Source organism: Stenotrophomonas sp. GW821-FHT09E08 (assembly GCF_059416125.1).
On the sequence record NZ_JBWKOO010000003.1, the window covers coordinates 254,325 to 309,750 of the forward strand.

At 65.9% G+C, this 55,426-nt stretch carries 54 protein-coding genes (2 of these 54 only partly in view); 25 read left to right on the forward strand and 29 right to left on the reverse strand.

The window, feature by feature from the left end; all coding sequences use genetic code 11:
* From AC07M7_RS05835 to AC07M7_RS05845, 3 genes are all read right to left on the reverse strand, one after another.
* Positions 1-487: the 5' portion of a glutathione S-transferase family protein gene (locus AC07M7_RS05835; protein WP_253078165.1), read on the reverse strand. It extends 149 nt beyond the left edge of the window; the window shows 487 of its 636 coding nt (coding positions 1-487); it begins with the start codon at positions 485-487; the stop codon falls past the left edge of the window.
* A 57-nt stretch (positions 488-544) separates the two neighbouring features.
* Positions 545-880 (reverse strand): hypothetical protein, encoded by a 336-nt coding sequence (locus AC07M7_RS05840; protein WP_495206939.1) that lies wholly within the window; start codon positions 878-880, stop codon positions 545-547.
* Between the two features lie 122 nt (positions 881-1,002).
* Positions 1,003-2,520 carry a fumarate hydratase gene (locus tag AC07M7_RS05845; protein WP_495206940.1) on the reverse strand — a complete coding sequence of 506 codons (1,518 nt, stop codon included), beginning with the start codon at positions 2,518-2,520 and terminating at the stop codon, positions 1,003-1,005.
* A 147-nt stretch (positions 2,521-2,667) separates the two neighbouring features.
* Here AC07M7_RS05845 and AC07M7_RS05850 point away from each other — a divergent pair, with 147 nt between their 5' ends.
* From AC07M7_RS05850 to AC07M7_RS05870, 5 genes are all read left to right on the forward strand, one after another.
* Complete coding sequence (locus tag AC07M7_RS05850) at positions 2,668-3,564, forward strand: RNA polymerase sigma-70 factor (protein WP_495206941.1); 897 nt, start codon at positions 2,668-2,670, stop codon at positions 3,562-3,564.
* 36 nt (positions 3,565-3,600) lie between these two features.
* Entirely contained in the window at positions 3,601-4,050 is a 450-nt protein-coding gene (locus AC07M7_RS05855) for a carboxymuconolactone decarboxylase family protein (RefSeq protein ID WP_046984350.1), read from the forward strand.
* A 241-nt stretch (positions 4,051-4,291) separates the two neighbouring features.
* Positions 4,292-6,163, forward strand: a complete 1,872-nt coding sequence (locus AC07M7_RS05860) for an ABC transporter ATP-binding protein (protein ID WP_253078169.1) — start codon at positions 4,292-4,294, stop codon at positions 6,161-6,163.
* An 80-nt stretch (positions 6,164-6,243) separates the two neighbouring features.
* Positions 6,244-7,023: a ferredoxin--NADP reductase gene (locus tag AC07M7_RS05865; RefSeq protein WP_046984352.1), complete on the forward strand. Its 780-nt coding sequence runs from the start codon at positions 6,244-6,246 to the stop codon at positions 7,021-7,023.
* Positions 7,024-7,132: 109 nt separating this feature from the next.
* Positions 7,133-7,690 (forward strand): TlpA disulfide reductase family protein, encoded by a 558-nt coding sequence (locus tag AC07M7_RS05870; RefSeq protein ID WP_248298499.1) that lies wholly within the window; start codon positions 7,133-7,135, stop codon positions 7,688-7,690.
* Positions 7,691-7,718: 28 nt separating this feature from the next.
* Here AC07M7_RS05870 and AC07M7_RS05875 read toward each other — a convergent pair whose 3' ends face one another.
* Positions 7,719-8,198: a glutathione peroxidase gene (locus tag AC07M7_RS05875; protein WP_495206942.1), complete on the reverse strand. Its 480-nt coding sequence runs from the start codon at positions 8,196-8,198 to the stop codon at positions 7,719-7,721.
* Positions 8,199-8,328: 130 nt separating this feature from the next.
* Here AC07M7_RS05875 and AC07M7_RS05880 point away from each other — a divergent pair, with 130 nt between their 5' ends.
* The gene (locus tag AC07M7_RS05880) at positions 8,329-10,497 is read left to right on the forward strand and encodes a M3 family metallopeptidase (RefSeq protein WP_046984354.1); all 2,169 of its coding nucleotides are present in this window, start codon (positions 8,329-8,331) and stop codon (positions 10,495-10,497) included.
* A 137-nt stretch (positions 10,498-10,634) separates the two neighbouring features.
* On the opposite strand, the gene AC07M7_RS05885 is transcribed toward AC07M7_RS05880, so the two are convergent.
* The 4 genes from AC07M7_RS05885 to AC07M7_RS05900 form a co-directional block, all read right to left on the reverse strand.
* The gene (locus AC07M7_RS05885; RefSeq protein WP_363732653.1) at positions 10,635-11,393 is read right to left on the reverse strand and encodes a hypothetical protein; all 759 of its coding nucleotides are present in this window, start codon (positions 11,391-11,393) and stop codon (positions 10,635-10,637) included.
* 148 nt (positions 11,394-11,541) lie between these two features.
* Positions 11,542-12,657 carry a cyclopropane fatty acyl phospholipid synthase gene (cfa, locus tag AC07M7_RS05890; RefSeq protein ID WP_495206943.1) on the reverse strand — a complete coding sequence of 372 codons (1,116 nt, stop codon included), beginning with the start codon at positions 12,655-12,657 and terminating at the stop codon, positions 11,542-11,544.
* Between the two features lie 19 nt (positions 12,658-12,676).
* The gene (locus tag AC07M7_RS05895; RefSeq protein WP_136639510.1) at positions 12,677-13,558 is read right to left on the reverse strand and encodes a DUF3298 and DUF4163 domain-containing protein; all 882 of its coding nucleotides are present in this window, start codon (positions 13,556-13,558) and stop codon (positions 12,677-12,679) included.
* Positions 13,559-13,595: 37 nt separating this feature from the next.
* Positions 13,596-13,898: a GNAT family N-acetyltransferase gene (locus AC07M7_RS05900; protein WP_006377679.1), complete on the reverse strand. Its 303-nt coding sequence runs from the start codon at positions 13,896-13,898 to the stop codon at positions 13,596-13,598.
* Between the two features lie 209 nt (positions 13,899-14,107).
* Here AC07M7_RS05900 and AC07M7_RS05905 point away from each other — a divergent pair, with 209 nt between their 5' ends.
* Complete coding sequence (locus tag AC07M7_RS05905) at positions 14,108-14,269, forward strand: hypothetical protein (RefSeq protein WP_199153668.1); 162 nt, start codon at positions 14,108-14,110, stop codon at positions 14,267-14,269.
* 56 nt (positions 14,270-14,325) lie between these two features.
* Here the strand turns inward: AC07M7_RS05905 and AC07M7_RS05910 are convergent, their stop codons facing one another.
* Together AC07M7_RS05910 and AC07M7_RS05915 are read right to left on the reverse strand one after the other, a co-directional pair.
* Entirely contained in the window at positions 14,326-14,952 is a 627-nt protein-coding gene (locus tag AC07M7_RS05910) for a rhomboid family intramembrane serine protease (RefSeq protein ID WP_006377680.1), read from the reverse strand.
* Between the two features lie 7 nt (positions 14,953-14,959).
* Positions 14,960-16,525: a POT-type proton-dependent oligopeptide transporter gene (locus AC07M7_RS05915; RefSeq protein WP_012511603.1), complete on the reverse strand. Its 1,566-nt coding sequence runs from the start codon at positions 16,523-16,525 to the stop codon at positions 14,960-14,962.
* A 162-nt stretch (positions 16,526-16,687) separates the two neighbouring features.
* On the opposite strand from AC07M7_RS05915, the gene AC07M7_RS05920 reads away from it, so the two are divergent.
* Positions 16,688-17,524 carry an endonuclease/exonuclease/phosphatase family protein gene (locus tag AC07M7_RS05920; RefSeq protein ID WP_478473707.1) on the forward strand — a complete coding sequence of 279 codons (837 nt, stop codon included), beginning with the start codon at positions 16,688-16,690 and terminating at the stop codon, positions 17,522-17,524.
* Positions 17,525-17,715: 191 nt separating this feature from the next.
* Here AC07M7_RS05920 and AC07M7_RS05925 read toward each other — a convergent pair whose 3' ends face one another.
* Complete coding sequence (locus AC07M7_RS05925) at positions 17,716-18,327, reverse strand: superoxide dismutase (RefSeq protein WP_005410310.1); 612 nt, start codon at positions 18,325-18,327, stop codon at positions 17,716-17,718.
* Between the two features lie 220 nt (positions 18,328-18,547).
* On the opposite strand from AC07M7_RS05925, the gene AC07M7_RS05930 reads away from it, so the two are divergent.
* Together AC07M7_RS05930 and AC07M7_RS05935 are read left to right on the forward strand one after the other, a co-directional pair.
* The gene (locus AC07M7_RS05930) at positions 18,548-19,000 is read left to right on the forward strand and encodes a guanyl-specific ribonuclease (protein ID WP_495206944.1); all 453 of its coding nucleotides are present in this window, start codon (positions 18,548-18,550) and stop codon (positions 18,998-19,000) included.
* On the forward strand, positions 18,997-19,410 hold the full coding sequence (locus tag AC07M7_RS05935; RefSeq protein WP_006377729.1) for a barstar family protein: 414 nt from the start codon (positions 18,997-18,999) through the stop codon (positions 19,408-19,410). The genes AC07M7_RS05930 and AC07M7_RS05935 overlap by 4 nt, the downstream gene beginning before the upstream one ends.
* Before the next feature lie 106 nt (positions 19,411-19,516).
* Here the strand turns inward: AC07M7_RS05935 and AC07M7_RS05940 are convergent, their stop codons facing one another.
* Positions 19,517-21,283, reverse strand: a complete 1,767-nt coding sequence (locus AC07M7_RS05940) for a hypothetical protein (protein ID WP_495206945.1) — start codon at positions 21,281-21,283, stop codon at positions 19,517-19,519.
* 10 nt (positions 21,284-21,293) lie between these two features.
* Entirely contained in the window at positions 21,294-21,893 is a 600-nt protein-coding gene (locus tag AC07M7_RS05945; protein WP_006377738.1) for an NfuA family Fe-S biogenesis protein, read from the reverse strand.
* 90 nt (positions 21,894-21,983) lie between these two features.
* Here AC07M7_RS05945 and AC07M7_RS05950 point away from each other — a divergent pair, with 90 nt between their 5' ends.
* The 3 genes from AC07M7_RS05950 to zupT all read left to right on the forward strand — a co-directional run bounded on the left by AC07M7_RS05950 (position 21,984) and on the right by zupT (position 23,654).
* Positions 21,984-22,334 carry a 4a-hydroxytetrahydrobiopterin dehydratase gene (locus tag AC07M7_RS05950; RefSeq protein WP_006377739.1) on the forward strand — a complete coding sequence of 117 codons (351 nt, stop codon included), beginning with the start codon at positions 21,984-21,986 and terminating at the stop codon, positions 22,332-22,334.
* A complete protein-coding gene (locus AC07M7_RS05955; RefSeq protein WP_046984361.1) occupies positions 22,331-22,747 on the forward strand; it encodes an energy transducer TonB in 417 nt (138 codons plus the stop codon). Before AC07M7_RS05950 ends, AC07M7_RS05955 begins: the two co-directional genes overlap by 4 nt.
* Positions 22,748-22,844: 97 nt before the next feature.
* The gene (zupT, locus tag AC07M7_RS05960) at positions 22,845-23,654 is read left to right on the forward strand and encodes a zinc transporter ZupT (protein WP_006456115.1); all 810 of its coding nucleotides are present in this window, start codon (positions 22,845-22,847) and stop codon (positions 23,652-23,654) included.
* 126 nt (positions 23,655-23,780) lie between these two features.
* Here the strand turns inward: zupT and AC07M7_RS05965 are convergent, their stop codons facing one another.
* Positions 23,781-24,755: an RluA family pseudouridine synthase gene (locus AC07M7_RS05965; RefSeq protein WP_046984362.1), complete on the reverse strand. Its 975-nt coding sequence runs from the start codon at positions 24,753-24,755 to the stop codon at positions 23,781-23,783.
* A gap of 408 nt (positions 24,756-25,163) precedes the next feature.
* Between AC07M7_RS05965 and rne the strand changes: the two genes are divergently transcribed.
* Positions 25,164-28,436 carry a ribonuclease E gene (gene rne, locus AC07M7_RS05970; protein ID WP_495206946.1) on the forward strand — a complete coding sequence of 1,091 codons (3,273 nt, stop codon included), beginning with the start codon at positions 25,164-25,166 and terminating at the stop codon, positions 28,434-28,436.
* A gap of 142 nt (positions 28,437-28,578) precedes the next feature.
* Here the strand turns inward: rne and AC07M7_RS05975 are convergent, their stop codons facing one another.
* The 10 genes from AC07M7_RS05975 to AC07M7_RS06020 all read right to left on the reverse strand — a co-directional run bounded on the left by AC07M7_RS05975 (position 28,579) and on the right by AC07M7_RS06020 (position 42,465).
* On the reverse strand, positions 28,579-29,466 hold the full coding sequence (locus AC07M7_RS05975; RefSeq protein WP_136639504.1) for an endonuclease/exonuclease/phosphatase family protein: 888 nt from the start codon (positions 29,464-29,466) through the stop codon (positions 28,579-28,581).
* A 2-nt stretch (positions 29,467-29,468) separates the two neighbouring features.
* On the reverse strand, positions 29,469-32,636 hold the full coding sequence (locus tag AC07M7_RS05980) for a discoidin domain-containing protein (RefSeq protein WP_495206947.1): 3,168 nt from the start codon (positions 32,634-32,636) through the stop codon (positions 29,469-29,471).
* On the reverse strand, positions 32,633-33,469 hold the full coding sequence (locus AC07M7_RS05985) for a carbohydrate ABC transporter permease (RefSeq protein ID WP_006378064.1): 837 nt from the start codon (positions 33,467-33,469) through the stop codon (positions 32,633-32,635). The genes AC07M7_RS05980 and AC07M7_RS05985 overlap by 4 nt, the downstream gene beginning before the upstream one ends.
* Positions 33,466-34,347 carry a carbohydrate ABC transporter permease gene (locus AC07M7_RS05990; protein WP_046984366.1) on the reverse strand — a complete coding sequence of 294 codons (882 nt, stop codon included), beginning with the start codon at positions 34,345-34,347 and terminating at the stop codon, positions 33,466-33,468. The genes AC07M7_RS05985 and AC07M7_RS05990 overlap by 4 nt, the downstream gene beginning before the upstream one ends.
* Positions 34,344-35,684: a sugar ABC transporter substrate-binding protein gene (locus tag AC07M7_RS05995; RefSeq protein ID WP_006378067.1), complete on the reverse strand. Its 1,341-nt coding sequence runs from the start codon at positions 35,682-35,684 to the stop codon at positions 34,344-34,346. Before AC07M7_RS05995 ends, AC07M7_RS05990 begins: the two co-directional genes overlap by 4 nt.
* 4 nt (positions 35,685-35,688) lie before the next feature.
* Complete coding sequence (locus AC07M7_RS06000; RefSeq protein WP_046984367.1) at positions 35,689-37,293, reverse strand: glucoamylase family protein; 1,605 nt, start codon at positions 37,291-37,293, stop codon at positions 35,689-35,691.
* A 251-nt stretch (positions 37,294-37,544) separates the two neighbouring features.
* Complete coding sequence (locus AC07M7_RS06005) at positions 37,545-40,631, reverse strand: TonB-dependent receptor (protein WP_136639501.1); 3,087 nt, start codon at positions 40,629-40,631, stop codon at positions 37,545-37,547.
* A 76-nt stretch (positions 40,632-40,707) separates the two neighbouring features.
* A complete protein-coding gene (locus tag AC07M7_RS06010) occupies positions 40,708-41,745 on the reverse strand; it encodes a LacI family DNA-binding transcriptional regulator (protein WP_495206948.1) in 1,038 nt (345 codons plus the stop codon).
* A 148-nt stretch (positions 41,746-41,893) separates the two neighbouring features.
* On the reverse strand, positions 41,894-42,169 hold the full coding sequence (locus AC07M7_RS06015; RefSeq protein WP_046984370.1) for a BolA family protein: 276 nt from the start codon (positions 42,167-42,169) through the stop codon (positions 41,894-41,896).
* Positions 42,166-42,465, reverse strand: coding sequence for a YciI family protein (locus tag AC07M7_RS06020; protein WP_046984387.1), 300 nt, complete (start codon positions 42,463-42,465; stop codon positions 42,166-42,168). The genes AC07M7_RS06015 and AC07M7_RS06020 overlap by 4 nt, the downstream gene beginning before the upstream one ends.
* Positions 42,466-42,826: 361 nt before the next feature.
* Between AC07M7_RS06020 and AC07M7_RS06025 the strand changes: the two genes are divergently transcribed.
* Genes AC07M7_RS06025 through AC07M7_RS06035 form a run of 3 tightly spaced genes read left to right on the forward strand, consistent with a single transcriptional unit; the run spans position 42,827 to position 46,245 of the window.
* Positions 42,827-43,732, forward strand: a complete 906-nt coding sequence (locus AC07M7_RS06025) for a segregation and condensation protein A (protein ID WP_046984371.1) — start codon at positions 42,827-42,829, stop codon at positions 43,730-43,732.
* A gap of 13 nt (positions 43,733-43,745) precedes the next feature.
* The gene (gene scpB / locus AC07M7_RS06030; protein ID WP_046984372.1) at positions 43,746-44,621 is read left to right on the forward strand and encodes an SMC-Scp complex subunit ScpB; all 876 of its coding nucleotides are present in this window, start codon (positions 43,746-43,748) and stop codon (positions 44,619-44,621) included.
* Positions 44,614-46,245, forward strand: a complete 1,632-nt coding sequence (locus AC07M7_RS06035) for a pseudouridine synthase (protein WP_495206949.1) — start codon at positions 44,614-44,616, stop codon at positions 46,243-46,245. Before scpB ends, AC07M7_RS06035 begins: the two co-directional genes overlap by 8 nt.
* A 115-nt stretch (positions 46,246-46,360) precedes the next feature.
* On the opposite strand, the gene AC07M7_RS06040 is transcribed toward AC07M7_RS06035, so the two are convergent.
* Positions 46,361-47,149: an AraC family transcriptional regulator gene (locus AC07M7_RS06040; RefSeq protein WP_046984374.1), complete on the reverse strand. Its 789-nt coding sequence runs from the start codon at positions 47,147-47,149 to the stop codon at positions 46,361-46,363.
* 90 nt (positions 47,150-47,239) lie between these two features.
* Between AC07M7_RS06040 and AC07M7_RS06045 the strand changes: the two genes are divergently transcribed.
* Positions 47,240-48,394: an MFS transporter gene (locus tag AC07M7_RS06045; protein WP_495206950.1), complete on the forward strand. Its 1,155-nt coding sequence runs from the start codon at positions 47,240-47,242 to the stop codon at positions 48,392-48,394.
* A 78-nt stretch (positions 48,395-48,472) separates the two neighbouring features.
* Here AC07M7_RS06045 and AC07M7_RS06050 read toward each other — a convergent pair whose 3' ends face one another.
* Positions 48,473-48,880 (reverse strand): hypothetical protein, encoded by a 408-nt coding sequence (locus tag AC07M7_RS06050; protein ID WP_012511621.1) that lies wholly within the window; start codon positions 48,878-48,880, stop codon positions 48,473-48,475.
* Positions 48,881-49,233: 353 nt separating this feature from the next.
* On the opposite strand from AC07M7_RS06050, the gene AC07M7_RS06055 reads away from it, so the two are divergent.
* Entirely contained in the window at positions 49,234-49,527 is a 294-nt protein-coding gene (locus AC07M7_RS06055) for a hypothetical protein (RefSeq protein WP_046984376.1), read from the forward strand.
* On the opposite strand, the gene AC07M7_RS06060 is transcribed toward AC07M7_RS06055, so the two are convergent.
* The 3 genes from AC07M7_RS06060 to AC07M7_RS06070 form a co-directional block, all read right to left on the reverse strand.
* Positions 49,514-49,948, reverse strand: a complete 435-nt coding sequence (locus tag AC07M7_RS06060; protein WP_046984377.1) for a hypothetical protein — start codon at positions 49,946-49,948, stop codon at positions 49,514-49,516. The two genes, AC07M7_RS06055 and AC07M7_RS06060, sit on opposite strands and share 14 nt — an antisense overlap.
* Positions 49,949-50,051: 103 nt before the next feature.
* Positions 50,052-50,858, reverse strand: a complete 807-nt coding sequence (locus tag AC07M7_RS06065) for an amidohydrolase (RefSeq protein ID WP_495206951.1) — start codon at positions 50,856-50,858, stop codon at positions 50,052-50,054.
* Between the two features lie 13 nt (positions 50,859-50,871).
* Positions 50,872-52,020 carry a pyridoxal phosphate-dependent aminotransferase gene (locus AC07M7_RS06070; protein ID WP_005410338.1) on the reverse strand — a complete coding sequence of 383 codons (1,149 nt, stop codon included), beginning with the start codon at positions 52,018-52,020 and terminating at the stop codon, positions 50,872-50,874.
* Between the two features lie 201 nt (positions 52,021-52,221).
* Between AC07M7_RS06070 and ccmA the strand changes: the two genes are divergently transcribed.
* The 6 genes in view from ccmA to AC07M7_RS06100 are tightly spaced (at most 43 nt apart) and all read left to right on the forward strand, a layout consistent with a single transcriptional unit that may run on beyond the window.
* Positions 52,222-52,836, forward strand: coding sequence for a heme ABC exporter ATP-binding protein CcmA (gene ccmA, locus AC07M7_RS06075; RefSeq protein WP_495207005.1), 615 nt, complete (start codon positions 52,222-52,224; stop codon positions 52,834-52,836).
* Positions 52,833-53,528, forward strand: a complete 696-nt coding sequence (gene ccmB / locus AC07M7_RS06080) for a heme exporter protein CcmB (RefSeq protein WP_006456616.1) — start codon at positions 52,833-52,835, stop codon at positions 53,526-53,528. Before ccmA ends, ccmB begins: the two co-directional genes overlap by 4 nt.
* Positions 53,529-53,571: 43 nt before the next feature.
* Positions 53,572-54,342 (forward strand): heme ABC transporter permease CcmC, encoded by a 771-nt coding sequence (gene ccmC, locus AC07M7_RS06085; protein WP_495206952.1) that lies wholly within the window; start codon positions 53,572-53,574, stop codon positions 54,340-54,342.
* A complete protein-coding gene (locus tag AC07M7_RS06090) occupies positions 54,339-54,527 on the forward strand; it encodes a heme exporter protein CcmD (RefSeq protein WP_046984380.1) in 189 nt (62 codons plus the stop codon). Before ccmC ends, AC07M7_RS06090 begins: the two co-directional genes overlap by 4 nt.
* Positions 54,524-54,985 (forward strand): cytochrome c maturation protein CcmE, encoded by a 462-nt coding sequence (gene ccmE / locus AC07M7_RS06095; protein ID WP_136639498.1) that lies wholly within the window; start codon positions 54,524-54,526, stop codon positions 54,983-54,985. The genes AC07M7_RS06090 and ccmE overlap by 4 nt, the downstream gene beginning before the upstream one ends.
* A protein-coding gene (locus AC07M7_RS06100; RefSeq protein WP_065724273.1) for a heme lyase CcmF/NrfE family subunit crosses the window boundary here: on the forward strand, positions 54,986-55,426 show its 5' portion. 1,479 nt of this gene lie beyond the right edge of the window; 441 of the gene's 1,920 nt are visible here — the first part of the coding sequence; the start codon lies at positions 54,986-54,988; its stop codon lies off the right edge, out of view.

Below are 55,426 nucleotides of genomic sequence, written 5' to 3' on the forward strand. Positions count from 1 at the left end.
AGTCGGCCACGCAGGGCGTCGCGCCCAGCAGGTACGGTCCGTGTGCCTGCAGGTGCGTGGCCACATGCTGCCAGGCCGCTTCCAGGCGCTGCCGTGCCATCTCGCGGCTGGCCTCCACGTTTGCCTCGCCCGCCACTTCGTGCGGATAGAACCAGGCACGATAGGCCGGCTGCAGCGTATTGGCACACCAGAACATCCAGCGGTAGGCATCGGCGCGCTGCGGCGTGCCCAGTGCGGGCAGCAGGTGGGCCTCCGGATGGCGGTCAGCCAGATACAGTGCGATCGCCGCCGCTTCGGTCAGTACCAGGCCATCGATCAGCAGCGTCGGCACCACACCGGCCGGATTCAGCGCCAGATACTCCGCTGATTTGTGCTCGCGCGCGTCGAAATCCAGCAGCACCAGTTCGTGCTCGATGCCCAGCTCGATCAGCAGCCAGTGGACCACCAGCGCGGCAGTACTGGTTGAACCATACAGCGTGGTGCTCATGCGCGGCTCCTGTGTGGATGGATCCGCCGATTATGCGCCCACGCGAGCGGTCGTTGCTCAGCCGCAGCGGCTCATGCAGGTATCGCGGCCTTCGCCACAGGACATGATCGGTGTGCGTATCGCGCAGTCGTGCGCCTTCAGTTCACAGGAACGGCGCAGTTCGGGGTTGGCAACGTCCTTGCAGCGCTTGTCTGGCGCCGGCACCATCTGTTGTTCGCAGCTGAAGTCGTTGCTGCCGATACTGCCCCGCGCCATGCAGCTGCGATAGTCGGCCTGACACTGCATGCGGCACTGCGAGGAGGCGGAGAAGTCCGCACCTTCATAGGATGAGGTTGTACTGCAGCCGGCCAGGGCCAGCAGGATCGCAACGGCGATGAATCGATGCAGGCCCATGAACACGTCCTGTGTGAGGTCGCGCCGAGCCTAGCAGAGCAGATGCTGCAGGTTCGTTAACCCTCACCACACAACAACGGCGCCACACGGGCGCCGTTGCTTGAACCGGATGCGCGGCAGGATTACTCCACCACCACCGGAATCTTGCCGATGCGGGCCTGCCATTCGCGCGGACCGGTCTTGTGCACCGATTCACCGGTTGAATCCACCGCCACGGTCACCGGCATATCCTGCACGGTGAACTCGTAGATCGCTTCCATGCCCAGGTCGGCGAAGCCAACGACCTTGGCCGCCTTGATCGCCTTGGACACCAGGTAAGCCGAACCACCGACGGCCATCAGGTAGGCCGACTTGTTGTCACGGATCGCTTCAATCGCCGCCGGACCGCGCTCGGCCTTGCCGACCATGCCCAGCAGGCCGGTCTGTTCCAGCACCTGGCGGGTGAACTTGTCCATGCGGGTGGCCGTTGTCGGGCCGGCCGGGCCCACTACTTCGTCACGCACCGGATCGACCGGGCCGACGTAGTAGATGAAGCGGCCCTTCAGATCGACCGGCAGCTGCTCGCCCTTGTTGAGCATGTCGACCATGCGCTTGTGCGCCGCGTCGCGACCGGTCAGCAGCTTGCCGTTGAGCAGCAGGGTCTGGCCCGGCTTCCAGCTGGCCACGTCCTCTTGAGTGATCGTGTCCAGGTCCACGCGGGTGCCCTTGGACGAATCGTAGGTCAGCTTCGGCCAGTCTTCCAGCGACGGCGGGTCCAGCATCACCGGGCCGCTACCATCCAGGGTGAAGTGCGCATGGCGGGTGGCGGCGCAGTTCGGAATCATCGCCACCGGCAGGTTGGCCGCATGGGTCGGGTAATCGTTGATCTTGATGTCGAGCACGGTGGTCAGGCCGCCCAGGCCCTGCGCACCGATGCCCAGCGCGTTGACCTTCTCGTACAGCTCCAGGCGCAGCTCCTCGATGCGGTTGGACGCACCACGGGCTTGCAGCTCGGTGATGTCGATCGGCTCCATCAGCGCTTCCTTGGCCAGCAGCATCGCCTTCTCGGCAGTGCCGCCGATGCCGATGCCGAGCATGCCCGGCGGGCACCAGCCGGCGCCCATGGTCGGCACGGTCTTCAGCACCCAGTCGACGATCGAGTCGGACGGGTTGAGCATGGCGAACTTGGTCTTGGCTTCCGAACCACCGCCCTTGGCAGCGACGATCACTTCGACCGTGTTGCCCGGCACCACCTTGACGTTGACCACGCCCGGGGTGTTGTCCTTGGTGTTGATGCGCTTGCCGGCCGGGTCGGCCAGCACCGAGGCGCGCAGCTTGTTGTCCGGGTGCATGTAGGCGCGGCGCACGCCTTCATTGGCCATGTCTTCCACGCCCATGGTGGCGTCATCCCAGCGCACGTCCATGCCGATTTCCAGGAACACGGTGACGATGCCGGTGTCCTGGCAGATCGGACGGTGGCCTTCGGCGCACATGCGCGAATTGATCAGGATCTGCGCCATCGCTTCCTTCGCGGCCGGCGACTCCTCGCGCTCATAGGCGGCGGCAAGGTTCTTGATGTAGTCGACCGGGTGGTAGTACGAGATGTACTGCAGCGCGTCGGCGATGGACTGGATGAGGTCTTCCTGCTTGATCGATGTCACGACTTGCTCGCTTGCTGGAGGCTGGCGGGGTAATTCCCCATTTTACCCCCTCCCCCGGCCGCGGGGTGGTAGTGCCGGCCGTTGGCCGGCAAGATCAGACCCCGAACCCTCTGTCACGCGACGCCCCGCTGGCGCGTCCTTGCCCACATGAACGCCGAAACCGCTTTCCAGACCCACCGCCCGCGCCTGATGGCGCTGGCCTACCGCCTGCTCGGCAGCCGCGCCGACGCCGAAGACGTGGTCCAGGATGCCTGGCTGCGCTGGTCCGGGGCGGACCCGGCCAGCGTCCGCGATCCCGAGGCGTGGCTGGTCACCACCACCACCCGAATCGGCCTGGACCGGCTGCGCGCGGCCAAGCGCGAGCGCGTGCACTACGTCGGCCCGTGGCTGGCCGAACCGCTGGCGGTCACCCTCGAGCCTGACCCGGCGCCCGGTCCGGCCCAGCTGCATGCGCTGGCCGACGACGTCTCGGTCGCCTTCCTGACCCTGCTCGAACAGCTCGGCCCCGAGGAACGCGCCGCCTTCCTGCTGAAGGAGGCCTTCGACCACGACTACCGCGAAATCGCCGAGCTGATCGGCCACAGCGAGGCCAACTGCAGGCAGCTGGTGCACCGTGCCCGGCAGCGCCTGCAGTCTGGGCGGCCACGCTTCAATGCCGATGCCAGCCAGCACCGGCAGCTGCTGGCACGCTTCATGGACGCGTCCCAACGCGGCGACAGCGAGGGAATCCAGGCCCTGCTGCACGCCAATGCGGTACTGGTTTCCGACGGCGGCGGCGTGGTTACCGCGGCGGTCCGCCCGCTGCTCGGTGCCGAGCGCATCGGCCGCCTGTTCTGGGCCATCGCCCGCCGCGGCGCGGCGCATCCGGCACAATTGGGCTACGTCAATGGCGAACCGGCGATCCTGCGTTTCCAGGGCGATCGCCTGCACTCGATCACCACCATCGAAGTGGTCGATGGCCGCATCGCCAACGTGTACAGCGTGTTGAATCCGGAAAAGTTGCCGGACGTTGTCACGCGCGGTGACGGTGCGGCGTCCTTGTAATGAAAGGCGGCCATCGTGGCCGCCGTGGAGCCGAAAATGTCCGACCACGCCTCTCCCCGCGTCCCTTACACCCGCCTGGCCGCCGAAGCCTTCAAGGGCCTGCTGGCCACCAGCAAGGCGGTGCATGACAGCTCGATCGATCCGACGTTGATGGAACTGGTGTTCCTGCGCGTCTCGCAGCTCAACGGCTGCGGCTACTGCATGGACATGCATGCCACCACGCTACGCAAGGGCGGCATCGAGCCGCGCAAGCTGGACACCCTGCCCGCGTGGCACGAAAGCCGCTTCTTCGATGTGCGCGAACGCGCGGCGCTGGGCTGGGCCGAGGCGCTGACCCGCTTGACCGACGGCGCGCCGTCGCAGGCGGCGTTCGATGCACTGGCGCCGCACTTCGATGAGAAGGGCATCAGTGACCTGAGCATGGGCATTGCGGTGATCAATGCCTGGAACCGGTTGGGTGCGGGCCTGCTGCCGCCGCTGCCGTAAAGAGAGGCCAGCCGGGCGGGTCAGGTTCTGCAGCTGTTGGTAGGTGTCGACCTTGGTCGACACTGTAGATCCACGCCATGCGTGGAGACGGTGGGTCGGATCCCTTCGCACTGCGAAGGGCTCTGACCCGATTCGGGCTGATGGGGTCAGGGCCCATTGCGCCGCAAAGGGCTCTGACCCCGGCGCGGCCACACGCCTGCACTGACCCCATCTGCACGCGTCAGGCGCGCACAATACGCGCATGCCTGCTACCTCCACCGCTGGCGCTGCCGCCGCGAAGAAACCCAGCCTGCGCCAGCGCTTCAGGGCGATGCGCAACCTGCCGCCGTTCCTGCGCATGGTCTGGCAGACCAGCCCAGCGCTCACCCTGGCCAGCCTTGGCCTGCGCTTGATACGTGCGCTGCTGCCAGTGGCGATGCTCTTCGTCGGCAAGCTGATCATCGACAGCGCCCTGCACCTGAGCCAGCACGACGCTGGCTTCCCGCCACTGGGCGAAGCACTGTCCAGCGGCGTGCTGAATCCGTTGCTGGGCCTGCTGGCGCTGGAGCTCGGCCTGGCCATTGCATCGGACCTGCTCGGCCGGCTGGTCAGCTATGCCGACGCGCTGCTCTCGGAACTGTTCGCCAACGTCACCAGCATCCGGCTGATGGAACACGCGGCAACGCTGGACCTGGAGGACTTCGAGGACCCGGACCTGCAGGACAAGCTGGACCGTGCGCGACGCCAGACCATGGGCCGGATGAACCTGATGAGCCAGCTGTTCGGCCAGGTACAGGACGCGATCACCGTGGCCAGCCTCGCCGTCGGCCTGCTGGTGTATGCGCCATGGTTGATCCTGCTGCTGGTGCTGGCGCTGGTGCCGGCCTTCATCGGCGAATCGCACTTCAACGCGGCCGGCTACAGCCTCAACTTCCAGTGGACGCCGGAGCGCCGCCAGCTCGACTACCTGCGCCAGCTGGGTGCCAGCGTGGAAACGGCCAAGGAAGTGAAGATCTACAACCTGCATCGCTTCCTGGTGGAACGCTATCGCAGGTTGTCTGCAGCACTCTTCCAGGCCAACCGTGCACTGGCACGGCGGCGTGCGTTCTGGGGCACGCTGCTGGCTGCACTGGGCACGCTGGGCTACTACACAGCGTACGCCTACATCGCATGGCGCACGGTGCGTGGCGACTTCTCGATCGGCGACCTGACCTTCCTCGCCGGCAGCTTCCTGCGCCTGCGCCAGCTGCTGGAAGGCCTCCTGATCGGGTTCTCGCAGGTGGCCAGCCAGGCGCTGTACCTAGATGACCTGTTCTCGTTCTTCCAGATCCAGCCGGAAATCCACTCGCGCGAAGGTGCGGTACGCGTGCCGCAGCCGATACGCGAAGGCTTCGTGTTCGAGAACGTCGGCTTCCGCTACCCGGATGCCGAGCAATGGGCCGTGCGCCACCTCGATTTCCAGCTGCGGGCCGGCGAAGTGCTGGCCCTGGTCGGCGAGAACGGCGCCGGCAAGACCACGCTGGTGAAGCTGCTGGCGCGACTGTACGAACCGGACGAGGGCCGCATCCTGCTCGATGGCCGCGACCTGCGCGACTACGACCTGGACGACCTGCGCGCCAATCTCGGGGTGATCTTCCAGGACTTCGTGCGCTACAACCTCAGCGCCGGCGAGAACATCGGCGTCGGCCAGGTCGAGGCGATGGACGACCAGGCGCGCATCGCCGACGCCGCGCGCCGCGGCATGGCCGAAGAAGTGATCGACGACCTGCCCGCCGGCTACGACCAGCTGATCGGCCGCCGCTTCAAGCAGGGCGTGGACCTGTCCGGTGGTCAATGGCAGAAGATCGCCATCGCCCGTGCATGGATGCGCAACGCGCAGGTGATGATCCTGGATGAGCCAACGGCGGCGCTGGATGCGCGAAGTGAGTTCGAGGTGTTCCAGCGGTTCAGGGAACTGGCGGATAATCGCACCGCAGTGCTGATTTCCCACCGTTTTTCCTCGGTACGCATGGCTGATCGCATCCTGGTGCTGGCCGATGGCCGGATCGAGGCCAGCGGCACCCACGAGCAGCTGATGGCCGAGGGCGGTCGTTATGCCGAGCTGTTCGAGCTGCAGGCGGCGGGTTACCGCTGAGAACGCCTCTCGTTCCGCCTAATGAGAACCTGTCTCATTTGAGATAGAATCACCCCCGACGACTTCCGATAGATACGCCCATGTCCTCCGCTTTTGGCGCCGAAACGGTGCTTGAGGTCCGTCACTGGACCGATGCCTACTTCAGCTTCACCCTCACCCGCGACAGCGGTTTCCGCTTCGAGAACGGCCAGTTCGTGATGATCGGCCTGGAAACCGAGGCGCGGCCGCTGCTGCGTGCGTATTCCATCGCCAGCGCCAACTGGGAAGAGCATCTGGAGTTCTTCAGCATCAAGGTGCAGGACGGCCCGCTGACCTCGCGCCTGCAGCACATCAAGCCGGGTGACAAGGTGCTGGTCGGCAAGAAGCCCACCGGCACCCTGCTGATCAGCGATCTGCACCCCGGCAAGAACCTGTATCTGCTGGGCACCGGCACCGGCATGGCGCCGTGGCTGTCGGTCATCAAGGACCCGGAAACCTACGAACGCTTCGAGAAGGTGATCCTCTGCCACGGCGTCCGCTACGAAAAGGATCTGGCCTACCGCGATTACTTCGAGAAGGAACTGCGTGAGCACGAGTTCCTGGGCGAGATGATCGGCGACAAGCTGCTGTACTACCCGGCCGTCACCCGCGAGCCGTTCGCCAACCAGGGCCGCCTGACCCAGCTGATGGAAAGCGGCGAGATGCAGCGCACGCTCGGCCTGCCGGAATTGAGCCCGGAGAACGACCGCGCGATGATCTGCGGCAGCCCGCAGATGCTGGCCGACCTGCGCAGCGTGCTCGATGCCCGTGGCTTCCAGGTCTCGCCGCGTATTGGCCAGCCGGGCCACTATGTGTTCGAGCGCGCGTTCGTCGAGAAGTAAAGCGCGGGGCCCTGGCCCCGCATTTGTACGCGACCTGTTGCGCACCCTGCGCATTGCAGGCATCGTCCCCCCGCACGGGCCGATGGCCCTCCCGGGGAATACACGGATGATGAACACATCGATCCCGCACTGGATGCGGGCTTGGGCAATTGCCGGCCTGCTGCTGGCAGCGGTTCCGGCGTGGGCTGCGCCGCCTGCACGCGGCGAAACGCCGCCGCAGGCGCTGGGCAACGACCGCAAGGGCAATCCGGTCAATCTGGCCGATCAGCGCGGCAAGGTGGTCATCGTGACCTTCTGGGCCTCCTGGTGCGGGCCCTGCCGCAAGGAACTGCCGATCCTGGCCCATCTACAGCAGGTGATTGGCGAGGACGCCTTGAAGGTCTACGCGGTCAACTGGGGCGAACCGCGGCTGGAGGTCAGCCGGCTGATCCGCCAGCGTGACTGGCCGAAGCTGGAGTACCTGCATGATCCTGGCGGTGCGCTGGCGGAGCAGTTCGGCATCGTCGCCGTACCCCACATGTTCATCGTCGGCCGCGACGGCACCATCGTCCATGCCCATCGCGGCTACAGCGAGGCCAGCCTGCCGCGGATCATGCAACAGGTGATCGAAGCCCTGCCCGAAGAGGTCCGCAACCGCCAGGCAGGCGTACCAGCGCTGGGACACTGAGCGCTGCGCCCAAGGCGACCGGCAGCTGTTACAGCAGCGCTTCGATCGCGCTGCGCAACTGCTCCGGCTTGGTGGTGGGCGCATGGCGCGATACCACCCGCCCCTGGCGGTCGACCAGGAACTTGCTGAAATTCCACTTGATGCGGGCACTGCCCAGCAGGCCGCGCTTCTCGCGTGACAGCCACGCCCACAGCGGCTCGCCCCCCTCGCCATTGACCTCGATCTTCTCCGACAGCGGAAAACTGACCGGATAGTCCAGTGAACAGAACTGGCGGATCTGCGCGGCGTCGCCGGGCTCCTGCGCGCCGAACTGGTTGCACGGGAAGCCGATCACCACCAGACCGCGCTCGCGGTACTCCTGCCACAGCTGTTCCAGCCCGGTGTACTGCGGGGTGAAGCCACAACGACTAGCGACATTGACCAGCAGCAATGGGTGGCCCTTGTAGCGGGCCAGCGGCTGCGGCTGGCCGTCGAGGTCACGGAAGCTGAAATCGTAGGCAGTGGTCATGGCAGCGGGCCGTGGGCGGTGAACGCATGGTACCCGCGCCCGGCCCCGACAACATGCCTTTTGACACAAGTGCCGGCGCGCCGGGCCGGGTTACCCTCGGGCCCTTGTTTGCCTTACCGGAGCTATTACCTTGACCACTCGCCTTGCCCTTGCCGTGGCCATGACCCTCGGCCTTGCCCTGCCCGCCTACGCTGCCAGCGCCGCCACCGCGGCCGCCGCCAGCAGCGCCCAGCAAGCCAACCCGTTCTTCGCCGACAGCCCGCTGCCACTGCACTTCCCTCAGTTCGACAAGATCAAGGACAGCGATTTCGCTCCGGCTTTCGACGCCGGCATGGCGCAGCAGCTGAAGGAAGTGGAGGCCATTGCCAACACCAAGGCCAAGCCGACCTTCGAAAACACCATCATCGCCCTGGAAAAGAGCGGTGACACCCTGGATCGCGCGACCACCGTGTTCTTCAGCCTGGTCGGCGCCGACACCAACGACACCCGAAAGAAGCTGCAGGCCGATTACTCGGCGAAGTTCGCCGCGCACAGCGATGCGATCGCGCTGAACGGCAAGCTGTTCGCCCGCATCCAGGCGCTGTACGACACCCGCAGCCAGCTGGGCCTGGACGCCGAAGGCGTGCGCCTGGTCGAGAAGTACTACGACAACTACGTACGCGCCGGCGCCAAGCTGTCCGAGGCCGACAAGGCCACGCTGAAGGCCATGAATGCCGAGCTGGCCAACCTGGGCACCAAGTTCAGCCAGAACGTGCAGTCGGAAGTGAACGCCTCGGCGATCACCGTCGATGACGTCAAGGAGCTGGACGGCCTGTCCAAGGAGCAGATCGCCGCTGCCGCCGAAGCCGCCAAGGCCCGTGGCCTGGACGGCAAGTACGTGATCACCCTGCTCAACACCACTGGCCAGCCGCCGCTGACCAACCTGGCCAACCGTGCCCTGCGCCAGAAGATCTACGAAGCCTCGACCACCCGCGGCAGCCGCGGCGGTGAGTTCGACAACACCGCACTGGTCTCGCGCATCATGCAGCTGCGTGCCGACAAGGCCAAGCTGATGGGCTTCCCGAACTTCGCCGCCTACAACCTGACCAACCAGACCGCCAAGACCCCCGAAGCGGTCAACGCGATGCTGGGCAAGCTGGCTCCGGCCGCAGTGGCCAATGCCAAGCGCGAAGCCGCCGACCTGCAGGCGATGATCGACAAGGAACAGAAGGCCGCCGGCAAGAAGACCTTCGCCCTTGAGCCGTGGGACTGGGCGTTCTACAGCGAGAAGGTGCGCCAGGCCAAGTACAACTTCGACGAATCGCAGCTGAAGCCGTACTTCGAGATGAAGAACGTGCTGGAGAACGGCGTGTTCTACGCGGCGGGCCAGGAATTCGGCCTGACCTTCAAGCAGCGCACCGACCTGCCGGTCTACCACGACGACGTCACCGTCTATGACGTGTTCGATGCCGACGGCAGCCAGCTGGCGATCTTCATCTTCGACCCGTACGCCCGCGCGTCCAAGCGTGGCGGTGCGTGGATGAATTCCTACGTCTCGCAGTCCAAGCTGACCGGCTTCAAGCCGGTGGTGGCCAACCACCTCAACATCCCCAAGCCGCCGGCCGGCCAGCCGACGCTGCTGACCTGGGATGAGGTGAACACCACCTTCCACGAATTCGGCCATGCCCTGCACGGCATGTTCTCCAACGTGAAGTACCCGTACTTCTCGGGCACCTCGGTGCCGCGTGACTTCGTCGAGTTCCCCTCGCAGGTCAACGAAATGTGGTCGGACAACCCGGCCATCCTGAAGAACTACGCCAAGCACTACCAGAACGGTTCGGCGATGCCGCAGGCGCTGCTGGACAAGGTGCTGGCCGCTGCCAAGTTCAACCAGGGCTTTGCCACCACCGAGTACCTGGGTGCGGCCATGCTCGACCAGCGCTGGCACCAGATCGGTCCGGACCAGGTGCCGGCCGCCAAGGACGTGATGGCCTTCGAGCGCGCCGCGCTGGAGAAGGACGGCATCTACTATGCGCCGGTCCCGCCGCGCTACAAGACCCCGTACTTCAGCCACATCATGGGCGGCTACTCGGCTGGCTACTACGCCTACATCTGGTCGGAAGTACTCGACGCCAACACCCAGAAGTGGTTCAAGGACAACGGCGGCCTGAGCCGCAAGAACGGCGACCACTTCCGCGCCACCCTGTTGTCCAAGGGCGGCAGCGTGGATGCGATGCAGCTGTTCCGCGATTTCGCCGGCCACGAGCCGCAGATCGAACCGCTGCTGGAAAAGCGTGGCCTGACCGGCGCCGGCAACTGATCGCCAGTGCGGTAGTGTGAAATGAGAACCGCCCGGGAAACCGGGCGGTTTTTTGTTGGGTCATCCACGCAGGGCGTGAATCTACCGCCCGTTCTCGTCAGCCCAATAGATCCACGCCGTGCGTGGATGCTCTCTGGTCACCGCCGAAACAGCCGCTCCCACCATCGTTTCTGTTGAGCTGCGGGAGCAGTATCAACCGCCAGCGGATCCGAAGCTCCCGCCATGAACTCCGCCAGCTGGGCCGAGGCGGCCTCCGCATACAGCAACGCACCATCCGGCGCGCAGTTCATCAGATTGCTCAAGCTGGTCGATGCATTGAGATCCATAGGGTTCGGCTCGACCACCTCGCTGGCCTCCAGCAATCCGCATCCGCTGGCGATCGCGTCATCGACGGCACGCCAGAAAACGACCAGGCGACCATCGGAGAACAGCTCCTCCAGACGCGCAGCCAGCGCGCTGTCCACTGCATGATCTGCGCGCAATTGCTTCAGCCGGGCATGCGTGATGAACACGCCACCACCATAGTTTTCACGCAGATGGTTGCGGGCGGCAGCGTCCGCCCACTGCAACGGCACCAGTTGCCGCCAGTCCGCGAAATAGCGGGCAACCACCGGATCGTCGATGAAAAACGAAAGGGCGCTCCCGCGAAGATAGTGATACCGGCGCAGGTGACCGGCCACGATCGCCAGGTACAAAGCGTGCCCCTTCTCGAAAGGCACTTCTGCGCTGATCGAGCGAGCCTCCTCGATGCATTCCTGCAGTTGCTCCATGTAGAACGGCTCGATCCGGAACTGATGCTGCAACGCATTGACCAGAGTCGCGTCCTCCAGCGCACTGAAATAGATGTCACGGATCTCCGAATCCGCGATTGGATGGTAGGTGATGTCCCAACCCATGCTGCAACGCCCTCAGGAATGCGGTAGTGCCACCGACCCGGCAGATTAGCGTCGACGACACTCATGCGGGAAGCAGAACGCGCAGCACTTGTAGTTGACGTCAATGAACGTCGTTTCCGGCCTGACCTCCCCCTCCCTCGGCGCAACCTTACCGCGGCGCCACGTACCCACCCGGCACGCCTTCCGGCGACAGCACCAGCTGCCACAACTGCGCGTGCCGGCAACGGAAGGTCGCCATCGAGCCGGCCAGGTAGAAACGCCACATGCGACGCAAATGCTCGTCGTAACGTTCATCCAGCCGTGGCCATGCTGCTTCCACGTTGCGCCGCCACGCCTGCAGGGTCAGATCGTAGTCGGTGCCGAAGTTATGCCAGTCCTCCAGCACGAAGCGGCCCTCGAACGCCTTGGTGACCTGCACTGCCGACGGCAGCATCGAATTGGGGAAGATGTAGCGTGCGATCCACGGATCTGTGCGATGCCGCGAGATGTTGGTGCCGATGCTGTGCAACAACAGCAGGCCGCGCGGCGACAGGCAGCGCTTGGCCACCTCGAAGAAACTGCCGTAGTTCTTGTCACCAACGTGCTCGAACATGCCGATCGAGAAAATCGCATCGAACGGCTCGTCCAGTTCACGGTAATCCTGCAGGCGGATCTCGATCGGCAGGCCGGCGCACAGTTCGCGCGCGAACTCGGCCTGTTCCTGCGAGATGGTCACACCCACTCCGCTGACGCCGTAGCGCTCGGCGGCAAACTTCAGCGCTTCACCCCAGCCGCAACCGATATCCAGCACGCGCTGGCCCGGGCGCAGGCCCAGTTTGCGGCAGACCAGGTCGAGCTTGGCTTCCTGCGCGGCGTCGAGATCATCGGCGTTGCGCCAGTAGCCGCAGCTGTAGACCAGGCGGCGCCCAAGCATGGCCTGGTAGAGATCGTTGCCGAGATCGTAGTGGCGGCGCCCGACTTCATAGCTGCCCTGCCCGACCTGGAGATTGAACAGGCGCGCCTTCAGCGCATCGGCCACTTCGCGCCAGCCGTGCACCCACTCATCCAGGTGCGCCTGCATCAGGTGGACGAGGAATTCATCCAGGACGTTGGCATCCCACCAACCGTCCATGTAGCTCTCGCCGAGACCAAGCGAGCCGTGCGCCATGACCCGCGCGAAGAAGCGCGGGTCATGCACCTGGATGTCCTGTGGCTGGGTACCGCCGATGCGGACCCCGGCTTCCTGCAGCAGGCCGGAAACCCGCTCCTGCGACCCTGTATCCACGCCACCTCCTCGACTGCGGTCAACCGCGTGCGAACAGCTCCACGTAGTCCTTGGCCACGTGCGGCAACAGCACCGCCGCCGGTACATCGGCGGTCTGGGTGCCATCTGAGTATGGACCCACCTGGTACGGCGGGAAAACAAAGCGCAGCGCGGTGATCTGCCCCTTGTCGTCGGTGAGCGGCTGGAACTGGCTGAAGTTGTCGGCCTGCGGGCCGGTGCCGTCGGCAATCATGCGCGATGCGTTGCGCAGTGATTCCTGCAGCTGGGCCGGGTCCATGTCCTCACCACTGAGGCGGGTCGCCACGCGTTCGCGCAACTGGTCGGCGACGAAGTCACTGATCGCTTTCCAGCCCTTGGCATCGGCCACCAGCTTTTCGGCGCTGAGCATCTGCTGATGCTGCGGCAGCCACACGAAGCGCGCCACCAGCGGCTCGCCGTGGGCGCCACCGGTATAGCGGCTGCCATCGGCGCTGACCACCACCAGCTGCGGGGTTTCCAGCAGCTTCTCGAAGCTCAGCGACAGCTCGTAGGGCATGGTCGGCTTGTCATTGCCCAGCCCGTCCAGCGCCTGCTGCAGATCACTGCGTGCACTGGTGGCGTAGCCCTGCAGCGCGCGCGCCAGGCCCGGGTAACGGTCGATGCCGGCCGGATAGCTGATGCCCACCACTTCGCGCTCGTTGTTCTCGATCACATCGCGCAGGTCCAGCGGCGCTTCCGCAGCCGGCGTTTCACCTGCCGCAGCGGCCTCGGCGGCAGGCGCCGCGTCGGTCGCCGCTGACGGCTCGCTTTCACGCTGGCAACCGGCCAGCAACAGCACGCCCACCACGCCGGCCAGCACGCTGCCGTGCAGTGGCCGGTTGTTTCCAATCTTCATCGGGATCCCCTGTTCATGTTTGTACATCATCGCCTGCCATGGCTGAAGCGTGACCCGCTGGCGTTCAGCCAACGAGCAGGTCGTGATACTCCTCGTGCCGCTGCAGGAAGGCCTCGGCGTACGAACACGCCGGCACCACCTTGTACTTCTGTTCGCGGGCGAAACGCAGCGCGACGCGGGTCAATTCACCGGCAATGCCACGGCCAGCGATCGGCTCGGGCACTTCGGTGTGGGTGATGACCATGCGCCTGCGCTTGATCTGGTAGTCGAGCACCGCCAGCTGTCCTCGCACGCGGGCGGTGAAGCGGTGGCTGGCCAGATCATGTTCGACCTCGTAGGCCAGACCGGGGGGCGTGACCGAAGCCATGGAGCTGTCTCCTGCGACGACTGCGTGGATGGTGCGCAGCCGGGCGCCATGATCGCGTGAAGCCTGAACAGGGGCAAGTCCGATCCATTCACGTCAGTTCCCGACCCTCAAGCTGGAGGGTGGGCGGCCGCTATCGCCTGTGGAGGGGTACGGCCAGGCTGGCACGACCCTTGCGACCGTTGACCATGCGCACCACCGCGGAGGCTCCCATGCACCCCAGCGATTCCCATTCCGATACCGACCGTGCCCTGCTGGAGGGCCTGCTGCAACTGGCGGTGGAAGGGCAGACCGAAGACCAGGATTTCCAGCGCATCGGCGAGGAGGTATTCGCCCGCCTGCAGGACACCTACGGTCAACAGACCCGCGCCTGACCAGGAGCGGGGGCCAACCCCGGGGTCGGATCCAGCGGATCCGACCCCGGCCAACTTCAACCGCCGCCGAGGCGGAAGGTCGGGTTGGAGAGTTCGCGCAGGAAGTGGTTGAAGATGCTCGGCTGCATGGCCAGCATGAAGATCACGCCGAATGCCGCGCCGGCCAGGTGCGCACTGTGGTTGATGCGGTCACCGCCACGCTTGTCCATCCAGATGCTGTAGCCGACGTAGAACGCGGCATACACGATGGCCGGTGCCGGGATGAAGAACACCAGGATGATCGACCACGGCTTGATCAGGATGAAGGCGAACAGCACCGCCGACACCGCACCCGACGCACCCAGGCTCAGGTAGTTCGGGTTCTTCTGGTTCTTCAGGTAGCTGGGCAGGATCGAGACCACCAGCGCACCGATGTAGAACGCCGGGTAGGTCAGGTAGCTGCCGGTCAGCTGCACCATCACGCTCTCGATGAATCCCCCGAAGAAGAACAGGGTGATCATGTTGAAGATCAGGTGCGACCAGTCGGCATGGATGAAGCCATAGGTCACCAGGCGGTCGTACTGGCGGTGGCGGTCCACTGCCGGCGGCCACAGGATCAGGCGGTCGGCCAGCTTGCGGTTGTTGAAGGCCATCCACGACAGGATGGCGGTGACGGCGATCAACAGCAGATTGACGGGGGTCATGTCAGGCTCAGGCGCTACGGTAGTTGTCGACCATACGATAGCGTTTTGCATACCAACCGAAAGCCAACGCCGCGATGAAAGCGAAACCGGCGAAGAAGAACATCAGGAACGCCGCCTCGCTCAGCCCTGTCCCTGCGATCTGGTGGGTCACCGTGTCGTTGCGCACCGCGGCGTTGGACAGCAGTACCCACAGGTTGCCGATGGTGGTGGTCAGGTTCCAGAAACTCATCACCACGCCCTTCATCGCCTGCGGCGCCTGGCTGTAGGCAAATTCCAGGCCGGTCGCCGAGACCAGCACTTCACCGAAGGTCAGCAGCGCATACGGCAGCATCTGCCAGAAGATCGACATCGCATTGCCGCCATCCATCACCACCTGGATACCACCCACCACGATCCAGGCCAGGCCGCTGAAGGCGATACCGGCGGTCATGCGGCGCAGCGCGGTCGGTTCGAAACCGAAGCGACGCAGGGCCGGGTACAGCACCAGGTTGTTGAACGGAATCAGGATCATCACCAGCAGCGGGTTCAGCGCCTGCATCTGCGAGGCGGTGAACCAGCTCGGCATCTGCATCTGCTGGCCCTGCAGGACCCAGGTCGAGGCCTTCTGGTCGAACAGCGAGAAGAACGGCGTGGTCAGCGCGAAGATCACCAGCACGCGCAGTACCGAACGCACACCTTCCACGGCTTCGGCCGGATGCTGGCCGCGGGCGCGGTCCAGCTGCAGCCAGGTGCCGCCACCGATGCCAGCGAGGATGGCGACCAGCGCCAGGCACAGGCAGATCACGATGCCGAGCGAACCGACCAGGCCGAACGAGGCTGCCGCCAGTACCAGGCCGAGCACGGCGATCACCAGGCCCGGGCGGCCCTGGCCGGCGACGCGCGCGGTCAGGGCGGTGCGCACCACGTTGGCGAACGAATGCGGGTCCTTCGGCGGCAGCGGCACCAGCACGTAGCGCTTGCGGCCCAGCCAGAACACGAAGGTGGCGATGAACATCAGGATGCCCGGGATGCCGAACGCCCACTGCGGGCCCCAGTTCTTCAGCACCAGCGGGATAAGCAGCGAGGCAAACAGCGAGCCGAAGTTGATGATCCAGTAGAAGGCGTCGAAAACGATCTTGGCCAGGTGCTTGTTGCTCTGGTCGAACTGGTCGCCCATGAACGAGGCCACCAGCGGCTTGATGCCGCCGGCACCGAGCGCGATCAGGCCCAGGCCGAGGAAGAAGCCTTCGCGGCTGTTCTCGAACAACGCCAGGCACAGGTGACCGGCGCAGTAGACCAGGCTGAACCAGAGGATGGTGTGGTACTTGCCGAAGAACTTGTCAGCCAGCCAGCCACCAAGCAGCGGGAAGAAATACACGCCGATCATGAAGCTGTGCATGATGTCCTTGGCTTCACCGGCACGGCCTTCCGCAGTGATTTCCTGCAGCAGCAGCGAGGTGATCAGGAACTGCACCAGGATGTTGCGCATCCCGTAGAAACTGAACCGCTCGCAGGCCTCATTGCCGATGATGTACGGGATCTGGCGCGGCATCTTTCCCTGGCCGGCGATGGGGGCAACTGCGTCGTGGCTCATCCTGTAAGGCATTCCTGCAAAGCGAAAGGCGCAAGATTACCGGAACCCGGGCTGGCGAAGCACGCTGCAGGGCTGCATGACAACGGTGCCAATCCGTGGCAGACACGCCATGCCCTGCCGGAAGTCACGGAACCTGCACGACAAAAGCGTAAACTTATCGTTATGCGCCCCCCCGCCCTCGCCCGCCTCCTGCTCGCTTGCCTTGCGCTGCTGCTGGCGTGGCAGGCCCAGGCGCGACCACAGGCGCCGGCTGCCGCCACCGGCGAGAGCGGGCCACGGCAGTTGACCGTAGCCGCGCTGGAACTGCCCAGCCGCGACGATGCACAGTGGAAGCTGCGACGTGAGCAGGTCGCCCAGCTGTTGACCGAGCTGCAGCCTGACGTGATTTCGGTGCAGCAGGTCCTGCAGCAGCAGGGCCGGAACCCGGCCTGCTGGCTGGCCAGCCGGCTGCGCTACAGCTGCGACTTCGTCACCGCCGATCCGCCCAGCCAGCCGCTGCGGCATGGCAACGCGATGCTGACCCGGCTGCCGGTCAGCGAGGACGGCGTGACCCTGCTGCACCCGCCCGGCACGTTCAGCGCGGCCGGCATGATGCGGCTGAAGCTGGGCGCGTCGCTGCTCAACGTCTACGTGGCGCGCCTGCGTCCGGACCCGGACGAGGCCATCGCCCGCCAGCACCAGACCAGCGACCTGATGACCTGGATCAGCGCCACCGCCGAGGGCATGCCTAGCCTGATCGCTGGCGACTTCTCGGCCAGCACGGTGGAACTGGTACGCAGCACGCCGGGCTTCCAGCCGGCCCGGCGCAATCCCGGCGCACCGGCGGCCAGTGGCGGCGGAGCAAGTGGCCATGGCCTGGACGTGCTGTTCCAGGTCAAGCACTTCGGCGGCATCCGCCAGCAGCCGATCCTGTTGCCGGCCGACGGCGACCTGCCCGGCCTGCGCCTGGGCGTGATGGCGACCCTGCGCCTGCAGGGGGATACGGCCACGGTCGAATAGCCCCGCTCATCCCCGCGGCACGCCTCACCCCGGTAGGTGACGGCCTTGGTCGGCACATTCCCACCGCGCGCGCACATGTTTCCGTGCCGACCAAGGTCGGCACCTACCGGAATCAGCCCCATTCCCAGGACTGACAGACAAAAAAAGGCCGGGGTCTCCCCCGGCCTTTTCCGCTCATCCAGTCACTGCGATCAGGCGATCGCTTCCTGGTAACGGCGCTCGACTTCGTTCCAGTCGATGACGTTGAAGAACGCGCCGATGTATTCCGGACGACGGTTCTGGTACTTCAGGTAGTACGCGTGTTCCCACACGTCCAGGCCGAGGATGGGGGTGTTGCCTTCCATCAGCGGGCTGTCCTGGTTGCCGGTGCTCTCGACCACGACCTTCTTGTCCGGAGTCACGCTCAGCCATGCCCAGCCGCTGCCGAAACGGGTCAGCGCCGCCTTGGTGAAGGCGTCCTTGAACTTGTCGAAGCCGCCCAGGTCCTTGTCGATGGCCTTGGCCACGTCGCCCACCGGGTTGCCGCCAGCATTCGGAGCCATCACGGTCCAGAACAGCGAGTGGTTGGCATGGCCGCCACCGTTGTTGCGCACCGGACCCTGCAGGTTCTCCGGCAGCGACTTGAGCTTCTTCACCAGTTCTTCGACCGGCAGGTCAGCGTATTCGGTGCCTTCCAGCGCCGCGTTGACGTTGTTGATGTAGGTCTGGTGATGCTTGGTGTGATGGATTTCCATCGTCGCCGCATCGATATGCGGTTCCAGCGCGTCGTAGGCGTAGGACAGCTTGGGCAGGGTGTAGGCCATGATGCATCTCCTGATTGCGAGGGCACCCGACGGTGTCGGGCGTTGCGCGGTGAATGATGGGGACAGACCGCCAGATTACCAAGGGGGATGTAAAGGAAATTGCGTCCTGCCAGTGAGCACGACGGCAATTGTTACGCAGCAGTGACGCGACGCCGTCCTCATGCACCGTGCAGCGCACAGGCGCTACAGTGCCTGCACTACCCTCACCCGCCCTTGCCCCATGCGCAACCCCCGGCTGCTGATCACCGCCATCGCCCTGCTCGTGCTCGGCCTGGTCGTCAACCATTTCATGCAGCGGCCTCCGGCGCCGCAGTTCGCACCGGACCTGCAGAGCGCGCCCGCTGCACGCTCAACGCCTGCGCGCAGCAGCAATGACAGCGGCCTGCCGGCCTTCCTGCCCGCCGAGGCACGCCAGACCATTGCCCTGATCCAGCGCGGCGGTCCGTTCCCGCATCGCCAGGACGGCAGCACCTTCGGCAACCGCGAACAGCAACTGCCGCAGCGCCCGCGCGGCTACTACCGCGAATACACCGTTGACACCCCCGGTGCGCGTACCCGCGGCACGCGCCGCATCGTCACCGGTGGCGATCCGCCGGAGGCGTGGTACTACACCGACGACCACTACGCATCGTTCCGCAGCTTCACCATACCGGCCCCGGGAGCGCAGCAATGAGCCACGACGATTTCGGCCTCGGCCTGCACGACATCAACAATGCCGGCGTCTATGCCATCGACAGCGACGACATCAGCGCACTGGCCGCAGCGATGCGCGATGCCGGCCTGAAGGTGATCCGCATCGACCTGGATGGCGTGGCGGACAAGCGCACCCTGCTTGCCCGTCTGGCTGCGCAGCTGGATTTCCCGGCGGGGTTCGGCGGCAACTGGGATGCGCTGTCGGACAATCTGCGCGACCTGCAGTGGCTGCCGGCCAACGGCTATGCGCTGTTCCTGGCCGATGTCGACGCATTCCGTGCGGCCACGCAGAAGGATTTCGATACCCTGCTGGACGTGATGGACGAAGCCAGCCGCGACTGGGTCGGCCGCGACGTACCGTTCTGGGTATTCCTGTCGCAGAGCGCGTGAGGTAGATGCCCTGGTAGATGCCGACCTTGGTCGGCGTTTCTGTGCCAACCAAGGTTGGCACCTACCAAAGCGCGAGCCGGCCAGCGTGCGGGGCGCGGCCCCCTGCCTAGCGGCTGCCGTTATCTTCCTGCAGTTCCTTTTTGAACGGGATGTCCGGCGGCGGTCGCGCCACGGCCGGCTGGTCCTGCATGTTCGGGTTGGTCAGCCCACAGCCGCCGCCCGCCTGCAGGATCGAGATCACGCAGGAAATCTTCGAGTTCGTACCCGGCAATGGAATCTCCATCGCCTTGATGCCCTTGCGCACCCATTCGGCCAACAGCGATTCCTGCGGCACCCAGTACTTGTCGAACGAGGTGGGTGTGTAGTCGTACGGTGGTCGCTTCAACCAGGTGCCCGATTGCGCGATGCGTTCCTTGCTCCAGCCATCGTTGGCGCCACCGGGCGCACCGCGCTCGGCACGACCCTCGCCTTTCTGGCCCGGCACGCGCACGCTGCCATCGGCATTGAACAGGCCACTGCCCTTGCCGGTGGTGCTGGCCTGGCGGGCGCCCTTGTCGGCGCCGTCATGGTTGCGGTTCGATGCGCCCCAGTCATCACCCTTGGCGGGCGTGGCCCAGTTGCCCGGATTGGGCGCCGGGCGCGCCCCAGCCTGAGCCGGGGTCGTGCTGGATGCAGCAGGCCGCGCAGTACTGCTGCTCGCCTGCGTCGCGCTGCCATTGGCTGCCGGCGCGGGCGTTGCCGCGGGTGCATTCCCACTGGAAGACGATGGGGCTGCCGCCGGTGCCGAGGCTACTTCGCGCTCGCGCACCTGTACGTCACGACCCGCCGGCGCATGCACCGCCGGTTCACGACCGGCGACGGTTGCCATCCGCACCTGCGGATCGACCACCGCCTGCACTTCACGCTCGCGCACCTGCACGTCCAGCTGCGGCACGCGCACCTGCACGTCGGCCGTGCGCAGCGGCTGCGGCGCAACCGGCGCGTCGACCGTACCGACTTCGCGCTCCTGCACCTGGATCTCGCGCAACTGCGGCGATCGCACCGCAACTTCAGGCGCCTGCACCGTAGTGGGCGTCGGCGTTGCCTGCACCGGCTGCACGCTGCGCTCGCGTACCGAGGGCGTGGTATCGCGCGGCACGATGCTGACTTCGGTGCGCGGCACGCTGACCGGAGGCACCACGAAATCGGTGCTGGCCTGGGCCACTTCGGTAGCCTGCACCGGCGACGGCGACGGCGCGGCAACCGGTGCGGGGTCGGCTTCGGCCGGCGGCGACGGCGCGCTGGCTGTCGGTGCTGGAGCCGGTGCGGGTGCGGGCGACGACGCGGCCGCAGGACGCGGCTCAGGTGCAGTCGCTGCCCCTGCTTCCTGGCCGACGGCAACCTGGCCAGCCGGTGCCGCCGCAGCCGCCTCGGCACCCGGCTGATCGCCCCCGCCTTCCTGTGTGGCGCGTCCGACGAATTCCACCTGCACACGCTCGCCTTCGGCACCCTCCTGCTCCGGCTCGGTGGTGCGGATCACGGCGACCCACAGCAACAGTACGAAGAACAGCAGGTGCAGCAGCGCACTGGCCAGTGCCGAGATCCAACGCATCCAGCGCTGGTCGCGCGGCGCCGCATCCCAGTCCTGCCAGAACAAGCGGCGCAGCGCCTGCCAGGGGGACAACGCAGGCAACCGCCCGGGCGGGCCAGGCAGCGGGCGCGGCAGCAGTACCGCAATCACTTCGCGGGCATGCAACGGCCGCGGCAGCGGGCCCAGCGAGCGCAGCCACAGCGCCCAGCCATACGGCAGGCGCGTGGTTTTTTCGAGGACGGCGCTTGGCTGCTGGCGCGCCAGCAGATGATCGATGAGTTGCTCGGCCCGGGTCAGAGGCACGCGTCAGCGATCAGGCGGCGTTGCCGCGAGGAATATACGGCGCGTGGCCACTGTCGTGGTCGGTCGCGTCACGCACAGCGGTCACGCCCGGCACGCGGCCCATCAGGGTCTTCTCGATACCCTGCTTGAGGGTCACATCGGCCATGCCACAGCCCTGGCAACCACCACCGAAGCGCAGCAGCACTACGCCTTCAGCCGAGACTTCCTGCACCGCCACCTTGCCGCCATGCGACGCCAGCTGCGGGTTGATTTCGTTTTCCACCACCCAGTGCACGCGCTCCACCAGCGAGGCGGCATCACCGGGCGCTTCGCCCTTGATGCGCGGTGCCTTGATGGTCAGCTGCTGGGCGCCCGCGGTACCGGCGACGATGTCGATCTCGGCACCGTCAAGCCAACCCACGCTGGCTGCATCGACGTAGAGGGTGAAGCCATCGCAGTCCACCGCCCACTCGTCACCAAGCAGGTCGCTCGGCTCGGCGAACTCCAGCCGGGCATCGGCGCGCGGGGTACCGGGATCGACCGCGCTCAGGCGCACGCCCATGCCGGGCGCGCCCTCGCGTTCGATCAGCTTGCGGAAATGGGTCTGGGCAGTGTCGGAGATCTGGATCATCAGGCTATTCTAGCCAAGTAAGCGTCAGCCGCTCATTCGGTTTATACACCGTCCGGCGCATTGTTCAGTCAACACGAGGTGGAGATTCCCATGGCCGACCTGATTCCGCTGGCCCAGGCCCGTTGCGTGCCGCGCAAAGGCAGCGACCACAAGCTCGGCGAAGCCCGCCTGGCCGAACTGTTGCCGCAGGTTCCCGGCTGGGAGCTGAGCGAGGGAGGCCAGGCGCTGCTGCGCACCTTCCGCTTCAAGAACTACTACGCCACCATGGCCTTCGTGAACGCGCTGGCCTGGATTGCCCACCACGAGGACCATCACCCGGACCTGGGCGTGCACTACGACCGCGCGGTCGTGCGCTTTTCCACCCACGACGTGGGCGGCCTGAGCGAAAACGACTTCATCTGCGCGGCCAAGACTTCGGCCCTGACGGAGCAACTGCCATGAACGTACGCCTGCTGAGCCTGTCCCTGATCGCTGCGACCGGCCTGGCCGGTTGTGGCGCGTCCGAACCGGCGGCCCCGCCACCGCCGCCGCCGACCGAAGTGGCTGCGGTTAAGACGCCGCCGCCGCAGTACCCGCTGGAACTGGCCTGCATGGGCGTGGGGGGTACCAGCACCTTCAAGGTGACCATCGGTACCGACGGCAAGCCCAGCGAGGTCGCCCTGCTGACCGGCGCCGGCAACCCGCAACTGGACGAGCTGGCCAAGACCGCCGTGCAGGGCTGGCAGTTCAACGCCGCCACCCGCAATGGCCAGCCGGTGCCCGCCACCATCCAGGTGCCGGTCAGCTTCAACCCGCCGCAGCCGAAGCCAGACCAGTGCTTCGCGATTGAAGAACGCCTGCGCCGCGGCGGCTGATCGCCCGCACCCGACGAGGCCAGCCGACGCCCGCCTCGCCCTTGCCGCCCCGGCCCTGTCCGGGGCGGTTGTCTGTTGACCAGGATCGCGTCGGTACATGCTGCAGATTCCCCCCGAAAATGTCTGGATCGCGCTGGCGGTCACCCTCGCGGCCGGCCTCGCCACCGCCATCGGCAGCCTGCTGGTGCTGTTCTCGCGCCGGCCCAATCCGCGCCTGCTGGCGTTCGGCCTGGCCTTCGCCGGTGGTGCGATGGTCTATGTGTCGCTGTCGGAGATCCTCAACAAGTCCATTGCCTCGTTTGCACTGGCCTATGGCGAGCGCACCGGCTTCACCTACGGCACCCTGGCCTTCCTGCTCGGCGTGATCGTGATCGTGCTGATCGATCACTTCATCCCCAACCCGCATGACAGCCTGGACAAGCAGGACCCGGCGTTCCGCGAGAACAGCCGCGAGTACCTGAAGCGGGTCGCCCTGCTGACCTCGATCGCGATCACCGCGCACAATTTCCCGGAAGGGCTGGCAACGTTCTTCGCGACGCTGGAGAGCCCGTCGGTGGGCATGCCGCTTGCCTTCGCCATTGCCATCCACAACATTCCCGAGGGCATCGCCATTGCGGTGCCGGTGTACTTCGCCACCCAGAACAAGTTCTACGCATTCAGCGCCAGCCTGCTGTCGGGCCTGGCCGAACCGGTGGGCGCGGCGCTTGGCTACTGGCTGCTGTCCGGATCACTGTCGCACGCCACCTTCGGCTGGGTGTTCGGGCTGATCGCCGGTGTGATGGTGTTCCTGGCGCTGGATGAGCTGCTGCCGGCGGCCAAGCGCTATGCCAAGGGCCACGAGACGGTGTATGGGCTGGTGGCAGGCATGGGCACGCTGGCGATCAGCCTGGTGCTGTTCAAGTGGTGAGGGGTTTGCGGCCCACTCCGTAAAGTCGAGCTTGCTCGATGGGCTTTCCGCGCGACCCTACCGAAGCGCAGTCGAGCATGGCTCGATTCCACAGGGGGAGACGCCGGGCATGGCCCGGCGCTACCTTCAGCGAAGCCGGTCCAGCGCCTCGACCAACTCATCAGCCAGCGGCGCGTTCAGCACATACGGTGTCTTGCCCGCGTCCAGCGCGAACTCCAGCGACGCAGCGTGCAGGAACAGGCGTTTCAGCCCGATCTGCTCACGAAGCCGCTTGTTCACCGCAGGATCGCCGTATTTGTCGTCACCGGCCACCGGGTGCCCCAGATGCTGGGCATGCACGCGGATCTGGTGGGTGCGGCCGGTTTCGATGCGCACCTCGCAGTAGGAATGGCCGCCGCGGCGCTCAAGCACCCGGAAGTGGCTGATCGATTCCTTGCCGATCGCATTGACCTGCACATGGCGCTCGCCGCCCTGGCGCAGGCCCACGTGCAGAGGCGCGTCGACCGTCATCACACCGTCGGGCATGCGCCCGGCCAGCAGGGTCAGGTAGCGCTTGCGGATGCCGGCACCATGGTCTTCACGCAGCAGCGCCTGCAGTTCGCTCAGCGCCGAGCGCTTCTTGGCCACGATCAGCAGGCCCGAGGTGTCGCGATCCAACCGGTGGACCAGCTCCAGGGTCTGGCCCGGGCGCAGGGCGCGCAGGGTCTCGATGGCGCCGAAGCTGATGCCGCTGCCACCGTGACTGGCCACGCCGGTCGGCTTGTTCAGGGCCAGCAGGCGGGCATCCTCGAAGACGATGGCCTGCTCCAGGCGGCGCATGAACGCCTCCGGCGGGCCGGCCTTGTCTCCCTCTTCAGTGAGACGAACCGGCGGCACACGCACCTCATCGCCCGCTTCCAGCTTCCGCTCGGCCTTGGCACGGCCGCCATTCACGCGCACCTGGCCGCTGCGCACCAGCTTGTAGACCAGGCTGCGCGGAGCGCCTTTCAGCTGGCCCAGCAGGAAATTGTCCAGGCGCTGGCCGGCGCGGTCGGCGGGAACGGTGATCATGCGCACGGAAGGCTTGTCGCCAGCGGGCTTGGTGGGGTCTTGGGCGGTCATCAGGCTGTTTATTCTGTTACACTCGGGGGGCGATATAAGGGATTGATTTCGTTGGAAGTTACTCAGGGCCAGAAGCCCAGCTTCCGACGAATCCGGCACAGTGCGCGACCACCGCCCGCGGGGCGGCCATGTTAGCGGCTCACCGGCCTTCCCGGCCATCGCCGGATGTCTGACACACAACCGTGCTGAACATGTCCCGCGTGGCGCTCCAGCCTGGCTGACAGCTGCCTGCGGCCTTGTAACACCCCAAAACCCATAAGAGTGAAGCGCTCCCGCGGCCTGCCGTGGTGTCGTAGCGCTGGAAACCCAAGCCGCCCTCCCCGCGCTTGCGCGAATGGGCGGCGAACCGTGTCCAGAGGCGAAACCCCATGGCGTTCCGCGCGGTAGCCGCTTGCGAGGAACGCAACAATGAAGCGAATGCTGATCAACGCCACGCAGGCTGAAGAGCTGCGTGTTGCCATCGTGGATGGCCAGTCGTTGTATGACATCGACATCGAACAGCCGTCGAAGGAACAGAAGAAGTCCAACATCTACAAGGGCCGGATCTTCCGCATCGAGCCCTCGCTGGAAGCGGCCTTCGTTGAGTACGGTGGCGGCCGCCATGGCTTCCTGCCGCTGAAGGAAATCTCCCGCGACTATTTCCAGGCCGGTGTCGACCACAACAAGGCCGGCATCCGCGAGCTGCTGAGGGAAGGCCAGGAAATCGTTGTCCAGGTCGACAAGGAAGAGCGCGGCAACAAGGGCGCTGCCCTGACCACGTTCATCTCGCTGGCCGGCCGCTACATGGTGCTGATGCCGAACTCGCCCAGCGCGGGCGGTGTCTCCCGTCGCATCGAAGGCGAGGACCGGGCCGCCCTGAAGGACGCCCTGGACAAGCTGAACATCCCCGACGACATGGGCGTGATCATCCGCACCGCCGGCGTCGGCCGCGATGCCGAAGAGCTGCAGTGGGATCTGGACTACCTGCTCAACGTCTGGCGCGCGATCGCTGAAGCGGCCCTGAGCAAGCCGGCCCCCTTCCTGATCTACCAGGAATCGCGCCTGATCGTGCGCGCCCTCCGTGACTACCTGCGCGCCGACATCGGCGAGATCCTGGTGGACACCGAGGAGATGTACGAGCACGCCAAGGAGTTCATGCAGCAGGTGATGCCGCAGACCCTGCGCAAGCTCAAGCATTACAAGGACGACATCCCGCTGTTCAACCGCTTCCAGATCGAATCGCAGATCGAGGGCGCCTACGAGCGCAACGTGCGCCTGCCGTCGGGTGGTTCGATCGTGGTCGACCAGACCGAAGCGCTGACCGCCGTCGACGTCAACTCCTCGCGCGCCACCAAGGGCAGCGACATCGAGGACACCGCGTTCCAGACCAACCTGGAAGCGGCTGAGGAAGTGGCCCGCCAGCTGCGCCTGCGCGACCTGGGTGGCCTGGTGGTGATCGATTTCATCGACATGGCCTCCAACAAGCACCAGCGCGAGGTGGAGAACCGCCTGGCCAACGCGCTGAAGTACGACCGTGCACGCGTCCAGGTCGGCCGCATCTCGCGCTTCGGCCTGCTGGAAATGAGCCGCCAGCGCCTGCGTCCGAGCCTGGGCGAGTCGAGCCAGATCGTCTGCCCGCGTTGCGACGGCCACGGCCGCATGCGCAGCGTCGAGTCGCTGTCGCTGTCGATCATCCGCGTCGCTGAAGAGCATGCGATGAAGGAGAACACCGGGCAGGTGCTGGTACAGGCCCCGGTGGAGATCGCCAATTACCTGCTGAACGAGAAGCGCAGCGCCTTGCGCGAGATCGAGCAGCGCCACGAGGCGCCGATCGTGATCGTCGCCGATGAGCAGCTGCACACCCCGCACTACGCCGTCACCCGCCTGCGCGACAACGAGCTGGGCGAGGAAAGTGGCAGGCCGAGTTACCAGCGCGGCACCCCGCGCAAGCTGCCGGTTCACGCGCTGACCAAGGGCCAGCTGAACATTCCGCCGCCGATGGTGACCCAGGTCAAGCACAACTCCCCCGCCCCGGTGCGTGAGGAAGTGGAGCCGGCTGCAGCCCCGGCTCCGGCACCAGTGGCCGCAGTCGCTCCGGCCGCAGCCGCCAGTGGTGGCGTCGTCGGCTGGCTGAAGCGCATCTTTGGCGGCGAGCCGGCACCGGCGCCCGCACCGGCTCCGGCCGCACGCCAGCCGCAACAGGACGGTGGCCGCCGTGACCGCAACAAGGATCGCAACAAGGACCGCAAGGACCGTCGCGATGACAGCCGCGGCAACGGCAATGCGCAGCAGCAGAAGGACGGCGGCAACCGCAAGGACCGCGGTGAGCAGCGCAAGGACGGCCGCCAGGGTGGCAACGGCGCCAATCCTGGCACTGGTAATGCCCAGCAGCCGCAGCAGGGCAAGCAGAAGGATCAGCAGAAGGACGGCCAGCAGCAGCCGCAGCAGAACAAGCAGCGCAACGAGCCACAGGCCCAGAACCCGCAGCAGCAGCCGAAGCTGAAGCAACCCCGGCAGTCGCGTCCGCAGCAGGACGGCGACAAGCCGGCCGAAAAGCCGCAGCGCAACGCCGCCGAAGCCGCTGCTGAAGTGGCAACCGCGGCCGCCGCGGTGACCGCGACGGCGGCCGTCGCCAATACCGTGACCGCGCAGGAAGCCACTGCACCGGTTGCACCGGTTGCCACTGCCGCTCCGGTGGACGCTGCCCCGGTGGTCGACACCGCCATGGCCGCAGGCGCCGAGGCTGAAGCTGCTGTCGTGACCGGTGAAGAGGCTGCGGCCGAGGCCACGGGCGACCAGACTGGCGAGGGCGCGAGCCGTCGTCGTCGTGGCCGTCGTGGTGGCCGCCGCCGCCGCCGCGGTGGCGCCGAGAACGCCACCGGCAATGACGCCTTGGGCGACGATCAGGACGACGGTGACGAAGGCGATGACGCTGACGGCACCGAACCGAACGTCGGCAACACCGGCGAGGCCGCTCCGGTCGCCGTCAGCCAGCCGGTCCGTTCGCAGCCGGAGTTCGATTTCGACGACGAGGCCGAACCGGCCGCCGTCGAAGCAGAGAAGCCGGCCCGCGCCGCCGCAGCTGTCGTGGCCGCGCCGGTCGCGGTGGTAAGCAGCGCCGTGGTCGAGGCCGCCGTTCCGGCCGTCGCCGAGACCGCAGCCCCAGTTGAGACCATTGCCAAGTCCGAAACGGCATCCTCGCCGGTGCAGACCAGCATGCTCGACGCCATCGACGCAGCAACCCCGGCACAGCCGGTCGCCGTTGCCTCCCCGGTGGCAGAAGTGAAGCCGGTCGTGGAAGAGGTCGCTCCGGTGATCGAAGCGAAGCCGGTGGTGGTTGAAGCCGCTCCGGTGGTCGAGTCGAAGCCGGCGGTGGTTGAAGCCGCTCCGGTGGTCGAGTCGAAGCCGGCCATGGTTGAAGCCGCTCCGGTGGCTGAAGCGAAGCCGATCGTGGTTGAAGCTGCCGCGGCGGTTGAAGCGCCGCAGGTCGTCGAGACCGCGCCGATCGCTGAACAGCCGGTCGCTGCGGTAGTGGTGGAAGCCGCACCGGTGGAAGCCGCTGCACCGGTCGCCGAGGCGGTGGTGACGCCGTCGATCGACCCGGTCGCCGATGGCCACACCGACGCTGCCGCCCAGGCTGCTGAAGCCAAGACCGACGAAGAAGACGAAGAAGCCGCCAAGCGCACGCCGCCGGCGAACTGATCGATCTTTGATCGCGTGAAAACCAAACGGCGGGGATCGATGATCCCCGTCGTTTTTGTTTGTGCGTTGGGTAGAGGCCGACCCTGGTCGGCGCTGTTGGTTCGTGCCAACCAAGGTTGGCAGCTACCGAAGCGTGTCTGCGTCAGGGTTTCGGCGCGAACTGCAGGCGGGTCCACACGCCGTAGTGGTCCGAGGCCCAGCGGCCGCTGTCGTCGGGCTGATCGAACAGAATCCTCGCCTCGCGCGCCACCATTTCATCCTGCTGAAAGAAGATGTGATCGATCCGCGATGGCGCCTGGTAATAGTGGCGGTTGAGCGTACTGACCCCGGCCAGGTCGGTGTTGACATGCACGCTGCCGTAGCTGTCGCCGTAGTGGCTGCGCAGTTCGCTCAGATCGCCGGCATCCACCAGCGCGTTGAAATCGCCTGCGATCACCACCGGTGCCGCAGCGGAAGTGGCCGTGATGAAGCGCAGCAGATCCTCCACCTGGGTGCGACGGATGCGTTGGCCGCTTTCATCGCTGCGCTCATTGAGATGGGTGGCATAGACGTTCACCGGTCTGCCATCGACGTCGATGCGCAGATGGGCGACGGTGCGGTAGTCATCCAGTGGCAGCAGCAGGTGATCGTTCCGGGCCAGCACCGGGCGCCGGGTCAGCAGCGCATTGCCATAGCGCTTCGGGGCCCCGACCGGATCGGTGGAAACGAACAGATACGTGTAGCCGAGCTGGCTGGCCAGCCACTGCGCCTGGTTGCGCAGAGTGCGGCGCTGGATCACCTCCTGCAGGGCAATCGCATCGGGCTGCAGGCGCTTGAGTTCGGCAACGATGCTGCGCCGGCGGCTCGGCCAGTCCTCGCGATCATGATGCAGATTGAAGGTGACCATGCTCATGCCCGACGCATGGGCGGTATCGGCCGGCAACGTCGTTGCCGGCGTTGCCGCCGCCATCGTGAAGCCTGGCAGTGCCAACGCGACGGCCAGCCCAAGGGCACGCACGACCGTGCGCGCCCTCGCCCCCTGTTGTTTCATCGTTACTGTCCCTTGCGTTCTGCGCGGCGCACCGCGCTTGGCACTTCAATCTCGACCCGCGCAGGCAACTGGTGCACGTGCAGTTCCTTGTTGACCCACTCGGCCGTTTCGCCGTTGATGGTCGCCTCGCCCGGATCACCCGCGTATGGCCATGGCAGCACCACGCCACCGACCGGCGGTACCAGGCCCGGCTGCACGTCCAGCACCAGCTGCTTTTCGCTGCGCTGCAGGCGATAGTTGAGCTGGCCCTGCGGTGTGCGCAGGCCCTGCACGGCAATGCCCTCGCCCTGCAGCCACGCGCTCGGCACGCCCGCGGCCAGCACCAGCGCGTCGTCCATGTCGCGGTGGAAAGCAAACATGTCCAGCGCCGAGCGCACGAAGTCCGAGGCCACCCAGGCATGCGGCAGGTCGCCGACGAAGAACGGCTTGCGCGGCGTACGCGAGACCACTTCGGCCCACTGGTTCCAGGCCTGCGGCGCGCGATCCTTGAAGAAGAACTCGGTGGCCTGCCAGGCACGGTCGCGCCAGCCCAGGCGTACGAACGCGGCCACGTTGCGCCATTCGTAAGGCGTGTAGTCCTTCCACTCGCGCTTGCCGTCACGGCGGGCGACGAACTCCTTCCAGTAGCGCTCGAAGGTCGCCTCCAGCGCCTGCTGTGGCAGCCGGTCCTGCTCGCCGCCCGGGGCCAGTGCGATGGTGGTCGAGGTCGCGTCGAAGTCGCCCAGCTCGGCCGAGCCCGGGAGATAGTCGATGTTGTGCTGCTGCATCGCCGACAGCAGCGACGCCTGCAGGTCGTCGCGGAACTGGTCGCGCGATTCGGCAATCTGCATCGCTTCAACCTTGCCCAGCTGGGTGGCCAGCTGCGCCGCATCCTTGTAGCCACGCAGCGCCCAGAAGTTGTCCCAGTACGAGTGCATCGGCTTGGCCGAGTAACCCTCATGGCTGATCGACGCCGGCATCATCCCGTAGAAGGCCGGATTGCGCGCACGGTTCTCGTCGGTGCGCTCACTGGCGCGCAGCTGCTCCATGTAGGTGTAGGCGCCCTGTACGTGCGGCCACATCAGTTCCACGAAAGTGCTGTCGCCGGTGTAGCGGCCGTACTCGGCGATGCTGTAGATCAACTCGCCGTGGCTGTCGTTTTCCGGCACCGGGTCGCTGCCGCGCGCGTCGACGCAGCACGGCACCTTGCCATTCTCGAACTGGTAGGGCGCGTACCAGTTGATGTAGTCGCGCACGGCATCGCTGCGACCCATGCGCAGCAGGCCTTCGGAAATCATCGCGCCGTCTCGGATCCAGCTGCGTGCATATGACCGCGTGCCCGGCTGCAGGCGCGGGCCAACACGAGAGATCAGCATGTGCGCGACCGCGGTGCGGAGGGTGTCGACCAGCGCTTGGCCGGCAGCCGGCACCTGCAGCGACACCACGCCCAGTTTCTGCCGCCACTGTTCAGCCACCTGGGCCTGGGCCTTGGCCACGTCCAGTGCCTGCGGCGCCCAACCACCGGTCTGCGGCAGTACCACCGCCACTTCGCGGCTCTGGCCGGGCTCCAGCCTGATCGTATACATCAGCGCGCCCGACGCCATGCCGGTGCTGTCCTTCACCGTCGTGGTGGCCGGATACTTTCCCTCCGCCAGATGCATCGCATCCAGCTTGCCGTCGAAGGTGCTGGCGAAGCGTGCGTCCGGCACCTGCAGCGGATAGATGCGCGGCTCACCATTGATCCGCACCAGCTGCTCGCCGACATCCAGCGCATCGATGCGGCTGAAGCCACCGACGGTGTTGAGGAACTGTGTCGGCGGGTTGACCTGCCAGGGGCGGATCGCCAGCGCCAGGGTGTACTCGTGCGCGACCTTGTCCGGGTTGCTGAGACGATAGCGACCGATCAGCTGCGCGCGCTCGGGAGTGCCCTGCACGAAGCTGGTTACCGCCAGGCCGGCCTTCTCATGTACCCAATCGACGTTGGCGATCGGCAGGTAGTGGTCCTGCAGCGATTGGGTGATGGCGACCTTGGACCAGTCCAGCAGCTTGCCATCGAGGCGGATGAACGGCTCGATGCTGAAGCTGCCCTTGGCCGGCTCCAGTGCGCCGTCCTCGCTGATCAGCGCCTGCTCCTGGCCGCCATCGAGGCCCAGCAGGGTCCAGTACGGCTGCTCGCCCACGTAGGCACGCGGCAGCGACCCGCGCGGCAGGTCGGCGGCCACCGAAGACAGGAATGCGTTCGGGGTCGCGGCGAAGGCCAACGGCTTGAGCGCGATGTCACGGATGCCGTAGCGCCAGTTCGGGCCATCCTGCAGGTCGAAGCGCACGTAGCGTGCATCGGTATCCGGCAGCGCCAGCCAATCACGGCCACCGGCACCACTGGTCACCTCACGCACGGTGCGCCAGTCACGGCCATCCTCGGAGGTGCGCACGGTGTAGCGGCGGGCCTCCAGGTTCGGCAACCAGTCGATCACCGCGCCACCGATCTCGCGGCTCTTGTGCAGGTCCAGGCTGATGGTCTGCTGCTTGACCCCGCCACTGATCCAGAAGGTATCGCTCCTGCCATCGATCATGCGGTCCTGCAGCGCCATCGCGGTATCTGCGATCACCGACGGCACCAGCGCCGAATCATCCTGCGGTGGCAGGCCCTGCAGGGTCAGCTTGTCGAAGCACACCGTGCCGCGCCCACCGACCTTGCTGTAGAGGGTGAACTCCACCGCCGCGCTGCGCGACATCTCCTTCTCGGGCGACGGCCCCCAGGCCTTGTCGATCTGGCGGCGGCGATACTCGACCGGTGTCCATGTCTTGGGGAAGGCGTAGCCAGGACGGTTGACCCACCAGACGTTATCGCCGCTGGCGTCGATCAGCTTGAACTGCAGGTCGTTGCCCGGCGAGTCACCGCGCAGCTGGAAGCCAAAACGATAGTTGACCGGGTATTCGATGTTCAGCGCGCGACGAATGCCGACGTAGCCGGAGACGTTGTGGAAGTCGTAATCCAGGCACAGCGCGCGGCCGCCGCCGGCACCGCTGACCGGCCGCAGCGAACCGCTGACCTGGTCGGACAGCACCAGCTTCCAGGCACTGATGTCGTCGAAGTCGTCCAGCACCTTCGGCGCCGGCAGCGCCGGAGGTGCGGCGATCGCCAGGGAGGTCCACAACAGGCCCAGTCCAACGGCGATCGCTCGCTTCATCCTTTGACGCTCCCCAGCAACAGACCTTGGATGTAGTACCGCTGCAGCACCAGGAACAGCGCCAGCACCGGAACCACGGTGACCACCGCGCCGGCCATCATCATTTCCACGTCCATGATGTGCTCGCGCGAGAGGGTGGCCAGCGCCACCGGCAAAGTGTAGTGCTCCTGGTCAGTCAGCACGATCAACGGCCACATGAAATCGTTCCATGCGCCCATGAAGGTGAAGATGGCCAGGGTCACCAGCACCGGCTTGAGCATCGGCAGCACGATCTGGAAGAAGATGCGCAACTCCCCTGCCCCATCGATGCGCGCTGCTTCCAGCAGTTCGTCAGGGATCGAACGCGCGTACTGGCGGACCAGGAAGATGCCGAACACGCTGGCCAGCGCCGGCACGATCACGCCGCCGAAGCTGTTGACCAGGCCGAGCTGCTTCATCAGCAGGAACAGCGGCAGCATCGCCACCTGTGCCGGGATCACCAGTGCGGCCATCAACACCTGGAACAGGCGTTCGCGGCCGACGAAGTTCAGCTTGGCGAACGCATAGCCGGCCATGGTGTTGAGCAGCAGCGAGCCGAGGGTGATGCCCACCGACACCAGCAGGCTGTTGGCGAAGTTGCCACCCATGCCGGTGCGCGCGAACAACTCATGGTAGTTGCGCGTGGTGATGCTGGACGGCAGCAACGGAGGCGGGAAGTGGGTCGCCTCGCCCTGCGGCATGAACGAGACCGAGAGCATCCAAAGCAGCGGTGCCAGGCTGACCAGGGCCAGCACCAGCAACGCACCATTGATCAACCACGGATACCAGCGCGACTGGCCGATTTCACGACTCATACCAACTGCCTCTTGCGGCCGAAACGCAGCATCACGGTGGTCACCGCCAGGATGATCAGGAACAGCAGGAACGCCACTGCGGAGGCGCGTCCCAGGTTCCACCACTTGAAGCCTTCCTCGAACATGAAATACAGCACGCTGACGGTGCTCTGCAGTGGGTCGCCGCGGGTCATCACGTAGGGCTCTGCGAACAGCTGGAAGTAGCCGGACACGGTGATCACGCCGACCACCAGCAGCACCGGGCCGAGCATCGGCAGGGTGATGTGCAGGAACTGCTTCCAGCGCGAGGCACCGTCGATGCGGGCGGCCTCGTACAGGTCATGCGGGATCGCCTGCAGGCCCGCCAGGAAGATCACCATGTTGTAGCCGAAGTTCTTCCACACCGCGAACAGCATGATGGTCGGCATCGCCCAGTTGGGATCGCCCAGCCAGTCGATCGGACTGATGCCCAGATGCCCCAGACCGTAGTTCACCAGACCGTAGCTGGTATGGAACAGGTAGCGCCAGATCACCGCCACCGCCACCAGCGTGGTCACCACCGGCGCGAACAGCGCGGTACGGAACAACGCCTTGAAGCGCGCGGCCGGTGCATTCAGCAGCATCGCCGCGCCCAGCGACACGCCGATCGACAACGGCACGCCGATCAGCACGAAGTAGGTCGTGTTCCACAGCGACTTCCAGAACATCGGCGTCTGCAGCAAGTCGACATAGTTGCCCAGGCCGACGAAGCGCAGGTTGCTGCTGTCAGCCAGGGCATACAGGTCGAAGTCGGTCACGCTCAGCGCCAGCGCCGAGGCGACCGGCAGGCCGAAGAACATGCCCAGCACGATCAGCGAGGGACCGGCAAAGATCCAGCCGGCAAGTGAAGTACGTTTCATTGCGCGCTCCCGGCGGCCACGGCACTGCTCGATTGCGGCGACGGCACGCGCTGCTGCAGGCGTTGTTGTTCATGCATCCAGCGGCGCTTGGCCAGCACCTTGTCCACGCGCTGGTCCAGTTCTTCCACGGCCTTGTCCTGCGGCAGGCCGCCGCGCACCACCTTCTCGGTGACGATGCGCATTTCCTGCACGATGCGCTCCCATTCAAGCACCTTCGGCGTCGGCTTGACCCGTTCCAGCTGGTCACGGAACGCAGCAGCCAGCGGATCGTTGGCCAGCGAAGGCGCGTTCCAGGTGCTGCGGCGTGGCGGCAGGTCGCCGATGATCGAATGGAAGCGCGCCTGGATTTCCGGCCGCGACAGGAACTCGATCAGCTTCCACGACGCTTCCTTCTGCTGCGACTTGCGGAAGATCACCAGGCTTGTGCCACCGGCAATACCGGCGCCCGGGCCATCCGGGCCCGGCAGCGCGGCGGTGCCCCACTGCCCTTCCAGTTCCTTCGGCTGCAGCTTCTTGAACTCGCGGATGTTCCAGGGGCCGGAAATGTAGAACACGTTGAAGCCACGGAAGAACTCGTCCCAGACGTTGGAGATCTGCGTCTCGGACATCTTCGGCGCCCAGCCCTGCTCGAACATGTTGGCGTAGAAGGCCAGCGTGCGACGGAAACCGGGGCTGGCGAAGTTGCCGCGGGTGTCATCGTCGCGCAGCAGCGGATCAGGCTGCTGCAGCGCCAGCGACAGCTGCTGCTCGAACTCGTTGATCGGCATCAGCACCGCATAGCGGCTCGGGCCCTGCATTCGCTTGATTGCCGCCATCTGCTCGTCCCACTCCTGCCACGTGCGCGGCGGGTGGTCATAGCCGGCTTTGGCCAGCAGGTCCTTGCGGTAGTAGATCAGGCGCGTATCGACGTACCACGGCACGCCGACCAGTTCACCGTGGATCACGTTGGTATCCCAGATGCCCTGGAAATAGTCCTTCGGGTCGACCACGGCCGAACGCTGCACGAACGGCTGCAGCGGCGTCAGCGCGTCGAGTTCGGCGAACTCCGGCACCCAGGTGTTGCCGAGCTGGCACACGTCCGGCAGGCCGTCGGCGGCGAACGCGGTCAGCAGCTTCTCGTGCGCGGCCGTCCACGGGATGTTCTGCACATCCACCTTGATACCGGGGTTCTCGGCCTCGAATTCGTGGATCAATTCGCTGACCACCTCGGCTTCGCGCCCCATCGCCCAGAAGCGCACGGTGGTGGTGCCCGGCTCGGTGCGGGCGCAGCCGGCCACGGCCAATGCGGCCAGGGCAGGCAGCGCCCAGCGGCGCAGGCGGTCGATCCAGTTCGGCATCAGGTTACTTGCCCTGGCCTGTGGTGCGGTTGGCATTGTTCTTCTGTTCCTGCGCGGCAGCCGCGCGTGATTCGGCGATACCCACCGCGCGTGCCGCCGCGGCCTTTTCGTCTTTCTGCAGTTCCAGCGGCTGGAAGGAGCCTTCCGGCGCCAGCCAGCCACCGTTGAACCCGGCCCGCTCCAGGCCCTTGCGGATGTACGGGTTCTTCTTCATCACTTCCCAGACAAAGTCATCGCGGTAGTTGGCGATCATGGTCAGGATCGGGCCCTGGTCGATGGCGATGTAGTCGCTGGCGACCCAGCCCCGATCCGGCACCAGGCGACCGGTCTTGATCGGGATGTCGTAGTTGAAGCTGGGGTTGAACGAATCCAGGAAGCCGTAGCTGGAATAGATGTAGTCGCCAAAGCGCTTGTGCATCTCCAGCGTGGCCGGGATCACCTGCTCGGGGGCGAACACCACCGACGCGATCGCAGCGGTGGGAGCGATGGTGCCGTCATCGAAGTTCTCGCGCAGGCCAGCGCCGCGCGAGGAGTAATGGCGGAACTGGCGCTGCTCGCCGCGATAGTCCTGGGTGGTGTTCTGCGGTCCGTCGCTGGCAGTCAGGCCCCACACGTTCTCGCCGTACTCCTTCCACTGCATGGGGTTGGCGATGGCGTATTCGCGTTGGGCCAGCGCGGCCGAGCGGCTGTTGAGGAAATAAGTGCTGCCGCGCTCGCGCATGTACGCGTCCTGGATGTCGCGGAAGTCGATCCAGACGTGGCTGTACTGGTGGCCGAACAACGGGCCGAATGACAGGTATTCCTGGCCCTGGTACACGCCCCAGTCGTTGTCATAGGTACGCGTCCACACGGTCCACGCATCCGGGCTGACCGGGTGCGTCGGCGAGCCCAGGGCGAGGATGTAGACCATCATCGCCTCGTTGTAGCCCATCCAGTCGTGGTCGATGAAGCCGCTCTCCGGGAACCAGCCCATCGAGATCAGCGGTGCACGCTGCTGCAGCCACGGCCAGTCGACCTTCTTGTACAGCGTGTCGGCGATCTGGCGGATCTCCTTCTCGCGCGGATCGTCGCCGTCGTAGTACGACTGCGCGAACAACACGCCCATCATCAGCAGTGCGGTATCCACCGAGGACAGTTCGACCCAGCTGTCGTAGCGGCGGCCTTCCTGCATGTCCAGGAAGTGGTAGTAGAAGCCCTTGTAGCCGGCCTTGCCGGTGCGCTGCGGGCCCATCGGCACGTCGCGGAAGAACTTCAGGGTGGTCAGCGTGCGGTCGATGGCCTGGTTGCGGCTGACCCAACCGTTCTCGATGCCGATCGGATAGGCAGTCAGCGCGAAGCCAACCGAGGCGATGCTGGCAAACGGCCTCGACGGGTAACGGTCCGGGGTCAGGCCGTTGATTTCGTTGGTGGTGTCCCAGAAGAACTGGAAGGTACGGCGTTCGATGTCATCGAAAAGCGGCGGCAGCACCGGCTTCATCGGCCGCGGTGGCGCGTCGGCCTCGATCAGGATCACCTGCGGCTGAGGCTTGGCAGGCTCCTGCTGGGCCGGCTGGCAGGCAGCAACGACCAGGCTCAACGCTGCGGCGGACAACAGATGGCGTGCCAGCATGGCGCGATTTCTCCGGTGGTCTGATCGATGGGAAAGCATACCGTCCAATGATCTGAAATCGTTTACAAGATGCGTTCTTAAAAAACCACGAAAAACGTGGTTTGACACCGCGATCATTGCCCACGCCGCTGCCCCCTGGCCGGCAGCGGCGTGGGCAATGGACCGGCACCGGGCCGGCCATTGCCGTTTTTTCATCCTGCCGATGCCGCCGGCGGACCGGCGGCATCGGGTATTGCTTCAGGCGGATCGGCTTAGAAGCGGAAGCCCACTTCCGCCTTGACCTGGCGCGGGGTACCGATGACGTCGCCGGTCTCGTTGTAGCTCACCAGCAGCTTGCCGTCCTGCTTGACGTAGTTCAGGTTCGAGAAGTTGTCGAAGTTGAGCACGTTGATGATGTCGATACGCGCGTACAGCTCGGTATCGCCAGCCAGCTTGAAGGTCTTGGTCGCCTGCAGATCCAGCGAGCGGTAGCCGAAGATCTTGCCACCGAGCAGGAAGCGGCCATTGCCACCCGGAGTACCGGCGGCCGGAGTCGGCAGGCAGTTGGCGGTGCCCGCCTGGGCGATGCAGGACCAGTCGTTGCCCGGCGTCGGCGTGGCCAGGGTCAGCTTGCCACCGAAGGTGATGCCCCAGAAGCCATCATACGAACCGGTCACCACCAGGCGGTGACGCGGCGCGCCGTTGGACTTGATGGTCGGGTATTCACCAATGGTGCCGCGATCGAACGAGTAATGCTCGTTGATGTTGCGGTTGTGACGCGCGTTGGTCCAGGTGTAGGCGATCGAAGTGCCCCAGCCGCTTTCCTTGCTGTACGGCTTCTGCGCCGACAGCAGGACCTGGGTCGATCGGGTCTTGATGCCCTGCTGGCCGATGATCAGGCTGCCGAAGCCCGGAATGTTGCAGTTCCACGGCTGGCCATAGGTCGGCTCCTTGGCACCACACAGCATCTGGTTGTCAAAGAAGTTGCCGTTGTTGAAGCGGTTGCCCAGGGTGAAGGCAAAGCCGTCATAGGTCAGCGTGCGGGAGATCGTGGCATCGGTCAGCCACTCGCCGAACTGGTTGCTCATGCCCAGGCTGAACTGGTCGGCGTACGGCACCTTCATGTTGTTGTTCAGCAGATCGACCTCCATGCCTTCATTGCTGGTGGCCCCCAGCAGTGCCTGCACGTTCTCGATGCCGTTCAGCAGGTTCGGGTTCCAGTCAAAGCACGGCGTCTGGCCATACATGCAGTTGCCGGTGGCCGGGTTGCGGAAATACACGGTCGGCTGCGGCAGCGCCAGCTTGGTGGTTTCCAGTGCCAGGTTGTCGAACAGGTCGCGGTCATAGGAACGGCCGGCGCCACCATGGAACACGTGTCGTTCGTCGGCATTGACGTCATACGAGAAGCCCAGGCGCGGCTGCCAGGCATTCTTGAAATTCTTGCGGTTGTGGCCGGTGCTGATGTAGTCGTTGACGTTCAATCCGCTGAGCGCCAGCGTCTGCGCGTAGGTCTGGGACACGCCCACCGGCGCGTTCGGATCCTGCGAGAACAGCGCTTTCACGACCTCCGGCGGGGTCACGAAATCGGTATAGACCGGATTCTTTTCGTAATCCCAGCGCAGGCCGATGTTCAGCTGCAGGTGATCGTTGACCTGCCAGTCATCCTGGATGAACAGACCAATCTGCTTGACCTTGGCGCGCACTTCAGACTGCACGCCGGTGACACCGGTGCTGGCCTTGGTGAACTGCGCCTTGTACGGCGTGCCCGACGGGAACGCCGGGTTGTCGATGGTGTAGGAGAACTGCGGATTGATCTGCGCCGCGTCGGAGGCGTACAGGTCGATCTGTTTGTACTTGGCCCCCATCTTGATGGTGTGGTCGCCGGCCCACTGCAGGCCATCGAGGGTCAGGTTGTCCTCGATCGCCCAACCCTTCTGGCCCTTCACCTGCGAGGCGAAGGCATCGGCTGCGCCGACCTGGACAAGGGTCTTCTCCTGCGGACGGTTGGCGTCCGAGTCACCGAAATCCGGTGCGGTGTAGATGATGCCGTTGCCAAAGCTCAGCGGCAGCGGGTTGTTGAAGGCCTCTTCATGGGTGACCATCAGCTCGTTGTAGAAGCGCTCACCGCTGTGGTTCCAGCGCAGGGCGTAACGGCGGTCGGTGTTGTCAACGACCTTGCCGTGAACCTTTGCGGTCTGACCACTGAACTGCTGCTGGGTCTCGTCGCGGTCCTGGAAAGTCAGTTCGATGCGATCGTTGTCGGTCGGCTCGAAGTCGATCTTGGCGAAGATCAGGTCCTGCTGGAACGGCTGGCTGGCCGGGCCGAGGCCAGCGGCGCCGTCAGCCGGCAGCTTGGCGGCAGCGGGCGTCACTGCGCCGTCCGGTGCAATGGTCACCGGCAGGTCGAAGCGCTTGGCTTCATAGGTCACGAAGAAGTGGGCCTTGTCCTGGATGATCGGGCCACCCAAGGCGAAGCCATATTCCTTCTCGGCCGATTCTTCCTTGCTCTTGCCCGGCTGGCGTTCGGCCGGGGTCATCGCGCGCATGCTGTCGTTGGTGTAACGGTAGAAGGTTTCACCCTTGAACTCGTTGGTACCGGACTTGGTGGCGGCGGTGATCGCTGCACTGGACACCTGGCCGTACTCGGCCTTGTAGTTGCCGGTGATGACCTTGTATTCACCGATGGCCAGCTGCGGGAACGGATTGCCTGCGCTTCCGGACTGGCCGGAGATGCCGCCGCCCTTGACGTAGCTCTTCTGGCCCACGCCATCGATGTAGACGTTGGTGCCGTCGGAATTGGTGGCGCCGCCGCGCAGCGAGGTGTTGCCCTTGGCATCGCGGGTGAAGATCATGCCCGGCACCGCGTCGGCGAACTCCAGGAAGTTGCGCGACACCTGCGGGGTGGTCTGGATCTGCTGCAGGCTGACAGTCTTGCCGACTTCAGAGGTGCGCACTTCCTGCAGCAGGGTCGGCGCAACAACGTTGACGGTGTCCAGGTTGGTGGCCGCGGTCGCGCCGGGGGTGCTGCTGGCGGCGTCGGCAAAGTTCAGGGTGGCGGTCGAGGCCACGGTGACGGTGACCTTCTGGGTCTGGCCGTTAGCGACCACGTTGTAGGTGCCCGGATCCAGGCCCATTAGCGAGTAGCTGCCATCGGCGCGGATGGTGCCGCGGCGGACGGTGCCGGTGGCCACGTTGGTGGCGGTGACTTCGGTGCCTGCCTGGGCGCCGGCAACCTGGCCGCGCAGGCTGGCGTTGGCCGACTGCGCCATGACGTTCGGAGCGGCGGCCAGCATCAGGCAACTGACCAGTGCGGTGCTCAGCAGCCGGCGTGCCGGCGTGCGGAAGGTAGTGTGCATCATCAACTCAATCTCCGGGTGGCGGTGACCGCTTGCGCGGTCCCTGCGATCAATCAAAAAAGAAGGAACGCCTCTGGCTTCAATGGCCCGATGGCGGAGTGGTGGAATCGCGAACTATCAAGCGGGGAACCAGGGTCTGCTTGTCCCCTGTCCCGTCCGTGGAGGTGCCGTCCATCAACTGCAGCAGGCGCGTCATGGCCCGGTCGCCGAGCTCGGCGATGCTGACCTGCATGGTGGTCAGCGACGGGTGGACGAAACGCGCCAGCGGAATGTCATCGAAACCCGCCAGCGCGACATCGGACGGGACCTGGACACCGGCCTGCGTGAACGCATACAGGCAGCCCAGGGCCATCATGTCGTTGGCCGCGAATACGGCATCGGGCAGCGCTCCGGCTGCCAGCAACTCCTGACCGGCGCGGTGGCCGGAAGCTTCGTCGAAATCACCGGACAGCTCGATGCCTTCGGCGCCACTGCCAAAAGCCGCCAGCGCGTCACGGAAGCCACGCAGGCGCTCGCGCGCGTCGAAGTTGAGGTCCGGGCCAGAAATGAAGGCGATGCGGCGGTGACCGGCCTCGAGCAGGTGGCGGGTCATCGCCATCGCACCAGCATGGTCGTCGATGCTCAACACCGGATGGTCCTGACCGGGCAGATAGGTGTTGATCAACACCGTCGGCAACGACTGCGGCAGGTTGTCGGTCAGGAAGCCCGGACTCTCGGCATAAGGCGAGAGCACCAGCAGGCCATCGACGCGGCCGCGCATGGCGCGCAGGGCGGCGCCCTGCTGTTCCTGGTCGCCGTGGTAGCTGGACACCAGCAGGTGCTGACGACGGCTACGGGCAACGTTGTCGATGCCGCGCATCAACTCGGAGAAGAATTCACCGTACAGGTCCGGCAGCACCACCCCCACCGTATTGGTGCGGCGGCTGCTCAGGCTGCGGGCGGCGGCGTGCGGGGTGTAACGCAGCCGTGCGGCCACTTCCAGCACAAGCTGGCGGACCGGTTCGGCGACATTTTCATGCCCGTTGAGCGCGCGGGAAACCGTGGCCACGGAGACCCGGGCTTCGCGTGCGACGTCTTTGATTGTGATAGCTGCCTTGTTCACGAAGCCGCCCTCCACGGCTTGGACCTACCAGCATTGGCGCGGAATGTAAGCGTTTCCATCTGGGCTTGTAAACAGTCCGTTAGGCGAATGTCCCGAAATGGACATGGAAATCTGTCTGCGCCGGCCCCTGCGGGGACCGGCCAGGACAGCGTGGGACAAGGCCTCAGCCCTGTTCTGACGGGGTCAGCGCACGGATGGACAGCGCGTGGATATCCGTCTCCATCATCGCTCCCAGCGCGGCGTAGACCGCGCGGTGACGGGCCAGCGGGCCCAGCCCGGCGAACCGATCACTGACCACATGCACGTTGAAATGGCCACGACCGTCGCGGGCGCCGGCATGGCCAGCATGGCGATGGCTGTCGTCCTCGATTTCGAGCACGATCGGGGCCAACGCTTGTTGCAGCGCATCACGAATCCGCTCGATCCGTTCCGCGTTCACGGCAGCACCTTGCGGAACGGCCGCACCTGCACATGGGTGTAGACACCTGCCGCCACGTAGGGGTCGGCATCGGCCCAGGCCTGCGCCTGCGGCAACGAATCGAACTGGGCAATCACCAACGAGCCACTGAAACCGGCCGGGCCCGGGTCTTCGCTGTCCACCGCCGGGCAAGGCCCGGCCAACAGGAGGCGACCTTCGTCGCGCAGCGCGTGCAGCCGCGCCAGGTGTTCCGGCCGCGCCTGCAGTCGTTGCGCCAGGACATCCTGGCCGTCATACCCTTCGATCACATACCACACCGGCATTTCCTCGCTCGCGTTGTCGGTGCGCTGATTCTAGCCAATGCGGCCCCTGCCCCGGTCGCAGCTGGACACTGGCGCGGCAAAGGCTTACTCTAGACTCCATTGCACGTGGCTGGATGCAGCAGCCCGTCGGTTTTTGCGGCCAACGCAGCCCCCGACGACCGTCCCGCTGTTTCAAAGGGGCCACGTAGACGACCTCCCCGTAGTCCCGTCGCTGCCGTTCCCTGCGGCGCGTCCTGCTGTTTGATATGTGTGGAAGCGCGCCGATCCCGGCGTGTCTGGTGCCCTGGGGCTCCGTGGCGTTGGCCCGGTGAACCCGGTGCCGCGACTGGTCCGTTGCAATCCTGATGTCCATTAGATGACTTCCGAACTCGCGCTCGACGCGAACCCGCCAACCCGGCCGCCCGCCCCCCAGCAGCAGGAAATGCCGCTGGCCGTGGTGCATGGGCAACCAGTCCTGCAGATTCCGCAGGACCTGTACATCCCGCCGGATGCGCTGGAAGTCATCCTGGATGCCTTTGAAGGCCCACTGGACCTGCTGCTGTACCTGATCCGCCGGCAGAACCTGGACGTGCTGGACATCCCCGTGGCCGAGATCACCCGGCAGTACGTGGAATACATCACGGTGATGCGCGAGCTGCGTTTCGAGCTGGCCGCCGAGTACCTGGTGATGGCCGCGATCCTCGCCGAGGTGAAGTCGCGCATGCTGCTGCCGCGCCCGGTCAGCGAGGAAGGCGATGAGGCCGACCCGCGTGCCGAGCTGGTACGCCGGCTGCAGGAGTACGAACGTTTCAAGCAGGCTGCCGAGGACATCGACGCCCTGCCCCGCCAGGACCGCGATACCAGCCTGGCCCACGCCTTCATGCCCGAACGGGCGACGGTGAAGCTGCCGCCGCCGGTCGACCTGAAGGAAATGCTGATGGCCCTGCACGACGTGCTCAAGCGCGCCGAGCTGTTCACCGGCCACGCGATCAAGCGCGAGGCGCTGAGTGTCCGGCAGCGCATGGGTGAAGTACTCGGCCGGCTTGAAGACGGCAAGTTCTACCGCTTTGAAGGGTTGTTCACCGCCGAAGAAGGCAAGCTGGGCGTGCTGGTCACGTTCCTGGCGGTGCTGGAACTGGCCAAGGAGCAGCTGCTGGACATCGTCCAGGAAGAACCGCTGGCGCCGATCTATGTGAAGTCATTGGCCGCCGGCAACACCAACGCCCCGCTGCAGTTCAGCAGCGAGTTCGACGACAACGACGCCGCCAATGCCAACGAGTGAGCGCTGACTGCCGATGGATCAACCGCTGATCGACCGCATTGTCGAAGGTGCGCTGCTGGCTTCCAGCCAGCCGCTTACCCTGGCCCAGCTGAAGGACCTGTTCCCGGAAGAGGAACCGGCACCGCCGGGCAGCATCGAACGTGCGCTGGAACGCCTGCGCGACGCCTGCGAAGGCCGTGGCGTGGAACTGGTCGAGGTCGCCTCAGGCTTCCGCTACCAGGTCACCGGCGAAGTACACGGCTGGATCAGCCGGCTGTGGACCGAACGCAAGACCCGCTACACCCGCGCCACTTTGGAAACCCTGGCGCTGATTGCCTACCGGCAGCCGATCACCCGCGGCGAGATCGAACAGGTGCGCGGCGTGGCGGTCAGCAGCAACATCATCCAGGCGCTGGAAGAACGCGAGTGGATACGCGTGGTCGGGCACCGCGACGTGCCTGGCAAGCCGGCGTTGTTCGGTACAACCAAGGGCTTCCTGGACTACTTCGGCCTGAAGCGACTGGATGAACTGCCGCCACTGTCGGAACTGAAGGACCTGGGCGAACTGGAGCCACAGCTGTCGCTGGACCGCGATGCACCGCCCCGGGCTGGCGCCGAAGGCCCCGATGTTTCGACCGGTGGTCACGATGACGCCGCCAATGATGACACCGGCCTGGCCGGCAGCGAGACCCCCGATTCCGCCGATGCAGCCCCTGCCTCGGCCTCCGATGAGCAAGCACCTTCGCCCTTCGATGATGGGCATCCCGATTCCGCGCCGGGCGAGCGCGCGGTGCCAGTGAACGAACGCGAAGACAACGCCGTCGCGATGACGACCGTGGCTGTTGACCAAGCCGATTCCGAACCAGAGGCCGACCTCGAAACCGTCGGCCGGAGCAAAACTGATGAGTGACACCCCCCGTAACAAGCTCTCGCTGAAGCGCGAAGCCACCTCCGAACAGTTCAAATTGGAAGAACGCCTGCACAAGGTCCTGGCCCAGGCCGGCCTCGGCTCGCGCCGCGCGCTGGAACAGCGCATCGCCGAAGGCCTGGTCAAGGTCAACGGTGAAGTCGCGCAGACCGGCATGTCGGTCAAGAGCGGCGACAAGATCGAGCTGGACGGCCGTGGCTTCGTCGCCACCGCCCTGGCCGAGCCGTCGCGCGTGCTGGTCTACAACAAGCCGGAAGGCGAAGTGACCACCCGCGAAGACCCCGAAGGCCGCCCGACCGTGTTCGAGTCGCTGCCGCCGCTGAAGGGCGCGCGCTGGATCGCGGTCGGCCGCCTCGACATCAATACCACCGGCCTGCTGCTGGCCACCACCGACGGTGAGCTGGCCAACGCCATGATGCACCCGTCGTTCGAGGTCGAGCGCGAGTACGTTGTGCGCGTGCGTGCCCCGGAAGGCGAAGAGAAGGTCTCCGACGCCATCATCGACCGCCTCGGCCGCGGCGTGGCACTGGAAGATGGCCCGGCCAAGTTCGACGAGATCGAACGCATTGGCGGCACCGATTCGCACGACTGGTTCCGCGTTGTGGTGAAGGAAGGCCGCAACCGCGAAGTGCGCCGCCTGTGGGAATCCCAGGGTTGCCAGGTCAGCCGCCTGAAGCGCACCCGCTACGGCAAGGTTACCCTGCCGCGCGAACTGGCCCGCGGCCATTCGGTGGAGCTGGGCAGCGCCCAGGTCGAAGCCCTGCGTGCGCAGCTGAAGCTGGAAGAAGGCGCGCCGTCGGCGCTGACCCTGCAGCCGGTGATCGGCCAGCGCCGCGCCGCCAAGACCACCGTGCGCGTACGCGAAGGTGGCCGTGGCAATGCCTACGTCAACGGCCACAACACTGCCGATGAAGGTCGCGAGCTGCGTCGTTTCGACAACGTCCGCGAAGACCGCGGCCGTGGTCGTGGCGGCAAGGCAGGCGGCGGCTTCAAGGGCGGCCTGACGGTCAGCGGTGAAGCCGCAGCCAAGCAGTCGCAGAAGCCGTTCAAGCAGCGCGCACAGAAGAACGACCGCTCGTTGCCGGAAGGCAACCCGGCGGCATTCCGTACCTGGTATGTGCCGGACGGTGTCAGCACCGGCCCGAGCGGCCACCGCAATGCCGGTCCGGGTGCTCGTGGCCCCGGCGCACGCGGTCCGGGCGCAGGCGGCCAGGGTCGTCCATACGGCAAGCCGAAGGGTCCGGGCGCAGGCGCCGGTGGCGGCCAGGGCCGTCCGGCCGGTGCCGGCAACCGCTCGCAGGGCCAGGGCAACAAGCACCCGTACGGCCATCCGGGCAACGCCCCGAGCTTCCCGTCCGACCACGCCAATCCGGGCTTCAACCCGTATGGCAGTGCGCGTCCGGCCGGCAACGGTCGTCCGGGCGGCAACGCCAATGCACGCCCGGGCGGCAACCGCGGCGCAGGTGGCCCCGGTGGCAACCGTGGCCCGGGCGGTCCCGGCGGCAATCGTGGTCCCGGCGGCCCGGGTGGCAACCGTGGCCCGGGTGGCCCCGGCGGCAACCGTGGCCCCGGCGGCCCGCGCCGCAGTGGCCCGCGCGGCGGCTGATCGCTGACGCGAGCGACATGAAAAACCCCGGCTCCGGCCGGGGTTTTTCTTTAAAAAGGGGACGGAGGGGATTAATTCGTTTTTGCCACGGTGTGTATCGAAGGGGCGAAAACGACTAATCCCCTCCGTCTCCTTTTGCGTGGCGCTGGAAAGCGGCGGGCGTAGTGCCGGTCATGCTGCGGAAGAAGGCAATGAACGGGCTCTCGGCGGAGAAGCCGGTGTCCTGGGCCACATGCGCGACGCGATGGCCGAGCAGCAGCAGCTCCATGGCCCGCATCAGGCGCCATTGCTGGCGCCAGGCCTGATAGCTCATGCCGGTATCGCGTTGCATCAACCGACCGACGGTACGCGCGCTCAGGCCTGTGCGCGCGGCCAGCTCCCCCAGTTCGGGCGGCAGCTGTTCGGCCAGCGGCAGGCAACGTGCAATCCGCGGATCACGCGGTAAAGGCAGGTCCATCGGCGCCACCGGTGCAGCGGCGATTTCCAGCACGCACAACCCCAGTTGATGGTGCGCGCGCGGCGACTGCCAGTCATGGTCGAACGGTGCCTGCGCGATCGGCTCCAGCAAGGCCTGCAGCAGCGGGCCTACGCCGATGATCGCCGGCTGCCGGGGCAGCTGGGCCGACAGGGTGGCGTCGAAGTACAACGAACGGTAGTCGACCGCTTGGCGCATCTGCGCGCGATGGCGCAGCCCACCCGGAATCCACGCTGCGCGCGCGGGCGGCAGCAGGCTGATGCGATCACCATAGGTCAGGCGCGTACAGCCCTGTCGGGTGTACAGCAGCTGCGCGCGTGCGTGCTGGTGCCAACCCGAATCGTGATCCGCCAGTGAGGCCGCGATCCCCAGCACCGGAGCGCTCCAGGCATCGGCGTCGAAGTGCGCGTCCGGCTGCAACCAGGCCATGTCTGATTTCATACATTCGATGACAGGATAGACAGGGTGCGCCATTGCGGACGCGACCACAATGCGCGGCCCCGTTCCTGGAGCGCCCGCATGTCGCGTCGCCTGTTGTTGCTCGCCATTGCACTGCTGATGTTTCCGCAGCTGGCACAGACCCTGTACAGCCCGGCCCTGGCCGATCTAGCCATACGCTTCGCCTTGCCGCCGAGTGCCGCCAGCCAGGCCATGAGCCTATACCTGTTCGGCTTCGCTGCGGGTGTGCTGCTGTGGGGGCGCCTGGCCGATCGTATCGGTCGTCGCCCCGCCCTTCTCTGTGGCCTCGGCGTTTTCGCAGTGGCTGCATTGGGCGGCCTGATGGCTGGCAGCTTCGGCCAGGTGCTGCTGGCCCAAGCATTGGCCGCAGTCGGCGCCGCCGCCGCTTCGGTGGTCACCCAGACCGTGCTGCGTGACCATCTGCAGGGGCCGGCGTTGGCGCAGGCATTCTCCTGGATCGGCATGGCGTTGGCCCTGAGCCCGGCCATCGGTCTTGCACTGGGCACGCTGCTGGTCGCCGCCAATGGCTATGTCGGCGTACAGTCCGGCCTGCTACTGATTGCTGCCCTGCTGGCAGTCGCATGCCTGGCAGGCCTGCGCGAAAGCCGCCCTGTACAGATCCCGCACACGCCCATGCCGCCGCTGCTGCGGGAACTGCTGCGCGATCGCTGGATCTGGTCACACGCGTTGCTGGTGATGGCCTTCAACGTGGCGATGTACAGCTGGTATGTACTCGGCCCCTTCGTGTTTGCGCGCCTGCACTGGCCAGCCACCTGGTTCGGCGCCAGCGGCGCGGTGCTGGCACTGGGGTCGGCACTAGGCGCGTGGGGCAATGGGCGCCTGCTGCGTGCAGGCGCTGCCACAACCACGCGCATCCGCATCGCCGCAGGACTGGTTCTGACGGGAGGCCTGCTGGCCGCGCTGCTGCATGATCACCCGGCCCTGGTCGCGGCGATGGTGCCGGTGGTGACGGGCTTCGGCCTTGCCATTCCCAATGTGCTCGGCCAGGCCCTGCGCGGCTATCCACATTGTCTCGGCAGCGCAGGCGCGCTGTTCGGCCTGCTCTACTACCTGTTGATCGGTACGGCGATGGCGCTGGTCGGTGCAGTGCAGCTGCTGGCACCGACCCTCATCGTGTGTGGCCTGCTGGCCTTGTGGCTGCAACGGGACCGGGCAGTTGACGGCGGAAGGCCTGGTTGTGGATCGCAACGGTGAAGGAGCCGGTCCCGCTGCCATAAGGGCAACAGAGGCCCCGGGGGTTACGCCCCGGGGCCTGGGTCAGCGGACAATCGATTACTGCACGTTGATCACTTCGTCCATCGGCGCAAGGAAGTTGCCAGGGCTGTTGCGCGACGCCGAGATCACATAGGTCCCGGGTGTTGCGATGGTCGCGGTGCAATGGCGAATCGGCGTGGTGTTGCCACCGTCGTAATTGTCATTGGTACGGCACAGGAACTGACCATTGGCATAGACCGAGAAATTACTCGTTCCATCCACCTGGCCGCCGCCTGTGATGTAGATCTCCGATGGCGAGCCGGCCACACGCGGCAGGGTCCCGATCTCGAACCTGGCCGTCACCGGATGCGGTAACAGGCTAGGACAGGACACAACGATGCCGCTGTCGGACAGGCAGACTTCGGCGTGGGCGATCGCGGGTGTGGCGATGAGGGCCACGAGCAGCACGGACGTTCTGAACTCCATTCCAGCGTCTCCAATGATCCCAGCAGAATCGCTGGGACGTCCCTGTTAGGCATTGCGGGGTTACTGCAAGGTCAAGGAAATGTAAATGCACTGCGTGCCCACAGCATCGGATGGGTGCAGGATCCCCTCTGGGCGGTGCGTTGCACGCCTGTACTGCTGCTGGCACCCATCCCTTCCCGATGGCTTCATGTCGATGCAGGATGCTCACCCCCGCGCGGCACTTTTCCTGCGCATCTTGACGTTCACAGCTCATGTTAGGAATTGCTGCAAACACGGGGCATTGTGCGCCACGCACGGAATTCACATCAGGGCGCTGGCTATCGTGCGTGCTCTCCCGCACAAGGCAGATGCCCATGATCACCATCACCGCCGAACAGGCCCGCGCCAACGCCGATGCCGCCAAGCGCCCGATCGAACAGTTCTACCGCGACCTCGACAACTCGATCCAGATCGGCTCGGAAAATGGCCGCCGCTATATCGTGTTCGGCTTCAGCCAGGTGATGGCCAGCGAGCAGCTCGTCGAAGACGTGGTCGCACAGCTGCTGAAGAATGGTTTCGGTGTCGAACGGTTGTTGAGCGATTCCGAACAGCACTACATCCGGATCAGCTGGGATGGCGCAGCGCAGCGCCGCCTCAACGCCGGCTGAGGGTGAACGCGGTACCGTCCACGCCCAGGTCCCAGCCCTTGCCGGTACCGGACAGGGCCAGTGAGATGTCGCCCTTGGTCATCACCTGCGCATTGCTGGATTTCATCGCACCGGCATGTGCACCGACCGATGCGTAGGTGCCCAGTAGCTGATCGATGCTGATCGCGCCGGTGAAATTGCCGCGCCCGTTGGTGATCTTCGACTTGCCCACGGTCAGGCCGCCCCCCTTCATCTGGATGCGCACCGGCATGCTGGCGCCGTTGCTGCAGGTGACCGTGCCATTGCCGGAGGCAGTCTTGTAGATCAGCGACCAGCCGGACAGGTTGTAGTGCAGCTCGCAATCGAGGTTGCCGGCAGCGTGCGCGGCCGGGGCGAGCGATGCGGCAGACAGGGCCAGCAGCAGGGCGAAGGGCTTGTTCATGGCGGGACTTCCCGTTCGGTCGGACTGGCGGCGAATCTAGCAGCGCGCGCGTGCAGGTTGAATGCAGGCGCGCACGCTGGTGCGGCAGCGTTCAGGCCGTCGCTCAGGCCTGTTTGTCCAGATGGAAGGCATCGGCATCAAGCATGGCCGGGAAGCGCGCGCGGTGTGCGGCCAGCGCCTCGGCCGAGATGGTGGTGGTGACCACCTGTTCGCGCTCGCGGATCTCCACCTGAGGCTGCCCCAGGAAATCCAGCACCGCGCTGTCACCTGCGTAGTGCAGCTGGTTGCCATCGACGCCGACACGGTTGACCGCAGCAACGAAGCACAGGTTCTCGATCGCCCGCGCACGCAGCAGGGTCCTCCATGCATAGGCGCGTGCCGACGGCCAGTTGGCGACGAAGATCTGCAGGTCGAAATCCAGCTGCTGCGGACGCTCCACGTTGTAGCGGTTGCGGCAGAACACCGGGAAACGCAGGTCATAGCAGACCTGCGGATTGATCCGCCAGCCCTTCCATTCCACGCTCAGGCGCTCGCGGCCGGCGGCATAACGCTCGTGCTCGCCGCCATAGCGGAACAGGTGGCGCTTGTCGTAGTACTGCAGCTCGCCGTCGGGCGTGGCGAACAGCAGACGGTTGTAGACGCCCTCGCCCTCGCGCAACTGCACGCTGCCGATCACCGCCGCGTTCAAGACCCTGGCCTGCTCGCGCACCCAGGCCACGGTCGGGCCATCCATGCCTTCGGCCTGGGCGATGGCCTCGTTGGAGAAGCCGCTGGTGAAGGTCTCCGGCAGGATCACCAGGTCGGTGCTGCCGGCCAGCGGCGCCAGCAACGCACCGTAGTAGGCACGGTTGCCAGCCGGGTCGTGCCAGCGGGTGTCACCCTGGACGAGGGAAATGCGCAGGTCCTGCATGTTCAAGCCTCGCTCAGAGCAGGCGCAGGCGTTCGATCGCCGCGTCCATGGTCGCTTCATTCTTGGCAAAGCACAGGCGCACCAGGCGCTGGCCAGCCGGCGGATTCTCGTAGAACGGCGACAGCGGAATGGCGGTGACGCCCTTCTCGATGGTCAGCCACTTCACGAACTCATGGTCCGGCAGATCGCTGATGGCCGAGTAATCGACCAGCTGGAAATAACCGCCCGGCACCGGCAACGCCTTCAATCGGGTGCCAGCCAGCTGCTCGCGGAAGCGGTCGCGCTTGGCCTGGTAGAACGCGCCCAGCTCCAGGTGGTGTTCGGGTTCGTCGCGGATCATCGCGGCAAAGCCGTACTGCGCCGGGCCGAAACTGGTGAAAGTGTTGTACTGGTGCACCTTGCGGAATTCGGCGGTCAGCGCCGGCGGTGCGATCGCGTAACCGATCTTCCAGCCGGTGCAGTGGTAGGTCTTGCCAAAGCTGGAGATGACGAAAGCGCGCTCACGCAGTTCCGGATAGCGCAGCGCCGATTCGTGGCGGCGGCCATCGTAGATGATGTGCTCGTACACCTCATCGGAAATCAGGTAGATCTGCGTGCCACGCAGCAGCTCGGCCAGCGCCTGCATGTCCTGCGCCGACAGCATCGCGCCGGACGGGTTGTGCGGGGTGTTGACGATCAGCATGCGGGTGCGCGGGGTGATGGCCGCGCGCACGCGGTCCCAGTCGACCGCGAACGTCTGCGGATCCAGCGACACATGCACCGCCTTGGCGCCGGCCAGGTCGATCGCCGGCTCGTAGCAGTCATAGGCCGGGTCGAGCACGATCACTTCCTCGCCGGCCCGCACCACGGCGTGGATGGCGTTGAAGATGGCCTCGGTACCGCCACTGGTGACAGTGATCTCGCTGTCCGCATCCACCTGCGCGCCGTAGCAGTCCAGCGCCTTCTGCGCGATGGCCTGGCGCAGCGGCGCCACACCGGTCATCGGCGGGTACTGGTTCAGCCCGGCGGCCATCGCCCTGGCGGTCTCATCGATCAGGCGCTGCGGCGCCGAAAAATCCGGAAAACCCTGGCCCAGGTTGACCGCGCCGTGTTCGGCAGCGAGCTGGGACATCACGGTGAAGATCGTGGTACCGACCTTGGGCAGCTTGGTGTTCGGTTGCATCGGCCTGGGGATATGGGGAGACAGGCCCCTGAGTTTACGCAATCCCTGCTTCGGTGGTGCCGGCCGCTGGCCGGCAACCTCGGACAATCTGCGACGCTTGGTCGCGCCTGCCGGCCAGCGGCCGCCACTACCGTATGCATTCACCGCTACAATTGCCGCCGCACTCCGGCATGAAGACCCTGCCCCTTGAACACCCCTGCATTGCTGGCCGCCAGCGGCCTTAGCTTCTCCCGCAATGACGAGCCGGTGTTCGGCCCGCTGGACTTCCATGTGGACGCCGGCGAGGCGCTGCTGGTGCAGGGCGGCAATGGTGCCGGCAAGACCACCCTGCTGCGCGTGCTGGCCGGCCTGGCCCGGCCCGGTGCCGGCCAGGTGCGGATCGACGGCAAGCCGGCCAGCAATGCCGAGCGTGCACGCTATGTGGCCTACCTCAGCCACCTACCGGCGCTGAAGCCGGACCTGGATACGCTGGAGAACCTGCATTTCCTGTGCGGCCTGCACGGTCGCCGCGCGCGGCAGATGCCGGGCAACGCGCTGGCCATCGTTGGCCTGGCCGGTTACGAGGACACCCTGGTGCGGCATCTGTCGGCCGGACAGAAGCGGCGTCTGGCACTGGCACGCGTCTGGCTGTCGCCGGCGCCGTTGTGGCTGCTCGACGAACCCTATGCCAACCTCGACCTGGAGGGCATCACCCTGGTCAACCGGATGATTTCCGCGCATCTGCGTGCCGGCGGCGCTGCACTGGTCACCACCCACGGCGCCTATGCCGCACCGCCGGTGCGTACCCGCCAGCTCGACCTCGGCGGTGCCGCATGATCGCGCCGGGTACCGAACCGGGCCTGTGGCAGACCGCAGGTGCGCTGCTCAAGCGCGACCTGCGCCTGCTCTGGCGCCGTCGCGGCGACGCATTGCAACCGCTGCTGTTCGCGGTACTGGTGGTGGTCCTGTTCGCCCTCGCCCAGGGCCGCGAACCACAACTGCTGGCCGCCACCGCCGGCGCAGTGCTGTGGCTGGCGGTGTTGCTGGCCGGCCAGCTGTCACTGGATTCACTGTTCCGCTCCGATGCCGAAGACGGCTCGCTGGAACAATGGCTGCTGGCGCCGGTGCCGCTGGCCTGGCTGGTGCTGGTGCGCGTGCTGCTGCACTGGGCCACCACTGCGCTGCCGCTGATCGTGGTCAGCCCGCTGCTGGCCGAAATGCTGCATCTGCCGCATGACCAGCTGCCGATGTTGCTGGCATCGTTGCTGCTGGGAACACCGTTGCTGAGCCTGATCGGTGGCGTGGTCGCAGCACTGACCGTAGGCATCCGGCGCTCTGGTATTCTCGTAGCGTTGCTGTCGTTGCCGCTGTACGTGCCGGTGCTGGTGTTCGGTGCAGGCAGTCTGGCAGCGGCCGGACGCGGACAGGATCCGGTCGGTGCACTGCTGATGCTGGGCGCCGGCCTGCTGGTCGCATTGGTATTGGCTCCGCTGGCCACCGCTGCTGCAATACGTATTTCTCTGAGTTGACCGAGCTGAGAGCCAATCCACCCCTGCTGGATAGCCGCCACGCATGAATCCGATTGTCCGCTGGTTCCACCAACTCGGCTCGCCCCCCACGTTCGACCGATTCGCTGCCCGCTGGTCGCGGATGTTCTACCTGGCTGCGGTGCCGGTGCTGCTGGTCGGCATGTGGCAGGCACTGCTGGTGGTGCCGCCGGAAGCCAAGCAGCTGGACAGCTTCCGCATCCTCTACATCCACGTGCCCAGTGCCTGGATGAGCCTGTTCGTATTCGCGCTGATGGCGCTGTATGCCGCCATCGCCCTGATCTGGCGGATCAAGGTCTGCGAGATCCTGGCCATGGCCTGCGCGCCGATGGGCGCCGGCTTCACCCTGATCACCCTGCTCACCGGCAGCATCTGGGGCAAGGGCACCTGGGGCACCTGGTGGGACTGGGACCCGCGCATGACCAGTGAACTGGTGCTGCTGTTCCTGTACCTGGGCGTGATCGGCCTGTACCACGCCATCGAGGACCGTCGCAGCGCCGCTCGCGCGGCTGGCCTGCTGGCCATCGTCGGTGTCAGCCTGCTGCCGGTGATCCGCTATTCGGTGGACTGGTGGGGCGGCCTGCACCAGCGCCAGTCGATCAACGTGTTCGGTGAATCGGCGATCAGCAGCGCGATGATCGCGCCGCTGTGGTGGATGGTGATCGGCACCAAGTTCTGGTTCGCAGGCTCGGTACTGGCCAAGGCCCGCGCCGACAACCTCGACCGCGAGGCCGGCAAGGCCTGGGTCGGTGGCCGCGTCGATGCCGCACGCCCGGCCGGGGAGGCCCAGCCATGACCCACCTGCCTTACGTGATCGGTGCCTACGCCGTGTTCGTACTGGTGCTCGGCGCCGATGCCATCGGTTCGTGGCTGCGCCTGCGCGTGGCACGCCGCCTCGCCCTGGCACGCCAGCAGCGACAGCAGACCCGCGCCGGCAAGCAGGAAGCCGCGTCGTCGTTGCCGACGGAGCTGGAACGATGACCCCGGTACAGCGTCGCCGCCTGGTATGGGTGCTGTTGGCCCTGCTTGCCTCCGGCCTGGCCACCGCGCTGGTGGCGATGGCACTGGAGCGCAACATCGCCTACCTGTACACGCCCTCGGAGGTGCTGCGCGGGGATGTCGATGCGCAGTCGCGCTTCCGCCTGGGCGGCATGGTGGTGAAGGGCTCCTTCAACCGCCCGGTCGGCTCGCTGGAAGCACGCTTCGAGGTCACCGACGGCGATGCTCAGCTGGCGGTGAGCACCTCACGGATCCTGCCCGACATGTTCGCCGAGGGCACTGCCGTGGTTGCCAGCGGCCGCCTGCAGGACGGAATTTTCGTCGCCGATGAAGTCCTGGCCAAGCACGATGAGAAGTATGTGCCGAAGGAAGTAGCCGACAAGATGGGCGACGCCCATCGCAAGCATGATGTGCCGGTGACGGCACCCGAGGTGCGCTGAGTGCTGCCCGAACTGGGTCAGATCCTGCTGTTGTGCGCGCTGCTGGCCTCGCTGCTGCAGGCCGGCCTGCCGCTGGCCGGTGCGCAGCGCAACAACACGGCATGGATGGCGGTGGCGCGACCGGCCGCCTTCGCGCAGCTGCTGCTGCTTGCCGGCGCCTTCGCGGTACTCACCGCCGCGTTCGTTCAGCAGGATTTCTCGGTGCGCTACGTGGCCGAGAACTCCAATTCGCTGCTGCCGATGATCTACCGCTACTCGGCGGTCTGGGGCGCGCACGAGGGCTCGTTGCTGATGTGGGCGCTGGTGCTGGCGCTGTGGACTGGCGCGGTGGCGCTGTTCTCGCGGCACCTGCCGGCGCCGGTACAAGCGCGCGTGCTGGCGGTGATGGGCGTGGTCAGCGTCGGCTTCCTCGCCTTCCTGATCTTCACCTCCAATCCGTTC

What these genes read in the sequence shown, in the direction of transcription:
- AC07M7_RS05840 (WP_495206939.1), bottom strand. Translation starts at nt 880, where the DNA reads ATGGGCCTGCATCGATTCATCGCCGTTGCGATCCTGCTGGCCCTGGCC.
- AC07M7_RS05850 (WP_495206941.1), top strand. Translation starts at nt 2,668, where the DNA reads ATGAACGCCGAAACCGCTTTCCAGACCCACCGCCCGCGCCTGATGGCG.
- AC07M7_RS05855 (WP_046984350.1), top strand. Translation starts at nt 3,601, where the DNA reads ATGTCCGACCACGCCTCTCCCCGCGTCCCTTACACCCGCCTGGCCGCC.
- AC07M7_RS05860 (WP_253078169.1), top strand. Translation starts at nt 4,292, where the DNA reads ATGCCTGCTACCTCCACCGCTGGCGCTGCCGCCGCGAAGAAACCCAGC.
- AC07M7_RS05865 (WP_046984352.1), top strand. Translation starts at nt 6,244, where the DNA reads ATGTCCTCCGCTTTTGGCGCCGAAACGGTGCTTGAGGTCCGTCACTGG.
- AC07M7_RS05870 (WP_248298499.1), top strand. Translation starts at nt 7,133, where the DNA reads ATGAACACATCGATCCCGCACTGGATGCGGGCTTGGGCAATTGCCGGC.
- AC07M7_RS05875 (WP_495206942.1), bottom strand. Translation starts at nt 8,198, where the DNA reads ATGACCACTGCCTACGATTTCAGCTTCCGTGACCTCGACGGCCAGCCG.
- AC07M7_RS05885 (WP_363732653.1), bottom strand. Translation starts at nt 11,393, where the DNA reads ATGGGTTGGGACATCACCTACCATCCAATCGCGGATTCGGAGATCCGT.
- AC07M7_RS05895 (WP_136639510.1), bottom strand. Translation starts at nt 13,558, where the DNA reads ATGTACAAACATGAACAGGGGATCCCGATGAAGATTGGAAACAACCGG.
- AC07M7_RS05900 (WP_006377679.1), bottom strand. Translation starts at nt 13,898, where the DNA reads ATGGCTTCGGTCACGCCCCCCGGTCTGGCCTACGAGGTCGAACATGAT.
- AC07M7_RS05905 (WP_199153668.1), top strand. Translation starts at nt 14,108, where the DNA reads ATGCACCCCAGCGATTCCCATTCCGATACCGACCGTGCCCTGCTGGAG.
- AC07M7_RS05910 (WP_006377680.1), bottom strand. Translation starts at nt 14,952, where the DNA reads ATGACCCCCGTCAATCTGCTGTTGATCGCCGTCACCGCCATCCTGTCG.
- AC07M7_RS05915 (WP_012511603.1), bottom strand. Translation starts at nt 16,525, where the DNA reads ATGAGCCACGACGCAGTTGCCCCCATCGCCGGCCAGGGAAAGATGCCG.
- AC07M7_RS05920 (WP_478473707.1), top strand. Translation starts at nt 16,688, where the DNA reads ATGCGCCCCCCCGCCCTCGCCCGCCTCCTGCTCGCTTGCCTTGCGCTG.
- AC07M7_RS05925 (WP_005410310.1), bottom strand. Translation starts at nt 18,327, where the DNA reads ATGGCCTACACCCTGCCCAAGCTGTCCTACGCCTACGACGCGCTGGAA.
- AC07M7_RS05930 (WP_495206944.1), top strand. Translation starts at nt 18,548, where the DNA reads ATGCGCAACCCCCGGCTGCTGATCACCGCCATCGCCCTGCTCGTGCTC.
- AC07M7_RS05935 (WP_006377729.1), top strand. Translation starts at nt 18,997, where the DNA reads ATGAGCCACGACGATTTCGGCCTCGGCCTGCACGACATCAACAATGCC.
- AC07M7_RS05945 (WP_006377738.1), bottom strand. Translation starts at nt 21,893, where the DNA reads ATGATCCAGATCTCCGACACTGCCCAGACCCATTTCCGCAAGCTGATC.
- AC07M7_RS05950 (WP_006377739.1), top strand. Translation starts at nt 21,984, where the DNA reads ATGGCCGACCTGATTCCGCTGGCCCAGGCCCGTTGCGTGCCGCGCAAA.
- AC07M7_RS05955 (WP_046984361.1), top strand. Translation starts at nt 22,331, where the DNA reads ATGAACGTACGCCTGCTGAGCCTGTCCCTGATCGCTGCGACCGGCCTG.
- zupT (WP_006456115.1), top strand. Translation starts at nt 22,845, where the DNA reads ATGCTGCAGATTCCCCCCGAAAATGTCTGGATCGCGCTGGCGGTCACC.
- AC07M7_RS05965 (WP_046984362.1), bottom strand. Translation starts at nt 24,755, where the DNA reads ATGACCGCCCAAGACCCCACCAAGCCCGCTGGCGACAAGCCTTCCGTG.
- rne (WP_495206946.1), top strand. Translation starts at nt 25,164, where the DNA reads ATGAAGCGAATGCTGATCAACGCCACGCAGGCTGAAGAGCTGCGTGTT.
- AC07M7_RS05975 (WP_136639504.1), bottom strand. Translation starts at nt 29,466, where the DNA reads ATGAAACAACAGGGGGCGAGGGCGCGCACGGTCGTGCGTGCCCTTGGG.
- AC07M7_RS05980 (WP_495206947.1), bottom strand. Translation starts at nt 32,636, where the DNA reads ATGAAGCGAGCGATCGCCGTTGGACTGGGCCTGTTGTGGACCTCCCTG.
- AC07M7_RS05985 (WP_006378064.1), bottom strand. Translation starts at nt 33,469, where the DNA reads ATGAGTCGTGAAATCGGCCAGTCGCGCTGGTATCCGTGGTTGATCAAT.
- AC07M7_RS05990 (WP_046984366.1), bottom strand. Translation starts at nt 34,347, where the DNA reads ATGAAACGTACTTCACTTGCCGGCTGGATCTTTGCCGGTCCCTCGCTG.
- AC07M7_RS05995 (WP_006378067.1), bottom strand. Translation starts at nt 35,684, where the DNA reads ATGCCGAACTGGATCGACCGCCTGCGCCGCTGGGCGCTGCCTGCCCTG.
- AC07M7_RS06000 (WP_046984367.1), bottom strand. Translation starts at nt 37,293, where the DNA reads ATGCTGGCACGCCATCTGTTGTCCGCCGCAGCGTTGAGCCTGGTCGTT.
- AC07M7_RS06005 (WP_136639501.1), bottom strand. Translation starts at nt 40,631, where the DNA reads ATGATGCACACTACCTTCCGCACGCCGGCACGCCGGCTGCTGAGCACC.
- AC07M7_RS06025 (WP_046984371.1), top strand. Translation starts at nt 42,827, where the DNA reads ATGACTTCCGAACTCGCGCTCGACGCGAACCCGCCAACCCGGCCGCCC.
- scpB (WP_046984372.1), top strand. Translation starts at nt 43,746, where the DNA reads ATGGATCAACCGCTGATCGACCGCATTGTCGAAGGTGCGCTGCTGGCT.
- AC07M7_RS06035 (WP_495206949.1), top strand. Translation starts at nt 44,614, where the DNA reads ATGAGTGACACCCCCCGTAACAAGCTCTCGCTGAAGCGCGAAGCCACC.
- AC07M7_RS06040 (WP_046984374.1), bottom strand. Translation starts at nt 47,149, where the DNA reads ATGGCCTGGTTGCAGCCGGACGCGCACTTCGACGCCGATGCCTGGAGC.
- AC07M7_RS06045 (WP_495206950.1), top strand. Translation starts at nt 47,240, where the DNA reads ATGTCGCGTCGCCTGTTGTTGCTCGCCATTGCACTGCTGATGTTTCCG.
- AC07M7_RS06050 (WP_012511621.1), bottom strand. Translation starts at nt 48,880, where the DNA reads ATGGAGTTCAGAACGTCCGTGCTGCTCGTGGCCCTCATCGCCACACCC.
- AC07M7_RS06055 (WP_046984376.1), top strand. Translation starts at nt 49,234, where the DNA reads ATGATCACCATCACCGCCGAACAGGCCCGCGCCAACGCCGATGCCGCC.
- AC07M7_RS06060 (WP_046984377.1), bottom strand. Translation starts at nt 49,948, where the DNA reads ATGAACAAGCCCTTCGCCCTGCTGCTGGCCCTGTCTGCCGCATCGCTC.
- AC07M7_RS06065 (WP_495206951.1), bottom strand. Translation starts at nt 50,858, where the DNA reads ATGCAGGACCTGCGCATTTCCCTCGTCCAGGGTGACACCCGCTGGCAC.
- AC07M7_RS06070 (WP_005410338.1), bottom strand. Translation starts at nt 52,020, where the DNA reads ATGCAACCGAACACCAAGCTGCCCAAGGTCGGTACCACGATCTTCACC.
- ccmB (WP_006456616.1), top strand. Translation starts at nt 52,833, where the DNA reads ATGATCGCGCCGGGTACCGAACCGGGCCTGTGGCAGACCGCAGGTGCG.
- ccmC (WP_495206952.1), top strand. Translation starts at nt 53,572, where the DNA reads ATGAATCCGATTGTCCGCTGGTTCCACCAACTCGGCTCGCCCCCCACG.
- AC07M7_RS06090 (WP_046984380.1), top strand. Translation starts at nt 54,339, where the DNA reads ATGACCCACCTGCCTTACGTGATCGGTGCCTACGCCGTGTTCGTACTG.
- ccmE (WP_136639498.1), top strand. Translation starts at nt 54,524, where the DNA reads ATGACCCCGGTACAGCGTCGCCGCCTGGTATGGGTGCTGTTGGCCCTG.